The organism is Aeromonas sp. DNRA1 (assembly GCF_963888745.1).
Taxonomy (GTDB): domain Bacteria; phylum Pseudomonadota; class Gammaproteobacteria; order Enterobacterales; family Aeromonadaceae; genus Aeromonas; species Aeromonas hydrophila.
Genome location: NZ_CAWPKQ010000001.1, coordinates 741,022 through 797,408 on the forward strand (window position 1 = coordinate 741,022; position 56,387 = coordinate 797,408).

The following is a 56,387-nucleotide window of genomic DNA, read 5'->3' on the forward strand; positions in this document are numbered from 1 at the left end:
GACCGCCCACATCGGTCACCCCACCCTGCGCCTTATCCGCTACGCCATCGGCGACTGGACCCTAGACGCGCTGGCACCGGGGGAGAGCCGCGCCCTGCCCGCCCCCGAACTGGCAGCGGCCCCTCGGCCCGCTGCCACGCAAGGCAAAGCACGGACATCCGCCAAGCCACAGGGAACAGGCAGCCACAGCGCACCGCGAGTGGCAAGCCGCCACCAGCATCAGGGCCAAGAGCAGGCACCCGGCCATCGCAGCGGTGGGCGTGGCACCGCCCGTCGCCCGGCCCGCAGCAAGCCGTCTGAATAACACGAGTAAGCCATTTGGCCAGCGTGTCGTCATATGAACAGCACACTTGAATCCAGCGCCCCCGCCGGGGCACAGCCAACCAGACAAGGAGTCCCTATGAGCGATCACCCACCGCTGCCCACCCGCCTCACCGTGGCCGCCCTGGTACACTGGCAGGGCCGCTTCCTGCTGGTGGAAGAGGAGATCAAGGGCCAGCGCCGCTTCAACCAGCCCGCCGGCCATGTGGAGCCGGGGGAAGATCTCATCCAGGCGGCCTGCCGCGAGCTGAAGGAGGAGACCGGGCTCACCGCCGCTCCCACCGGCTGGCTCGGGGTCTATCTCTACAAGCCGGCGGATAGCGAGGCCACCTTTGTGCGCACCGCCGTCATCTTCGACCTTGAAAAGGCGCCGGGTCAGCACCATCCAGAGGATCCTGACGGCGACGTGCTGGCCTGCCACTGGCTCACGCTGGAAGAGATTGCCGAGTGCAAGCCAGCTCTGCGCAGCCCCCTGGTGTGGCAGTGCATTCAGGACTATCTGGCCGGCACCAGGCTGCCGCTGTCGGCCCTCAAGGCCTTCATTTAAGAGCCGTTGGAAGCTCTTTTTGACCCAATGGGGCCAAGACAAGAAAAACGATTTCCTGTTGCCGGGTTCCTGATGGGAACGGCGGCATGGATATGTGACCGGGGGCGCGAAATTCTGGTAGAATACGCCCCGTTTAAACGAACTGGTAACTTCGACTAATGACAGACAACAGCCAAATCAAGGTGATCGTCGGCATGTCCGGCGGCGTGGATTCTTCCGTCTCGGCCTACCTGCTCCAGCAGCAGGGCTATCAGGTCGAAGGCTTGTTCATGAAGAACTGGGAAGAAGACGACACGGACGAGTACTGCTCTGCCGCCCAGGATTTGGCTGATGCCAAGGCCGTCTGCGACAAGCTGGGGATGAAACTCCACACCATCAACTTCGCCGCCGAGTACTGGGACAACGTGTTCGAGCACTTCCTCGAAGAGTACAAGGCCGGCCGTACGCCGAACCCCGATATCCTGTGCAACAAGGAGATCAAGTTCAAGGCGTTCCTGGAGTTTGCCGCCGAAGAGCTGGGGGCCACCTACATCGCCACCGGCCACTATGTGCGCCGTGACGACAGCACAGGCCGCCCGCGCCTGCTGCGTGGCCTGGATACCAACAAGGATCAGAGCTACTTCCTCTACACCTTGAGCGAAGCTCAGGTGGGTCAGAGCCTGTTCCCGGTCGGCGACCTGGAAAAACCCGAGGTGCGCCGCATCGCCGAGCAGCTCGATCTCATCACCGCCAAGAAGAAAGACTCCACCGGCATCTGCTTTATCGGTGAGCGCAAATTCAAGGACTTCCTGGCCAAGTTCCTGCCCGCCCAGCCCGGCCCCATCGAAACCGTCGATGGCAAGGTGATCGGCGAGCATCAGGGCCTGATGTATCACACTCTGGGCCAACGCAAGGGGCTTGGCATCGGTGGTCGCAAAGATGCCACCGAAGAGGCCTGGTACGTGGTCGACAAAGAGGTCGAGCGCAACACGCTAGTGGTGGCGCAGGGCGAGCATCCCCGTCTCTACTCCGATGGCCTGATTGCGAGCCAATTGCACTGGGTGGATCGCACCCCCATTCGCGAGCCGCGCCGCTGCACCGTCAAGACCCGCTATCGGCAGGCAGATATCCCCTGCCTGATCCAGCCCATCGACGATGAGACCATCCGGGTCATCTTCGACGAGAAACAGGCTGCGGTGACCCCGGGCCAATCCGCCGTCTTCTACGACGGGGAAGTGTGTCTGGGCGGCGGCATCATCGAACAACGTTTCAGCCATCCGGTCTAAGGACTGGGCGCTCACGAGCGTCCGCGCTGTACTCCCTTCTCCCCTCGCGGGAGAAGGGTTGGGGTGAGGGGGTAACCACCCTCACCCTGACCCTCTCCCTGAGGGAGAGGGGACAAAGACAAAACAGCACAAGGCAGCGATCCATGATTGGCAACTTCCAGGCCGGATCATGGCATCGGCCGGTGAATGAACAGAACAGGGCTGTGAAGATATGAGCGACAAATTCCAAGACAGAACCATGGCCTTTGCCGGCATCTGCCAGGCCGCCTATCTGGTGCAGAAGGTGGCCCGTGACGGCAGCTGCGACGAGGCGGCCCTGCGCGAGAGCCTCTCCAGCATTCTGGTGACCAACCCGAGCCAGCCGCTCGAGGTGTTCAACAACACCCACCTGGCCATTCGCGACGGCTACCGCGCGCTGGTCGAGCAGCTGGGCGCCGACGGCAACCAGAAGAATGCCGAGCTGACCCGCTACGTGGTGAGCCTGATTGCGCTGGAGCGCAAGCTGGCCAAGCGCAAGGACATCCTCAACATGCTGGGTGAGCGGATCAGCCAGATTGGCCGCCAGCAACAGCACTTCGATCTGCTCGACGAGCAGATCCTGGCCAACATGGCGAGCATCTACAGCGATCTCATCAGCCCCATCGGGCCGCGCATCCAGGTGGCGGGTACCCCGCTGTTCCTGCAGCAGCCGCTGGTGCAGCACAAGGTGCGCGCCCTGCTGCTGGCAGGCATCCGGGCCTGCGTGCTGTGGCGTCAGCTCGGTGGCAGCCGCACCCAGATCATCTTCGCTCGCAAGAAGATGGTGGAGCTGGCCAAACGTTACTAATCATCGGCTCGCGCGCAGGCCGAGGGACGACAGCAAGGCGGGCAGCCGCACATCCCCTTGCTGACACCCTGGGCCCACGCATGAGTGGATACGGATCCCCCACACCAATCATCAGGAGTTCACCCCATGGAGCTGTCCGCGCTGACTGCTGTTTCCCCGATTGACGGTCGTTATGGCGACAAGGCCGATGCCCTGCGCCCTATCTTCTCCGAATTCGGCCTGCTGCGTTTTCGCGTCGAAGTCGAGGTGCGCTGGTTGCAAAAACTGGCCAGCCACGTCGGGATACCGGAAGTCCCTGCCCTGAGCGCGGCCGCCAGTGCCCTGCTCGACGGCATAGTCCAGAGCTTCAACGAGCAGGATGCCGCCCGCATCAAACAGATCGAGCGCACCACCAACCATGATGTGAAAGCGGTGGAGTACTTCCTCAAAGAGAAAGTCGAAGTGAACCCGGAGCTGGCCGCAGTCAGCGAGTTCATCCACTTCGCCTGCACCTCGGAAGACATCAACAACAACTCCCACGGCCTGATGCTGAAAACCGCCCGCGAAGAGGTCATCAAGCCTTATTGCGAGAAGCTGATTTCCGAGCTCAAGCGCCTGGCTCACGAGTATCGTGACATGCCGCTGCTGTCCCGTACCCACGGTCAGCCGGCCACCCCGAGCACCATGGGCAAGGAGATGGCCAACGTCGCCTACCGGCTGGAGCGCCAGTACAAGCAGATCATGGCGGTGGAGATCCTCGGCAAGATCAACGGCGCGGTCGGCAACTACAACGCCCACATCAGCGCCTACCCGGATGTGGACTGGCACCAGTTCTCCGAGGAGTTCGTTACCTCCCTCGGCCTTTCCTGGAACCCCTACACCACCCAGATCGAGCCGCACGACTACATCGCCGAGCTGTTCGACGCCATGGCCCGCTTCAACACCATCCTGATCGACTTCGACCGCGACGTGTGGGGTTACATCTCCCTGGGCCACTTCAAGCAGCGCACCATCGCCGGCGAAATCGGCTCCTCCACCATGCCGCACAAGGTCAACCCCATCGACTTCGAGAACTCCGAAGGCAATCTGGGTCTGGCCAATGCCGTGTTCCAGCATCTGGCGAGCAAGCTGCCCATCTCCCGCTGGCAGCGTGATCTGACCGACTCAACCGTGCTGCGCAACCTGGGGGTGGCGGTGGGTTACTCCCTGATTGCCTATCAGGCGACCCTCAAGGGTATCTCCAAGCTGGAAGCCAACGACGCCGCCATGGCTGCCGATCTGGATGCCAACTGGGAAGTACTGGCCGAGCCAATCCAGACCGTGATGCGCCGTTACGGCATCGAGAAGCCCTACGAGAAGCTCAAGGAGCTGACCCGTGGCCGCCGCGTCGACGCCGAAGGGATGCGTACCTTTATCGACACCCTGGAGTTGCCGGAAGCGGTCAAGGTAGAGCTGAAGAAGCTGACCCCGGCCAACTACATCGGCGACGCCCAGCGTCTGGTCGATCTGCTGAAATAAGCGGATAAGTGACACCACCGGGGCCCTGTGCATGATCTGCAACAGGGCCCCGGTTATTTTATGTGGCACCCTATACACCCTTTGCAAGAGGTCTTGCCCGAGGCCAGCCACCGCCTCTGGCAAGACCTCTCTTGACCTTTGTCGAACCCTTTGACGAGAAGATCTATGTACCAACTCAATCTGGATATCGCTCACTTCCTCGAGCACTACTGGCAGAAGCGCCCACTGCTCATCAAGGGCGGCTTCACCGACTTTCAGGATCCCATCAGCCCGGACGAGCTGGCGGGTCTGGCCATGGAAGAGGTGATTGAATCGCGCCTCGTCACCCGCTTCAACAACAAGTGGGAGGCAGCCCACGGCCCCTTCGAATCCTACGATCACCTGGGTGAAGAGAACTGGACCGTGCTGGTGCAGGCCTGCAACCACTGGGCTCCCGAGGTCAACGAGCTGGCAGTGCCGTTCCAGTTCATCCCGGGCTGGCGTTTTGACGATGTGATGGTGAGCTTCTCCACCCCTCACGGCGGGGTCGGTCCCCACATCGACAACTACGACGTCTTCATCACCCAGGGCCAGGGCAAACGCCACTGGCGCGTCGGCGATGCCAAGCCCTTGAACGAGTTTGCCGCCCATGCGGCCCTGCTGCACTGCGAGCCGTTCGAGGCGATCATCGACGTCATCATGGAGCCGGGCGACATCCTCTACATCCCGCCTGGATTCCCCCACGAGGGCTACGCCATCGAGCCCTCCCTGAACTTCTCGGTGGGCTTCCGCGCACCAGATGCCAAGGCGCTTATCTCCTCCTTTGCCGATCACCTGATAGACAACGAGGTGCGCACCGAGCGTTACGGCGATGCCGACCTCAAGCCCCGCGCCCGCCACGGCGAGATCCAGCCCCACGAGCTGCACCGTCTGCGCGAGCTGATGCAACAGGCCCTCGATGACGAGACCCTGTTCAAGGAGTGGTTCGGCACCATGATCTCCGAGGCCAAGCACGATCTGGACGTCAATCCAGTCGAGCCGGACTACAGCGCCGAGGAAGTGGCCGACCTGCTGACCCAGGGCGAGCCCGCCATCAAGGTACCGGGCCTGCGCACCGTCTGGTTCAGCGGCGAGAGCCAGCAGTGCTACATCGACGGCGAAGCCTGGACCCTGCCAAGCGAAGATGCGGCCGCCATTTCGCTCTTGTGCGACAAGGACATGGTCACCCAGGCCGACATGGTGGAGCTTGCCGATCAGGCCGGCTTCCTGCAACTGCTGACCCGCTTGGTCAACCGCGGCTACTGGTTCTTCAGCTGAGCTGACGGACAGAGATGAAAAAGGCGCCCGAGGGCGCCTTTTTGTTATTTGCAGCCTATTTGGATGCACCTGGTTTTCGTACATGGCCGCTTCAATAATGACGACTCATGGTAAAGCAATGGACAAGGGCGTCACCTCCGCTATTTCGGAATAAACGCATTCTTGTAGAAGGATCGGAATCCATTGTCCGGTACCTGAAACTCAACCCCGTTGTACAATGACAATGAGGCATCATCAGTCTTACTCATAATTGCGCCATAGCGGGCATAACCACTTTTGCCGTCGTGATACATAAAGTCCATCCGCGAAACCAGATCGTTGGTTTTCTTGAACAATCTGCCAACAATCGGCGAGTCTGAGGACAGGGGATTATTGATGGTCCGCAGTAATTTCATACGGGTATAGTCACCATTGTCATCCCGGGTCAGCAGATAATGGTAGCGGGTCTCGGGAGCCTGCAGACCATTTAACCGATAGATCAAATTCACGTTGGTACCGAGTGCCAGTGCATTCAGGCCATAGGTTATCGGTGCATCGCGCTGACCGACAAAGTCAGAGATTATCCTGCGCACTACACCACCTTTCACTTGATAGATATGTCGGGTAGTGAAGATAAGGAACATGGTCTCATCAAGGTCATTGATGGCAACCACATCCAGCGGATATTCTTGCCACTCCAGATTTAATTGACTCTTCAGCTCATTGCTGTTTGTCGGGGCATCTTCCAGGTGAGATGTCAAGAAAGCGCGTGAAAAGCTTGAGTTGTTTCCCAGCGCCACAAATATAGCAGCACGACTATTATTGCTTGCCTGACTCTCAACGGCATGCAAGCAGGTCTGCAAATCACTCCCCGGCCGCCAGTTACTGATTGGTGTGGTGGCTCCCGCAGTGAAGAAATTCGATATATTTCCGTAACCTGGTTTTTGAATATTGGCAAAGTTATAAATCCTGCCATTTCTAGGCGAGGTTACCAGAGCCCCTGGCTGAGTATAAATCGGATTATCATGATCAGCGATACTTGGGACATAATCCCAATCGGTATTCATGGTCCTTGCATCGAATGCGCACACCAGAGTACGCTTCCAGTAACTGGACACTCGGCAAATATATGCACCAAGATCTTCATACTCAAGTCCTCGTGGCTTAATATATTCGTTGGTATATCTCGCGATCGGGGTAGGTTTGACCTCTTCTTTTTTGAGTAACGTGTAGATCCACTGGGCAATGGCCACCACTATGCCTATCACCGCGACAATGATACCCAAGGGGCCGGCAATGGCAAACCCCATAAAAGAGGCAATGGCGACACCCAACGCCACCGTGGCGACCAACATATTGATTGCCGCAAATATAATATCCCCAATATCGCCGCCCTCGACAGCCTGATACAGGTTATACGCGGCCAGGGCCGCCCCCAGTGCCGCCAAGCCAACAAAACATATATTGATAACCCGAGTGATATTTTGCGTGGCGAGAAACATCTTGCTGGCTATCTGCCGCTCCAGCACATTCGTGAGATGCTGGCCTTTGGCGGTAAGGTTGCTCAAGAATTGACTGAATTTCCCCATATTGATGGCAATGCTATTGATGATGCCTTCACCATTGCCATAAATAAACATGGTCACTTTATCAAGGAACCGGCCGAGCTGGATCAGATTCAAGGTCACATCAAACAGGGCTGCCCCCAACTCCATCAAAGGAACAGGGTTGCTCCATTCCTCCCGATCGGTCGCCGTCAACCAGGTAAAGTTGCCCACCCCCAGCAACAAGGTGAACACGGAAAGGAATGAATCTATGGGGAAGGCCGCGGGAGCCACACCGGCGAAGGCTGTGGGAGCAATACTGCCTGCCGTCCCTGCCAGAGCAGGATATCGTTGAAGAATACGCTGCCGAGCCCCTTCATCCTGCAAGGTGCTCGTTCTCAGGCTCATATTATTCAGTTCATTCCAGAAGCTATCCGGACTATTCTGGTTGAAGAAACTGTTCCAGAAGGTGCGCTGAGTACCGCTTTCATTTCTCAGCAAGGTCACCACATCATCGAAATTTCTCCTGTTGGCCAGGACAGTGTATTTCTCGCTTTGGTGACCCCAGCTCATGTTCATGGCAAACCCGCTGTAAACAGATCCCGCCATGGTACGTTCAAATTTTTTCAGCTCATCTTCGGTGATGCGACGACCGGATGAAATATTGATCGCTCTTACTTTGTTGATGGTGTTGTACACTTGCCACATCGCCTTTTCAAACGATGAGCCTGACCCCAGATACTCCTGAACTTTAAAAGAACTGATAAGCTCGTCTAACACCTCATTCTTGGAGTAGTGCTCGATAAGTTGACGAGCCCAGCGTTCTCCTCCTGCTTTGTAGGCGGTTAACTTTCCACTTTGACAATAATGGGTGGCGACAGAATATAGTTGATCGATAATCTCCTTAAACTGCGCCCCCTTTTCTGCTTGCTTGATATTCGCATTTACCTTCACCATATCCCAAGAGTTATATAGCTTCCGGTCAGCTACTGTGACATTGGTTTGCTTGCTATATGAGTTCTGTAACAGGCCACTCACGTACTCAACCATATTATCGGTAAAATAGCGTCGATTGCTGCTGTAAATAGCATTGACCGAGCTGATGCCATCACTCATTGTCAGCACATTATTATTAGGCTTCATGCCAGGGCCTAATGCTTCGCTTAATGAGCTGTTCTGATACTGGAATTCGTACTTCATCAACTCTTGAAACATCACCTGGGCAAGATATTGCGCTTCATCTGTTTCTTGTACAAAGTTGACCCGATTTGAATCAACTGCGGGCTGGTTAGACGCCATCACGTAAAAATTGATCGCATCCAGTTCAGCAAAATTGCCATTATTCAAGACAGCAATGGCAGCCTTCACCGGGGCTGGGAAAACGCTGCTGGCAGCCAGACCAATCAGCGACATAGAGGAAAACGTCAGAAAATCACGACGTCCTTGTGAAACCTCACGATGGATTATTTCTGAAAGTTTTTTCATATAATATATCCCTATCAGTGCTCAATTTCTTCCAGATTGCCCGATATTTTCAGGCAATAGCTGGGCAGGCCATATCATCATGACCGAGCATATGGTTGTTGTTCTTGGGTGTAAGATGAAGACAGGTTACCGCGTAAGCATTATTGATATGCAAACGAGAGCAACTCTATCGATATATAAGACAAGGGCGGGAATGAATAATTAAAGCCATGGCAATCGCACCAGGCCTCCTTGTTTATATATTCAACAATCTACCTTTACATCCTCATTTGAGTCAAACATCAATAATGAGGTCAAACCAAAAATGTTACCCGTTAGACAAAAACAGATCTTGCTGATAAAAAATTGTAACAATACATTGCAACAGAATTCCTCCGGAAAAAGCAACGGCCAGCCCTCAGGCAGCAGACTCCATATTCAGAGAATATGGTGGCGCGCTCCATATATCCCGACACGGATTCAAGAGGTGTTTGCTCAATGGCATGGGCGTGGATACTGCCCAGGATGATGGAGTGGAGGAGCACAACGACTCATCGCTTATTCAAGGGGAAAGGCGCAGCACCTGCTGCTCATGCAGATAACAAAACGGCAGCCCGCAGGCTGCCGTTTGCGTTGCTCATTGTTCTTCGGGAAGCTCGTCAAACAGCGGGTGGTAGAGCACTTCGCCCTGCATCCCGGTCAGGCCGCCTTCTTGCAGCTCCATAGCCATGAAGCAGTCGGCGGGCACTTCGTAGATGCAGTGAAGGCCGAACTCGCTGGCGGGGCGAAAACCGAAGCGGCTGTAATAGGTCGGGTCACCAAGCACCACCACCGCCTTCCAGTCCATCTCCAGCGCCGTGTCCAGCCCCTCGCGTACCAGATCCGACCCTATGCCCTGCCCCTGCCAATCGGGATGGACCGCCACGGGCGCAAGACCGAGCCAGGGCCCTTCCATGCCGTTAATGGTGATCGGGCTCAGCATCAGGTGCCCCATGAACTCGTACTCCTCCTCCTCGACCATGGTCACCACTGCGGCGCCACATTCGCGCAGGCGGTTGACCAGTTCGGCCTCGTCGGAACGGCCAAAGGCGGCGCTCACCAGGTCATAGACCGGCAGCATGTCGCCGGGGCGCTCGGTTCTCAGCATACAGCGTTACTCCTCGTACAGCAGAGCGGGCATTATTCCACAAACTGACCGCCGCCCTGAGCACCTTTGTCGAGAAATGGGAGGGTGGACTCAGGAAACCGCACGGCCAGCAGGTGCAGCACGGTTTGCAGATCGCTCGATTGCAGGGTGGTCATGGCCGCCCGATAGGCCGCAAACAGCTCGGCATCCGTCTGCTCCAGCCCGCTCAGCGTCTGGTCTGGGCCGCGATGCCAGCGTCCGGCCAGCTCATCGATGAGGGCGGGCAATTCCACCAGCAGCCAGAGCTGGTGATAACGGCGGCTGACGCCATCCCCCTGTTTGTTCTCGCCGCTCGCCCGGCGGGCCAAGGTGCCCAGCCAGCCGAGCCGCTGACGCCGCTCCGACAGCGTGAGCGGCGCCGGCCCCTGGCGCTGCAGGCTGGCCAGCTGCTGCAGATAAGCCAGCCCTTGCTCTTCAAAGTCCTTGAGCAGCAGTCCCCGGTACAGATAGAGCTGGTCCGGCTCGGCCTGCGCCAGCGACTCTTGGTCGTGATACTCCACCGCCAGCGGCCCGTCACTCTCCTGCTCGGGCAGGGAGTCGACAGCCAGTCCGCTTTCTGGCTCCGGCTGCGCCAGAAAGAGGGCCAACCGCCTCGGTTCATCCTCCTCAGCGCCTGCTTGCAGGATGGCCGCCACCACCCGTTTGTCGGCCAGCAGAGGGGCCAACTGCCGTGTCAGCGGCGCCGCCAGCGTCTGGCTTCGCTCCAACTGCCAGTAGCTCACCTCGCACGGCGGCTGACCACTCAGCTCGCGCCGACCGCAATAGCGCATGCCCAGCTTGGCCATCACCCGGCCGGAGGCCAGGTTGCCAGGCATATGGCGGGCGGTCAGCACCGGCAATTGCAGCCGCTCAAACGCAAAGACCTTTACCAGCCGGGCGGCCCGGGTCGCCAGCCCGCGATTTTGCCAGGGCACGCCCACCCACCAGGCGAGCTCGCCATTCCAGTGCAGCGAGATCACCCCCACCAGCGGCGCCTGGCCCTCTCCCCCCGGCAGGGTCAGCGCCCAACTCCAGCCCAGCCCAAGCGCCGCCTTGCGCCAACAGCCGGCCAGCCAGTCGCGGGCCGCCTCCGGCGGGTAGGGATGGGGGATGTTGAGGGTGTAGCGGGCGAGCGCCGCATCGCTGCAATAGCGCACCACGTCGGCCTCATCGCGCGCCAGCAGGAGACGCAGTTGCAGGGCTGGCCCCGATGGCGAGGCGGGCTCGGCCAGCACCGGCACCGTCAGGCGGCGGGCCAGCAGGCGGTTGAGCACCGCGCCCAGATCGTCTTGCGCCGTCAGCGTCAGATCGGCGCCCTGTGGCCCCAGCGTCAGCAGCCCTTCCTCCCGGGCCAGGGTCAGCAGGGAGGCCGAGCCGCTGATGAGGATCTGGCGGCTCGGATCCCTCGCGGGCTGGGCAGGCAAGTCACCATCCAGCCAAGCGGCCAGCAGCGCGCTGGCCGAACGCACGCCATCGGGCGGACAACAGGACCAGAGTCCGCTGATGTCGCTCGGCAAACCCTCATCAGCCTTGCTCTGCAGCAGCAGCCAGCGGCCGCCCTGCCGTTGCCAGGCCTGCAGCACCGGCGCCCAGTGGGGCTGCCACAGGGCCCGCTCGATCAGCAGCTCCATCAGCCGGCCTGGCAGGCAGCCGGCAGGCTCAGGTGACGGGGATGGGCTTCGATACGGGCGATCCAGTCGCGAATAGCTGGCCAGCCCTGCAGCGAGAAGATCCCCTCCTCCGCCACATGGGTGTAAGCGTAAAGCGCGATGTCGGCGATGGTCGGGGAATCACCGCACAGGTAGGGACTCTGCTTGAGCTGCTGCTCCAGCACCGCCAGCGCCTTTTCGCCACCGGCTTTGAGCCCGTCGAGGCGCGCCTCCTGGGACTCCGGCCGCCCCAGATAGTGCACGATGAAACGGGCCACCGCGATATAGGGCTCATGGCTGTACTGCTCGAAGAACAGCCACTTGAGCACCTCGGCCTGCTGGCGCGGCTCGGTCGGCCACAGGGGCGAGCCTTGCGCCAGATAGAAGAGGATGGCGTTGGATTCCGCCAGGGTATCGCCGTGGGCCAACTCCAGCACCGGGATCTTGCCGTTGGGGTTGATGGCCAGAAAATCGGGGGTACGGGTCTCCCCCGCCAGCACATCTACCGACACCCAGTCGAGGGGCAGTTCAAGCCAGCGGGCCAGCAACCAGGGCTTGTAGCAGTTGCCGGACTTCAGGTCACCATACAGACGCATACAGACTCCTTGTCAGCGGCAGCGGGCACTCAGGGCGCCAGCCGCTCGATGTGCCAGCCTTCCCCCTCGCGGGTGTAGTAGAAACGGTCGTGCAGGCGATGCTCGCCCCCCTGCCAGAATTCGACTGTGTCGATCCGCACCCGAAAACCGCCCCAGAAGCTCGGCAGCGGCACTTCGCCATTGGCAAACTTCTGCTTGAGCTCGAGGAATTTGGCCTCCAGCACGCCGCGCGCCGAGATACGGGTCGACTGCTGGGAAACCCAGGCGGCGATCTGGCTGTCCTTGGGGCGACTGTGGAAGTACTTCATCACCTCGAAGGTGCTCATCTTCTCCACCCGGCCGGTCACATGCACTTGCCTATCCAGCGTGTGCCAGGGAAACAACAGGCTGATGCGGGGGTTGCCCTCCAGCTGATGCGCCTTGCGGCTGCCCATGTTGGTGTAGAACACCATGCCCTCGGCATCGTAGTGCTTGAGCAACACGGTGCGCTGCCAGGGCTGGCCGTCGGCATCGACGGTGCCCACCACCATGGCGGTGGGATCGGTCAGCTTGGCTTCGCACGCCTGGGCCAACCACTTCTCGAACAAGGCAAGAGGCTCGGCCGGCAGATCGGCCCGGTGCAATCCACCCCGGGTGTATTCGCGGCGCAGATCGGCTACATCCATCATCTTGATTTTCCTTCTCTCTTTGCCGCCCATGCGGCCATGCGTGCTGGCATTGTGCGACGAGCACGCCATGGGTACAAGCCTTGTGACCGGCAAATGACGGCTGCAAAAAAAGAGGGAGGCTCACGCCTCCCTCCCTTGGTATAACCTTCGTACGCTCTTGGTACGCCATGCCCGCCGGCAGGCTTATTGCTCGCCAGAGGCAGCGGGACAATGCGCCAGCATGCGCCGGTTGTAATCGGCCGCATAGGCCGCCAGCTTGGCCTGGGCCTCTTCCTGCCCGGGCTTGATGACATCCCCTAGGCCATCGAGGTAGCGCACGCCGCAGCGCGCCTTGGCCGAGGCCTGCTGCTCCGGCGCGATACCGGGCGCCACTTCGCCGCGCCCGGCCCGCACGATCAGCCGGTAATCCTGCTTGGCCAGACTGGCGCTGACCGCCTGCTCCAGGGTATCAGCATCGACCTGACAGCCGCCAAGCAAGGACATCAGCACCAGCCAGCCAGCCCTCATCCGCGCCTCCGTTGCCAACCCAGCATGGCCAGCGCCAGAGTCCAGAGACCGAGGGCGCCACCACCGCCGCCGCCACTGCCCGAACTGCCGCCGCTTTGGACGACCGGCAGCTGGGCCGGACTGATGGCGAAGAAGATGTTGTCGCTGCAGGCCACCTTCAGGCGTGCGGCGCTGGCCAGATCCGCCGGCAGGGTGACGGTGGCGGCGCCGCTGTTGGGTTGGCTGACCGCCAGATTGCTCCAGCTGGTTCCCTCGTTCTGGGTGATGAACAGGTCCACCTTGCTGCAGCTGATCGGCGCCAACGTGGTGCCGGCCACATCCCAGCTGACCGCCTGGCTTGCCCCCGGCGTCAACGCCACCCCAAGCGGGGCGGTCAGCCGGAAGGCGCTGCCGGTGTTGACCACCTGAACCTTCATGTCGTCGCTGGCGACACCGCCCTTGCCGTCACGCACCGTCAGCCGGAAGTTGAGATCCCGGTTGGTGGTGGGCCAGGCTTCGCCCTTGGCGAGCGTACCCGAGAGCAGGGAGGGCAGGCTCGGCAGGATCCGCTCCGGTGAACTGGTGGGGGAAACAAAGCGAAACAGCGGCCGGCTGCCGTCGTCAACCATGGTGGCCGGGCTGCTCGACTCCGTGCCCAGATCGATCTGCTCCCAGGTGTAGGTCAGGGGATCCCCGTCCAGATCGGCGCCGGCCCCCTTGAGCACGAATGGCGTGTTGGCCGGAATGATGCGGCTGGCCCCGGCCGCCGCCTGGGGCGCATTGTTGGCAAGACTCAGAGTGGTGCCGCAGGCTGGCACGGTCGCCATGTGCGCCCGCATCTGCTCGATGGACTTGCTGTGGAAATAGGGATCGCCATGGGGCTGAATATTCTCGTCACCGCAAATCCCGGCATAGGCCATGATAGTGGTGCCGCTGCCCGGCTCCCAAGCTTCGGTCGCCTTCCGATTGCCGCTGCCACAACTGTTGGTGGTGCCGTTGAAGGTATGGTCGGCGCCGAACTGGTGACCAATCTCGTGGGCCACGTAGTCGATAAAGAAGGCATCCCCCACCGGGGTGGCCGAGCCGGTCATGCCCTGCGAACGAGTGGCGGTACAGAGCGCACCGAGGCTGGCCAGCCCGCCCCCCCCGGTATTGATTACATGGCCAATGTCGAACGGTCCAAGCGGCGCGCTCGGCAGGGTCTGGGCGTTGGCCTGCACCACGCTGTTGATGCCGAAGTCGGCATCACCATTGGTGAAGGGATCGCTGGCCGGATCGGTAAAGATGATGTTGTCGTTGCCGCTGGCCAGCTGAAACTCGGCCCCCACATCGCGCTGGTACACCTCGTTGACCCGGTTGAGCAGGGTGGCGATGGCGGCGGTAGCCAACACCTTGGAGCCACCGTGGAACTGGGTGTACTCCCCCGCCGTCGAGATGGCGATGACGTAACGCTTGCGCACGTTGCCATCCACCTGAACCTTGTGCGCCAGCGCCCTGCTGGTCTCGCTGCCGATAACCTTGTCCGCATCCTCCTCCAGCCGGCTGTAGGCATCCTGCTGGTAATAGACGGCATAACCGTCGGCATTGCGCAGCGGATCGACGAACACCGTCTTGCCCTGATGGGTGAACATGGCGTGAAAGCCCAGCGGCCCCAGGTCAAAACGTCCCGTCTCTACCGGTGCCGCCGGGTTATGGCCCTTGAAGGTCAGGATCTCGGGAAATTTGGCAGCCTGATCGGCCGGCAGCAGATCATAGGCCTCGAGGGTAAAGGTCACCTCTCCCCCGTCGGGCAACGGCAGGGTCAGCGAACGGGCCCCGGCCTGCAGGCCGGCAAAATAATCGATGGGCACCTTGGCGACCCGAAACTGGTTGGCCCGCACTTCATAGCCGTCGGCGGCGCTGGCGCGCGCCGCCACCGTGTCCCACTCCTTGGCCACAAGGCCACCCGAGCTCATCAGGCTGGCTATCACCAGCGCCAAGGGAGAATATTTCATCAACTGCATCTTTTTAGTCCTTTTAAATGCACTCACCCAAACTGCAACTGGCATCATTTGCCTGCCGCCCTGCTTAGTCCAGCACCACCTGGCGGATATTCCCCGAATGGGGAGTGTTGCACCAACCCTGTCTAGCCCCTATCATTGCGCGGATTTATCAGTTTTTGAGCCGCGTCACCATGACGACGGTTCGTCTTTATCTGACCAAGGTTAATCTCATGCTCAAATCCCCACTGTTGCCCCGTTTCGGGGACCTGGTCGTTGCCATTGTTGACGATGTGCTGGGTCAGGGTCTCACCCTGGACCGCGCCTATGCCCGTCACTTCTCCGGCATCGAACTCAAACCGCAAGAACAGGCAAGGATTGCCCTGGTCACCGGCGATCTGCTGCGTCGCCTCAGCCTCTATTGCGCCCTGACCGGCATCCAGGTCCGTCAGGCCGAGAAGAACGTCTGGCCACTGCTGCACAGCTGGCATGCCTTTCACAAGATAGCTCAACCTAACCATCCGACGCTGGATCGCTTCAATGAAGAGGCGTTTCGTCGCCGTCTGACCGAAGCCAAGAAGAACCCGGTGCTGATGGATGGCTGCCCGACCTGGCTGGAAAAACTCGGCAGCGAGCAACTGGGCGAAGCCTGGCCTGCCGAGCGTGCCGCGCTGGCCTGGATGCCCAAACGTTACCTGCGGGTCAACAGCCTCAAGTGCACCCGCGAAGAACTGCAGGCCGCACTGGCCAAAGAGCAGGTCACTACCATTCCAGTGGAAGGGGTCGATTCAGCCCTGCAAGTGACCTCGGATGCCGCCCTGTTTCGTACCAAGGCCTTTGCCGATGGCTGGTTCGAGCAGCAGGATGCCGGCTCCCAGCAAGTTGCAGCCGCGCTGGAAGTGAGCCCCGGCATGCGCGTCATCGATGCTTGCGCCGGTGCCGGTGGCAAAACCCTGCATCTGGCCGCCATGATGGAGGGCAAGGGCCGCCTGCTGGCGATGGATGTGGAAGAGTGGAAGCTCGAAAACCTCAAGCAGCGCGCCCGCCGCGCCGGGGCCCACAACGTGGAAACCCGGGTGATCACCGGCAGCAAGACCGTCAAGCGCCTCAAAGAGAGTGCGGATCGCGTGCTGCTGGACGTGCCCTGCTCCGGCCTTGGCGTGCTCAAGCGCAATCCGGATGCCAAGTGGCGCGACACCGCCGAGCGGCTGCCGGTGCTGGTTGCCCTGCAGGCAGAGATCCTGCAGCGCTACAGCCAGATGGTGAAGGTGGGCGGTCTGCTGGTCTATGCAACCTGCTCCATCCTGCCGGAAGAGAACCGTCAGCAGGTGGACAAGTTCCTCGCTGCCAATGAAAACTACCGTCTGCGGGATGACCACACCGTCAGCCCGGCCGCCACCGGCTTCGATGGCTTCTACATGGCACGCATCGAACGCATCGCCTGATGCCTGTTGTAAGATAAAGTTGTGAAATAAAAAAGGGGAGCCAGCGGCTCCCCTTTTTGCATGATGCAGATGCTGCCTTATTCTGCGGTGGCGTCATCCTGCTTGTGTTTGGCGGCAGTTTCCTTGATCAGGGTCTGCAGCTCGCCGGCCTGGAACATCTCGATCATGATGTCGCAGCCACCGACCAGCTCACCTTCCACCCACAGCTGGGGAAAGGTCGGCCAGTTGGCAAACTTCGGCAATTCGGCGCGGATATCCGGGTTTTGCAGGATGTCGACGTAAGCAAACGGCTCGCCACAGGACATCAGGGCCTGGGAGGCCTGGGCAGAGAAACCGCAGCTGGGTAGCTTGGGGGAACCCTTCATGTACAGGATGATGGGGTTTTCAGCCAGCTGCTGTTTGATCTTTTCAATAGTTTCCATAGGTGCCTCACTAGAGCGATTTCGGCGGCCATTCTACTGCAATCCTGGCAGACCACAAACTGACAAACCACCTCGGATGCAAGAAGTGATGAATCAATACGCCGCAGCTTGATCCGGATCATGGCGAGAATCAAGAGTTGTTAGCCCATCTTTGATGCTGGTACAATCGATGGGCTTTGGGCCATCTGGCCCCCCTTATTTCAAGAACAATTCTTTTCAAGATAGAAAAGAGTACGCAATGTCTTGCAACCGTCGCCTTCGCACGGCCAGCCAATGGAGAGTAGAAAATGGCATTCGAACTTCCCGCTCTGCCCTATGCAATCAATGCTCTGGAACCGCACATCTCCCAGGAAACTCTGGAATACCACCACGGCAAGCACCACAACACCTATGTGGTTAACCTGAACAACCTGGTGCCGGGTACCGAGTTTGAAGGCAAGTCTCTGGAAGAGATCATCAAGACCTCCACTGGCGGCATCTTCAACAACGCCGCCCAGATCTGGAACCACACCTTCTACTGGCACTGCCTCTCCCCGAACGGCGGTGGCGAGCCCACTGGCGCCCTGGCCGATGCCATCACCAAGGCCTTCGGTTCCTTCGCCGAGTTCAAGGATGCGTTCACCAAGTCTGCCATCGGCAACTTCGGTTCCAGCTGGACTTGGCTGGTGAAAAAGGCTGACGGCACCCTGGCCATCGTCAACACCTCCAACGCCGGTTGCCCGCTGACCGAAGCCGGTACCACTCCGCTGCTGACCGTCGACCTGTGGGAACACGCCTACTACATCGATTTCCGCAACCTGCGTCCGAAGTACATGGAAACCTTCTGGACCCTGGTCAACTGGGAGTTCGTGGCCAAGAACCTGGCTGCCTGATAGCCCCGTTCTTGCCAAAACGCCCCGCTCTTGCGGGGCGTTTTTTATGCCTGTGCAACAGCAGAGACGAAAAAGGCGCCCGCAGGCGCCTTTGTTACGTTACTCGAGCCGGATGCGCTGGCATCACTGGTCGATTTCATCCAGATAGTCGTCCAGATTGCTGTCATCTTGCTTCTCCTGCTGCTCTTGCTTGAGCTCGGTCTGACGACCGGTCACCTTGTTCTGGTTGTACTGCAGATAGAAGTCCTTGGTCAGGGCATAAGGATCGAGCGCGTTGTCGATGATCCGCTCCTGATCGATCAATTTGGAGCGGGTACCCAGACCATCCAGCGCCCAGTGGGTGATGCGCAGGGGCAGGGTCAGCAAGGCATAGGGGAAGTAGATGGTATCGATGGTATCCCCCACCAGCTTGCGGGTGGTGGTCGGGCCGTAGACCGGCACCATCAGGTAGGCGCCATCGCCGATATCGGCGCGGCCCAGCACGGTATTGAGCTCCAGCTTGTTGCGCGCCAGGCCGGCATGCTTGGCCACGTCGAAGATCCCCAGCAGACCCACTGTGGTGTTGAGGGTGAAGCGACCCAGGTTGGTGCCCGCCCCCTTCAAATCGCCGGTGATGAGATGGTTGACCATGCTGCTCGGCTCGTTGAAGTTTTCCACCAGGTTTTCGATGCCGTCCTTCATTCCCTGCGGAATATAGCGGGCATAGCCGTGCACCACGGGACGGGCCACATAGGGCTCCAGCACATCATAGTTGACGGCCCACATGGCCCGGTTGGCGCCCTGGAACGGGTCACGACCATCGCTGGCCGTGCTGGTCGCACCAGGCCGGCTCGGCGTCTCCTTGAGGTCAAGGCTCTCGGGCCCCTGCTTGGGCGGGCCGCCAGCACAGCCGCCCAGCAACAAGGCCACCATCAATGCCCCTACACGCACATACATATGGAAGTCCTAGCTTTTTATTGTGATTAATCTGAATTATAGGCAGCCCGGCCCCATCGAGGGGCCGGGCCAAAGGCGTATTAGAGGGCGTGATCGATGCGGATGTCAATCGGCGCTGAAGGAATCGAACCGGTGGCGACCGGAACGGAGACACCTTCAAACGCCCCTTCCTTGTTCATGACGTTGCCGCCACGGGAGAGGCGCGCCTTGAACTGCAGCTCGGGATAGGCGGCCAGCTTGTTGCCTTCCATCATGGCGTCACCGTCACCCAGCGACAGGGTCAGCGGGAAGTGCGGCCCCGGGATACGCTTGACCGCGATGGGCATGGGCGGTCCGTTGGGGATCACCGCAAACACGAACAGATGGGCATCTTCCGGCAGTGCAATGCCATCGGCCAGCGTCACCTTGAGCGGGAACTCGCCGGCCTTCACCTCCAGTACCTGGTCAGAGGCCACGTTCTGCCCGCTCGCCTCAGCCGGCACGGTCGCACTGGCCATGCCGCGCTTCTTCAACTGCTGCTCGGCATAGTCGATGGAGCGCTCCACCATGGTGTAACGGGTCGAACCCTTCTCCATCAGCGGCAACATCTCGCGCCAGCGTTGCAGGGCGGTCTTGAAGTCCTCTTTTTGCAGCGCCATGAAGGCGTAGACGGAGCGCGCCTCGATACTGGCAGGATCCTGGGCAATAGCCATCCGCAGCAGCTGGTCGGCCTGCGCGTCATCCCCTGTCATCATCAGTGCCTGGGCGTAGGGCACCGCCACCATCGCCTTCTGCGGGGCCAGCCCGTAGGCCCGCTCCAGCGCCTCGCGGGCCATCTCGGGATCATTGCCATCCAGTGACAGCCGACCCAGCAGCAGCCAGCCGCGATAATCGTTCGGCTCGTCCTTCAGGCGGGTACGCAGGGCCAGGGTGAAGTCCAGCAGATCCTGCTCGGTGACCTCGGCGTCCCGCTCCACCAGGATGCGGTTGCTGAGCTCGCCCAGCCGGCTGTTGGCATCCTGCCAGCGGCTGACCTCCTGCCAGGAGCCGAGCTTGTAGTAGAGCCCCAGGCTCACCACCAGCAGCACCAGCACACCTGGGATCCAGATCATGCTCTTGCCGCCGCGGGCAGTCTGCTCCACGTCGGGGATGTCGTCCAGCAGGCTGCGCTGCAGCTCGATCAGGGTGTCCTGCTCTTCCGCCAGCACCCCTTGCTCGCGCTCTTCCCCGATCTCCAGCAGACGCTGGCGATAGAGCTGTTTGTTGAGGGCCGAGCGGCTGATGCTCTGCTTGCCCTCCCCCCGCCACAACGGCAGCACCAGCGCCAGGCTCACCAGCGCCAGCAGGGCCGCGATCACTATCCAAAATGCGGTCATTGTTTCTCTTCCTCTTTGAGCAGGGCAGCCAGACGACGCTGCTCCTCCGCGCTCAGGGCGCTATCCGCCGGCGTGGCAGCCGCGGGACGACGGCGACTGCGCACCACCACCATGACGACACCGATGACGATCACCAGCAGGGGGCCGAGCCAGAGGATCAGGGTCGACGCCATCAGCGGCGGGTTGTACAGGATGAAGTTGCCGTAACGGGCGACCATGTAGTCCACCACTTCCCGCTTGTCCTTGCCCTCGCGCACCATCTGGTAAGTCTTGTCACGCAAGTCCTTGGCCAGGCCCGCGTTGGAGTCGGCGATATCCTGGTTCTGGCACTTGGGGCAGCGCAGCTCCTTGGTCAGCTCGCGAAAGGTCTGCTCCTGGGCGTCGCTGTCAAAGGTGTAGACATCGATGGCGGCCAGCGCCTGGCCTGCCCCGCCCAGTCCCGCCAGCAGCAGCAGGGACGCAATAAACATTCTCATCAGGCTCTCCCTCACTTCATGGCGTCATAGATGGGTTTGAGGGTGCTGGCCCACACCTCGGGGTTGACGTCCCCCACGTGGCGATAGCGAATGATGCCCTGACTGTCGATGAAGAAGGTCTCCGGCGCGCCGTAGACCCCCAGATCCAGCCCCAGCATGCCGTCGGGATCATAAAGATTGATCTGGTAGGGATTGCCGAGCTCCGCCAGCCAGTTGATGGCCTTGGCCCGTTCATCCTTGTAGTTCATGCCGACGATGTAGATCCCCTGCCCCGCCAATTGCTTGAGGTAGGTGTGCTCCCCATAGCAGGTCGGGCACCAGGTGGCCCAGACGTTGAGCAACATGGGGCGCCCCTTGAGGATGCTCCTGTCATGCTGTTTATTGAGGTCATAGATGTCCTGCAGGGTGAACACGGGCACCTCCTTGCCCACCATCACGGACTCGAGCTTGGTGGGATCGGAGTAGAGCCCCTTGAACAGAAACACGGCCCCCAGCAGAAACACGATGAAGGGGATCAGAAACAACCAGGTCTTCTTGCTCATGCCTTGGCCTCCTCGTCACGGCGACCGAAACGGTAGCGCTTGTCCAGCATCGCCAGCACGCCGCCGATGGCCATGAAGACGCCGCCGAACCAGATCCAGCGCACGAAGGGTTTGTAGTAGATCCGTACCGCCCAGGCGCCGCTATCGAGCTGCTCGCCGAGCGCCGCGTAGAGATCCCGGGTGAAGCCGGCATCGATGGCTGCCTCTGTCATCGGCATCCGGGTCACCTTGTACATGCGTTTCTCCGGCTTGAGCAGGGCGACCTGCTTGCCGTCCTTGTGCACTTCCAGCACGCCCTTGAAGCCGTCGTAGTTGGGGCCGTTCTTCTCTTTGATGCCAGTGAAGACAAACTCGTAGTCGGCAAACTGGACCCGATCGCCGGCCTGCATCCGCAGATCCTTCTCGATGCTGTAGTTCTGGGTACAGGCGATGCCGATGATGCTCACCGCGAGGCCCACGTGGCCCAGGATCATCGCCCAGTGGCTGTTGCCAAGGCGGCGTACGCCGACGGTGAAGCTGTGCTTGTGGGTGGCACGCACCCAGGTTTCCTGCACGCTGGTCACGATGATCCAGGCGCCAAGCCCGATACCGAGCGCAGCCCAGGGCTTGAACTCCTCGGCCAGCAGCAGCGGCAGCAAGATGGCGGCGGCCAGGCTCAATACCAGCGCCAGCACCACCTTGCCCTTGAGCTCGCCCAGCTCCTGACGGCGCCAGCGAAACAGCGGGCCGACCCCCAGCAACAGGGCGAACGGAATGATCAGCCAGCTGTAGATGTGGTTGAAGAAGGGAGTACCGATGGAGATGCTGCCCAGCCCCAGCTCCTTGTGCACCAGCGGCAGCAAGGTGCCGAGCAGCACGGTCAGCAGACCCGCCACCAGCATGATGTTGTTGCACAGCAGCAGGGTCTCGCGGCTCCACAACTCGTGCTTGCCGTGGCTTCTCACCTGGGAACCCTTGAAGGCAAACAGCAGCAAGGATGAACCGATTACCGCCAGCAGGAAGCCCAGAATGAACAGGCCACGGGTCGGGTCGGAGGCAAACGCATGCACCGACACCAGCACGCCGGAGCGCACCAGGAAGGTACCCAGCAGGCTCAGGGAGAAGGCGGAGAGCGCCAGCAGCACGGTCCAGGCCTTGAAGGTGGCGCGCTTTTCACTGACCGCCAGCGAGTGCAGCAGGGCGGTGCCCGCCAGCCAGGGCATGAAGGAGGCGTTTTCTACCGGATCCCAGAACCACCAGCCTCCCCAGCCGAGTTCGTAATATGCCCACCAGGAGCCGAGCACGATACCCAGGGTGAGGAAGACCCAGGCCGCCATGGTCCAGGGACGCGACCAGCGCGCCCAGGTGGCATCGAGCCGGCCAGTCATCAAGGACGCAATGGCAAAGGCGAACGCCACCGAGAAGCCCACATAGCCCATGTAGAGCATCGGCGGGTGGAAAATGAGGCCGGGATCCTGCAACAGCGGGTTGAGGTCGCGCCCATCCACCGGGAAGTAGGGCAAGGTGCGGATGAAGGGGTCGGAGGTAAACAGCACGAAGGCGGTAAAGCCGACCGAGATGAGGCCGAGCACACCGAGCACCCGCGCCACTGCGTCGAGCGGCAGGCGACGGCTGAACATGGCGACGGCCGCAGTCCAGCCCCCCAGGGTCAGCACCCACAGCAGCAGGGACCCCTCGTGGGCGCCCCACACCGCGGAGATGCGATAGGCCAGCGGCAGCAGGCTGTTGGAGTTGGTGGCCACGTACTGCACGGTAAAGTCGTTGTCGATGAAGGCCCAGGTCAGGCACAGGAACGACAGCAACAACAGCAGGAACTGGGCATAGGCGAGCGGGCGGGCCGCCGACATCATGCCAAGGCGCCCCCATTTGGCGCCGAGCAGCGGATAGCTGCCCAGCAGCAGGGCGGTGGCGAAGGCCAGGATCAGTGAAAACTGTCCCAATTCAGGGATCATGGCTGAACTCCTTTCAAATGAGCCGCAGCACGAACCTGTAAACCGGCTTGAAAAGGTGAAAACGGTGCGAATGCTGCCGGGATCATTGCTTGCTCCCCTTCAGCTGCGCCTCGGTATATTCCGGCTTGAAGTGCATGCCGTTGGTGGCATCGGCCACTTCCGGCGGCATGTAGTTCTCATCGTGCTTGGCCAGCACCTCGAAGGCGGCGACCGTGGTTGCATCCTTGAGGGTGCCCTGGGCGACGATGCCCTGCCCCTCGCGGAACAGATCCGGCAGAATGCCGTCAAACTCGACGGTCACCAGATGCCCGCCATTGTCCACCAGCTTGAAGGCCACCTTGAGGCTCTGGGGATCCCGCTGTACCGAACCCGGTACCACCAGACCGCCGATGCGCAGGCGCTGTCCCTCTTCCGGCTTGATCTTGTCCGGGCCCTTGCCCTCCACCAGCTCGCTCGGGGTATAGAAGAGATCGATATTCTGGCTGAGGGCATAGAGCACCAGGCCGATCACCGCGGCAAGCCCGGCACTGATCGCCAGGATGATGGTGAGGCGTTTCTTGCGTCTCGGGTTCATAGGGTGTTCTCCATCTGCTGGGCCGCCTTGCGGCGGGCCTCGCGCGCCTGCTTGTTGCGCAGTTCACCGAGCAGGGCGCGGGTTTTCATACGGGTGGAAATGACGATGCCGACCAGGCAGAGTAGGGTCAGACCGAAAGAGAGCCAGACGTAGAAGGCGTAACCACCCATCGCCAGAAAATCACTGAATGAGGCAAAGTGCATGCTTACTTCTCCTGCTCGGCTATCTCTTTGACCCAGGGGCGGTGCCACTCCCGCATCAAGAGCTCGTTTCGAAAACGCATCAGGGAGAGGGCCCCGAGGAAGGCGGCAAAGGCCAGGATCATGATGAGCAGCGGCCACAGCATCTCGGGGGAGATGGAGGGCTTGTCAAACTTGGTGATGCTGGCGCCCTGGTGCAGGGTGTTCCACCACTCCACCGAGTAGTGGATGATCGGCAGGTTGATCACCCCCACCAGCGCCAGAATGCCGGCGGCGCGACCGGCCAGCACCTTGTCGCTGAAGGCGTTGTAGAGGGCAATGACGCCGAGGTAGAGGAACAGCAGGATCAGCTCGGACGTGAGCCGCGCATCCCACACCCACCAGGTGCCCCACATGGGTTTGCCCCAGGCGGCGCCGGTAAACAGTGCGATGAAGGTGAACACGGCGCCGACCGGCGCGACCGCGGCCACCGTCATGTCCGCCATCCGCAACTGCCACACCAGACCGATGAAGGCAGCCACCGCCATGGTGGAGTAGGCCCCCATGGAGAGGATCGCGGCCGGAACATGGATGTAGATGATCCGGAAGGAGTCGCCCTGCTGATAATCCGCAGGTGCAAAGGCCAGCCCCCAGAGGGTGCCGATGATGAATGCCAGCAGGCTTGTCACGGCAAACCAGGGCAGCAGGGTCCCTGCCAACTGGTAAGCCCGCTCGGGTTTAGCGTAAGGGTGCAACCATTTCCACATAGCTCACAAAACCTTTCTGTTATTAATATCGTGGCGAGGCCTACCATACCCACTGCCGGAAAACATCACATCCCCCGAAAGCAATAAGCAGCCATCCTCTTGATCTATCTCAATTATATTTTTTATAACGGCCCTTCCATGGCCACCTTTTCAGACGCTTTCGTCAATTCACGCTGACCCGCAGCGCCGCCGAGACCGCCAGCGGGGTCAGGGTCAGCGCACCGGCCAGCATGGCCCCCAGAATCGCCAGCTGCCCCGAATAGGGCAGCCCCATCCCCGCCGCATCGATGGCGGAGGTGGCAAAAATCAGTACCGGAATATAGAGCGGCAGGATCAGCAGGCTGAGCAGTACCCCCCCCTTGCGCAGACCGACCGTCAGCGCGACGCCGACCGCCCCGAGCAGGCTCAGCACGGGCGTCCCCAGCGCCAGGGTGGCGACCACCGCCAGATAGGTGTTCATGTCCAGTGACAGCAAAATGGCGAGCAGCGGGGAGATGAGCAGCAGCGGCAGGCCGGTCAGCAACCAGTGAGCGATCACTTTGGCCAGCGCCAGCAAGCCCAGCGGATGGGGCATCAGCATCATCTGCTCCAGCGCACCATCGCCAAAATCGTCGCGAAACAGCCGCTCCAGCGACAGCATGGCCGCCAGCAGAGCGGCCACCCAGATGATGCCGGGAGCGATGCGGGCCAGCAGCTTGGGCTCGGGGCCGATCCCTAACGGAAACAAAGTGATGACGATGAGGAAAAACCAGAGCGGGTTGAGGATGTCGGAGCGCTGGCGCAGGGCCATCAACAGCTCGCGGTGGATCAGGTGCATTACGGCGCGCAACATCAGAACTACTCCTGCAGCAAGGGCGTGAGAGAGAGGGTCTTCAACCGTCCCTGCATCAGGGTCATGTCCTGATGGGTGGTGAGGATCACCATGCCCCCTCGTTCGGCGTGGGTCAGGAACAGCCGCTCCAGCACCTTCACCCCCTGCTTGTCGATAGCGGTGAACGGCTCATCCAGGATCCAGAGCGCCGGCTTGTCGCTGAGCCACAGGCGGGCCAGCGCGACACGGCGCTGCTGGCCGGCAGAGAGCTGACCGGTGGGGTTGTCTTCAAACCCGGCCAGACCGACCTGGGCCAGTACCCGCCACAGATCCACGCTGGTATCGGCCGCATGGTGCAGTTTCTGGTAAAAAGCGAGGTTTTCGAGCGGTGTCAGGGCAGCCTTGACGCCAGGCTGATGACCGAGATAGAGCAGATTAGCGTGATATTCATCGCGGCAACTGCGGATATTTTCGCCATTCCAGCACACTTCACCGGCGAGTGGTTGGGACAAGCCGGTCAGCAAGCGCAGCAGGCTGGTCTTCCCTACCCCGTTGGGGCCTTCAATTTGCACCAGATCACCAGGAGCCACCGCAAAGGAGAGATGTTCAAACAGAGTGCGATCTTCACGCACGCAGCTCAGATTGTGAATTTGAAGCAGCATGAGGATGTAATCAGTGAAAAGAAGCGGCCTGCATATTAACACAGTATCGGGAAGCGTCTTTTCAAAGATGCCAATTATCAGCAGGATTTGTGGGGGAGATCCCGCCTTGAAGGGAGGGGAAAAAAATCAGGAAGGCGGATGCCTTCCCGAACATTCATGAGCGGCCTTTTCGCAATGAAATCAACAATTCAGCTTCGGCCTTAGGCAATTCACATTCGTTCATGACCTCATCGAGGTCGGCACCGAGTTCCACCATCTTGGCGGCGCGGCTGTACAGGCGGCGTTCCGGATCCTGCAGGGTCAGCTCCTGCTGGCGATCGTTGATCTGCTGCATGGCCCCTTCGACGGATTGCAGACGCTGGCCCATGCCGATGGCCCCGGTATGCAGCTCCATCATCTGCTTGCGCAGGCTCTCGAGCTGCCCTTGCAGCGTCTCCACCCTGGCCTCGGACTCTCGCTGGCCACGTCGGCTACCAATCACCCCATACAGGGCCAGCACCAACGCCAGCAAGGACAACCCCAAGGCGGCAATTTCAATCATCAACACATTATCTTCCTATCAGAGGGAACCGATATCTTCCCACTCTTCATCGGAGAGCAGCTTGTTCAGATCGACCAGGATCAACAGCTGACCATCGCGGTTGCTGACACCCTGAATGAACTTGGCACTCTCTTCGGTACCCACCGCCGGGGCCGCGTCGATCTCGGAGGAGCGCAGATAAACCACCTCGGCCACGCTATCGACCATGATGCCGATCACTTGCTTTTCCGCCTCGATGATAACGATGCGCGAGTTTTCACTCACATCGCCGGAGGGCAGGCCGAAGCGGGAACGGGTATCTATGACGGTCACCACGTTGCCTCGCAGGTTGATGATGCCCAGTACATACTCGGGAGCACCGGGCACAGGGGCGATCTCGGTGTAGCGCAGCACCTCCTGCACCTGCATCACGTTGATGCCGTAGGTTTCATTTTCCAGCTGGAAGGTGACCCATTGCAGCACTTCATCTTCGGCCAGATTCTGTGCAATATTGCGCTTTTCTGTCATGTTTTTATTCCTTTTATGAAAACGTCTACTGGTAAAACTAGCAATAAAACAGCCCGAGTGCAGAAGTTATCAGCGACCTTCTATGTTGACCCCGCGCTCCAGCAACAGGAGCAATTCCTTCACGTGTAGCAGGGCACACATCTTCTCCTTGACCATGCCCGCCAGCCAGGGGCGTTTGCCCTCCTGATGGCGCCATTTGACCTGGTCACGATGCAATAACTCCGTTCCCTTCAGATGATGACAGGCAAGTCCCCAGGGAGATTCACCCAGCATGATCAAATACTTGTAATCGGGCACATCCAGATGCTGGCCAGGCATGACCCACTGCGCCGTGTCCACCACATTCATCTTCTGTTCGCGGGAAGTCATGATCCCCTTGTACCAGCCTGGCTGACCAAACAGGGTGTTCACTTCTCCCAGTTGATGAATACCGCCAAGCTCGGTCAACGGCACCGCAAAGGTGACACCTGCGACCTCAAAGAACAGCGCCTGAAACTCCTTGCCGGTATCGATATTCTCCCAGGTGGAGGGTGCAACCTCCTCCTGCGGCGCCAATGCGACATCGGTCTCTGTCACCACCAGCGTGGCAGGATCCGCAGCTGCGGGCTCGGGCATCACCTCGGGCCACACTGGCTCGACGGGTAGCAGAGCATCCTCGGCCTCAATCTGAAGCGGTTCGCTGACGACCTCTTCATGACTCAGCGCGTCGATTTCAAACTGAACCTGACCGACCTGAGCCAGCAATTCACTCAACTGCTCCAGCCGTTGATCCGCCTCCAGATAGGGTTGCGCCCCCTTATCGGCAACCGGCTGGGGCTGACGCTGCAGCTGGATGACGGGGGCAGAGTCAGGCTCGTCAGACGAATCCAGCAGCAGTGCATCATCCAGCAACAGGGAGTGGAAATAATCATCCATGGCCCGAACTTGGGTGGTATCTCTCATGATGTCACCTCATGAGCACGCTGACGCTCTTGCGCATCAAGATAGTTGAGCAGGGTCTCATAGGCATAGGTGCCACGGCTGCTCGGCGAATAGATGGAGGGGGGAATGTGAAGCAAACTGGCATCCCGGAATTTGGTATCTATGGGTATGACGGCATTCCATACCGCATTGCCGTGCTGCTCCTTGATGGACTGCAGAGTCATCAGCGAGGCACGGGTTCGCTTGTCAAACATGGTGGGAATGACGGTATAACGGAACTTCTCCCGCTTGGAACGTTGCATGATTTCAAACGTCTTCATCATCCGCTCCAGCCCTTTGAGCGCCAGAAACTCGGTCTGCACCGGCACCAGGATCCGGTCACACGCAGCCAGCGCATTGACCATCATGACCCCCAAGACAGGCGGGCAGTCGATCAGCACATAATCGTATTGATCCTGAATGCGCAGCAACGCTCGCTTGAGCACCAGCCCCATCCCTTCCCGATTGCCCATCACTCGATCGAGGGTCGCCAGGGTGATTGACGCGGGCAGCAGATGAATATTGTCAAACTTGGTTCGCAGCGTCAGTTTATTGACGAGCTCTGCCGTTGGTTTGACCGCCTGAAACAGCTCATAAAGAGTGCCATCCAGCCGGTCAGAATCAAAATCAAGATAAGAGGTCAGGGAGGCATGAGGGTCGGTGTCAATCAATAGCACCCGCTGGCCACGCTGGGCCAGAATACCGGCCAGCGAGACCACTGTGGTGGTTTTACCGACCCCACCCTTTTGGTTGGCAACCGTCCAAACAATCACTGTATCAATCCTGCCTCGTTGTTATGCGTATGCCACCACCTGGCAGCGTGATCACCTTGACCTCTCCTGCCTCGACCGCCTGTTGCACTGCCGGCACTTGCGTCTCCGTTACAGCCTGCACCGGGGGATTTGATACCGGAGCAGGTGGCACCCAGGCAAACTTGGAAATAGCGACCACCACCTTGCGATTCTGTAAACGCCCCTGCTCGGTACTGTTGTCCGTGAAGGGAGAAAACTCCCCGTAAGCTTCATAGGCCAACCGCTGCGGCGCAATCCCTTTGGCGATGAGCGCGGTGAGTACAGCTTCCGCCCTTGCCGCAGACAACGTCCAGTTGGAACGGAAAATTTCATTATTTATCTGCTGGTTATCGGTATAACCGCGCACTCTTACATAGTTATCGACCTGCTTTAGAATACTTGAAAGAGTATTTAGCACGGGATCGGCATTGCTACTCATGAAGGCGCTGCCACTGCCGAACAACAGACCTGAGCTCAGCTCTACGGTCAACCAGTTGTCATTGAGCGTCAACTTGACTACCCCGGCATCGACCAGAGAACCCATGCTCTCCTGCAATTGCGTATCGATCTTCGCAAGAGTCATACCATCTTGCGCGATGGGAACACCTGAGATGGGAGCCAAAGAGGGTGAGCGCGCTTTGGCGCTCTCCAGAACCGAGGAGGCGGCAGATACCTCGTTGTTCAACAACGACTTTCCCTGCCCTTCCAGCAAACCGTCGCTGCGTGGCTGCATGACGTTGAATGCCTGGGTCATGCCATCGATGACCGCGCGATACTTGTCCTTGTTGACCAGCGCCACCGAATAGAGCACCACGAACAGGGCGAAGATCAGCGTCATATAATCGGCGTAGGAAACCAGCCAGCGATCGAGATGTTCCCGACCTTGCAGATGCAAACGGTAGCGCTTGCGCATGGCTATTCTCCCTTCAGATAAGCCTTCAACCGCCGTTCAACCTGAGGACCATTTTCGCCGTGGGCGATTGCCATCAAGCCTTCCAGCGTCATCTCCTGAAACAGGGCGTAATGATAGTGAAAAGCCCGTAACCGGTTGGCAATCGGCAGGTATAACAGGTTGGCAAAGCCAACCCCGTAAATAGTGGCGACAAACGCAACGGCGATACCGGCACCCAGCGAGGCGGGTTCTTCCAGATGAAACATGGCCTGGATAAGTCCAATCACTGCGCCAATGATACCTATGGTCGGACTGTAACCCCCCATGGCTTCAAAGACCCTGGCGGAGTGTTCGTTTCGCTCCTGCTCGATGTCGATATCCGCTTCGAGCAACATGCGAATATCATCTATCGACACCCCGTCAACGATCATGGTGAGCCCCTGCCGGGTAAATTCGTCGCTCTCCTGATCAGCCTGGTTCTCCAGCGCCAGCAGCCCTTGCTGACGTGCAAACACGGCCCAGGCTTGCAGTCGTTCAGCTTGTGCGACCAGATCCCAGGCGGGAGGCAACAGCATCCAACGGGTCTGTCTTATCGCTTCCAGCAGAAACTTGCGTGGCGTCTGCAAAATGACAGCCCCCCAGGTTCCTCCTACAACGATGACGAAAGCAGGCCCATCAAGCAGGGTGAGCAGGTTGCCGCCATGCCATAACTGGGCAATGGCGATGGCTCCCAGTGCCAGGATCAGGCCGAACATGCCCATCGTTAGCGGCCCAGCTCAACCAGGATTCGTTGTGCAACCCGATCAAGCGGCAGTGATTCCGTGGCGATGCCGGCTTTGGCAACCGCTTGCGGCATGCCATATACCACGCAGGAGGCTTCATCCTGTGCCCAGATGGTAGAGCCCTGCTCCTTGAGCAGACGCGCACCATCCCGGCCATCCGCCCCCATCCCGGTCAACACGATGGCGAGCACCTTGTCGGCATAGGTTTTGGCAGCAGACGCAAAGGTGATGTCGACGCATGGCTTGTAATTCACCTTGTCATTGCCATCGACAATCCGGATGCGCGCCCCCGCACCACGCCCCTCCAGCAGCATCTGCTTGCCACCCGGAGCCAAGTAGGCATGGCCAGGTTTGAGCACATCGCCATCTTCCGCTTCCTTGACCCCGATCTGGCACAGACCGTTGAGGCGAGCGGCAAACGCGGCGGTAAAGGTTGCCGGCATATGCTGGATCAACAAGATGGGATGAGGGAAATCACCGGGTAATTTGGTCAACACGTTCTGCAGCGCAACCGGGCCACCCGTCGAGGTGCCGATGGCCACCAGCTGATAACTCTTGCCACTGCGTTTGAAGGCAGCTGCTGGCATGGCGCGCGGCGGCTCGGCCTGACGCTCTGCCGGCCGGGCGATTGAGCTGCCCAGCGGGGAACGGGCGGCAGGTTCAGGCGCTTTGGGACGAGCAGGAGCCGCCATCAGGAAACGCTTTCGAGAAATCTCCTTGACTCGCTGCTGTAACAGACGAACAGCTTCATCCTTGTCACGGGCGATATCTTCAAATTTCTTGGGCAGGAAATCGAGCGCCCCGGCATCCAGCGCATCCAGCGTCGCTTTGGCCCCTTCATGGGTCAAAGAGGAGAACATCAGGATCGGAGTCGGACACTTGGCCATGATTTCGCGTACGGCGCTGATGCCATCCATCACGGGCATCTCGATGTCCATGGTGATCACATCCGGGCGCAACTGGATCGCCTTGTCCACGGCCTCGCGTCCATTTTGAGCCGTATCGATCACCGTCAGCATGGGATCCTGAGTGATGATCTCGCTGACCCGACGACGGAAGAAGCTCGAATCGTCGACAACTAATACCTTGACTGCCATTGTTATTTTTCTAACTCCTTGGGCCTGGGCTATCAATGTCTACGGGCATACGCCTTGAGCAGACTCGGCACATCCAGAATGAGTGCAATACCACCATCGCTGGTGATGGTGGCTCCCGCCATGCCGGGGGTACCTTGCAACAGGCTGTCCAGCGGCTTGATCACCACTTCTTCCTGGCCAATCAGGTTATCCACGACAAAGCCGATCTGCTGCGTGCCAATCTGCACGATGACCACATGACCCGTATCCTGCCGTGACTTCTTGTGCTTGCCCCTGACCAGCCAGTTGTACAGATAGAAAAGCGGGATGGCTTTTTCACGCACTATGATGGTGAGCTGCCCATCCACCATGTTGGCCTTCTTGAGATCCAGATGGAAAATCTCGTTCACACAACCCAGCGGCAGCGCGAAGGTCTGCTCACCCACTTCCACCATCAGGGTCGGCAGAATGGCCAGGGTCAGCGGCACCTTGATTTCAAGACGGGTGCCCTTGCCCCAGGTCGAATCGATATGCACCGAGCCATTGAGGCTGACGATACTGGTCTTCACCACGTCCATCCCGACACCACGGCCGGAGATATCCGAGATCTCGGACTTGGTAGAAAAACCGGGGGCGAAGATCAGGTTATAGGCATCGTTGTCGCTCATCCGCGCCGCCGTATCGGCATCCAGCACACCACGGCTGATAGCGATGGACTTGAGCTTCTCAGGATCCATACCAGCACCATCATCTTCGATGCACAGCAAGATATGGTCGCCCTGCTGGGAAGCACTCAGGGTAATGGTACCCTGCCGTGGCTTGCCAGCTTTCTCGCGGACATCCGGCATTTCAACCCCATGGTCACAGGAGTTGCGCACCAAGTGAACCAGCGGGTCAGCCAGCGCTTCAACCAGGTTCTTGTCCAGATCCGTTTCTTCCCCGACCATGACCAGCTCAATTTCTTTCTTGAGGGTACGAGCCAAATCACGAACAACGCGCGGGAAGCGACCAAACACTTTCTTGATGGGCTGCATGCGGGTTTTCATCACCGCACCCTGCAGATCTGCCGTCACCACATCCAGGTTGGCAACCGCTTTTGACATGTCTTCATCGTTGCTGGCAATACCAAGGCTGACCAGACGGTTGCGCACCAATACCAGCTCACCCACCATGTTCATGATGACGTCCAGCGTCTTGGTATCCACCCGAACGGTGGTATCGCTTTGCACTGCGTTATCAGCAGGCGCGGGGGCCGGTTGCTTGGCTGGCGCAGGGGCTGGTGCCGGTTTTGCCGGTGCAGCAGCCGGTTTGGCGGCAACAGGGGCCGGGGCTGGCTTGGCTGCCGAAGCTGGCGTGGCGGCAGCGGGTATTACCGCGGCCTGCGCAGGCGCGGCTGGCGGTGGCGTAATACTGGTTTGCGGCCCTTGGCCACGACCGTGCAGTTCATCCAGCAGACGCTCGAATTCATCATCATCGATCAGTTCATCGACTTCTTTTTGTACTGATTTCAATGGATTGCTTTCGGGGGCTCCGCCATGTTGGCCCTGACCATGCAACTGATCAAGCAGGGCCTCGAACTCATCGTCGGTAATATCTCCGGAACTTGCCACCATAGGGCTGGCGGCAGCAGTCGGAGCACCTCCCACCCCATGCAGTTCATCGAGCAGGCGTTCGAACTCATCGGCGGAGATCTCATCGATGGAACCCCCACCGCTGACGACGGAAGACGCGGGGACAGGATCGGCGACAGGTTCCGGGATGGCTGCGGCCACCTCGACCACCTCTTCAACGGCAGGAGCCATCTCTTCGGACGCCACATTGCCACCCGCAGAAGCGGTCAACAGCTGCTCTTCCCCTTCAGGCTTGCAGAGCTCATGCAGGTCGTGCAGGATTTCAGCGGAAGCCGGGCTTGGCGGTTCGCGATTCTGCACCTGGGCAAACATCACATTGATGGCATCCAGCGCCTGCAAAATGACATCCATCAACTCGGCAGTAACGGTCCGCTTGCCATTGCGCAAGATATCGAACACGTTTTCGGCACCGTGACAAACATCCACCAACTCGGTCAGCGAGAGAAAGCCGGCACCGCCTTTGACGGTATGGAAGCCGCGAAATATGGCATTCAACAGATTCTTGTCATCGGGTCGCTTTTCCAAGTCGACCAGTTGTTCAGACAACTGTTCCAATATTTCGGATGCTTCGACCAAAAAGTCTTGCAGTATGTCTTCATCAACTTCGAAGGCCATGCGTCACTCCATTAAAATCCCAGGCTAGACAGCAGATCGTCCACATCATCCTGACCATTGACCACATCGGAACGAGTCTCAGGGTTCATGATGGGGCCTTCAGCTTCAATCCCGCTTACAGGAAGGCTGCGAGAAGAATGCTCAGCAGATGCCTCACCAAACATAGTCAGCATTTCTATTAATTTAGTTTCAACTTCCTGAACCAACTTGATGACCTTGCGGATCATCTGGCCGGTCAAATCCTGAAAATCTTGCGCCATCAGGATTTCTGTCAGCAGTTGCCGTAATTTATCGGCATCAGATTCAGAAGCCTTAATGAAATCATCCAGTTGGTGACACAAAGACTTGAACTGTCCAACACTCATCTCTCTGCTCATCAGGGCATTCCAGTTGGGCAGAACAAGCTGAATATTGTCATTTAGTCGATCGGCAATCGGTAGACTGGCTTCCACGGCATCCATGGTGCGATTGGCAGCTTTGTCCGTCATGTCGATGACATAACTGAGTCGCTCCCGCGCATCGGGGATTTCGTGAGTTGCCAGATCGGGGATCCGGGGATCTAGCCGAAAATCTTGTAGGGAATCATGCAGTTGTCGGGTCAACTGACCCACTTTGTCAAACAAGGCCGCCGCATTGGGAGCACACGCATCGGCGATGAGAGTGTCGGCCTGTTCAAATTCACCTTGCTCAAGATGGGCAACAAGCATCCTTGCCTGATCGAGCGAAATCATTGCACTCGTTTTGGCCTTCATCCCTGCTGCTCCTTAGCCGATTCGTTCAAAGATTTTGTCGAGTTTCTCTTTGAGCGTTGCAGCAGTGAAAGGCTTGACGATATAACCATTGACGCCCGCCTGGGCAGCTTCAATGATCTGCTCGCGTTTCGCTTCGGCAGTCACCATCAGTACCGGCAGGTGTTTGAGTTTGTCATCGACGCGAATAGCCTTGAGCAGGTCGATGCCTTGCATGCCAGGCATGTTCCAGTCGGTCACGACAAATTGAAAATCACCATTTTTCAACATTGGCAAGGCCGTGTTGCCATCGTCTGCTTCGTGGGTATTGTTGAATCCCAAGTCACGCAGCAAGTTCTTGATAATCCGGCGCATCGTTGAAAAATCGTCAACAATGAGGATTTTCATGTTCTTGTCCAAAATTCCCTCCTAAATAGCCGCCAGAGCGGCTCACTTACATGATGCAGATCGCAGGTTTTGTTTTGCGGATTATGCCTTAGAGTTTTGTTTCAGTGTAGCCAGTACAAACACTTATACATGCCAATCTCTTAAACGCGCGCGTAATCTGTGCATCGCCTGACTGTGTATCTGGCTCACGCGAGACTCGCTGACGTTCAATACCTCGCCTATTTCACGCAAGTTCAGTTCTTCATCGTAGTAAAGGGAGAGCACCAGCGCTTCCCGCTCCGGCAAGCGGCCGATGTGTTCGGCCAGCGCCCCTTGAAAACGCTCGGCGGCCAGTTCATCAAACCCATTGCTGCCCGGCTCGTCATCGGGATGACCGATGACATCCTCGCTGACGCCAAGATCTTCGATGCCGATGATCTTGCCGCAGGAGACATCCTGCAGCATGGCGTGATACTCACCAAGGCTGACCCCCATCTGGGCGGCGACTTCGCTATCGCGAGCATCACGGCCATGGGCTTGTTCAACATTTTCGATGGCTTCGGCGATGGTGCGGCTGTTGCGGTGTACCGAACGCGGCACCCAGTCACCCCGCCGGATCTCGTCGAGCATGGAACCGCGGATGCGGATCCCGGCGTAGGTTTCAAAGCTCGCCCCCTTGCTGCCGTCAAAATTGCGGGAGGCTTCGAGCAATCCAATCATACCTGCCTGGATCAGGTCATCCAGCAAGACACTGCTTGGCAGGCGAGCCAACAAATGCTGGGCGATCCGTTTCACCAGCGGAGCATGACGCTCGACCAGCACATAGGAATCCTGATGACGCAAGTACGCTTGGGCTTTATTCACGGGAACCTTCCTGTGCTATGACCGGCTTTTGCAGCAAATTTTCCAGGAAAAATTCGAGATGACCGCCGGGTTGGTTAGGAATGGGCCAGCTTGCCGCCTTGTTGGCTAGCGCTCTGAACGCCAGCGCGGCCGGGGACTTGGGGAAGGCTTCGACGATAAGCTTCTGCTTGCGCACGGCGGCTCGCAGATTGGTGTCATAGGGGACGCAGGCAACCAGCTCCAGCGAGGTATCCAGGAAACGATCGGTGACCCGGGTCAGCTTGGCATAGAGTTCCTGCCCTTCACGCAAGGAGCGAACCATGTTGGCCACCACCTTGAAGCGGAAGACGCCGTGCTCCTTGGAGAGGATCTTGATGAGGGCGTAGGCATCCGTGATGGAGGTCGGTTCATCGCACACCACCACCATGATGTCCTGGGCCGCACGGGTGAAGCTCAGCACCATGTCGGAGATGCCGGCCGCCGTATCCACCAGTAGGATGTCGACCTGGGTCTTCATCTCGCTGAAAGCGCGGATAAGCTCGGCGTGTTGCACCGGCGAGAGCTCGACCATGGACTGGGTACCCGAGGTGGCCGGCACTATCATCATGCCGTACGGGCCCTCGACGATGATGTCGTCGATGGTGCACTCGCCGGCCAACACGTGGGACAGGTTGCGATGCACCCGCAGCCCCAGCATGACGTCCACGTTGGCCAGGCCAAGGTCGGCGTCCAGTACCATCACCCGTTTGCCCTGGGCGGCCATGGCTCCCGCCACGTTCAGGGTCACGTTGGTCTTGCCGACGCCACCCTTGCCACCAGACACGGCGATCACTTTTACTCGATTGTTTTGACGCATTTTGCGCAGACCACTCGCCTGATCCATATACATGTTACTCATAAAACTCCGAATCTTCGGCCTCGCCAAAGCCTGTGCCCCAGAAATAGGGTTCTTCTGTTTCCCGCTCCAGCGAGCCCATGGCAGCTCCGACGAGCTGTGCCGCATTGGCGACCTGAATATCTTCCGGAACCCTTTGTCCATCAGTGATATAGCTGATGGGCAATGCATTCTGGATACACACGTTAATCACTTCGCCCAGATTCAGACTCTCATCCAATTTGGTAAGTATGCAGCCGCTCAATGGAATGCGCCGGAAATGGTCCACCGCTTCCTGCATCACCCGACGCTGGGAAGTGGCCGACATCACCAGGTAGCTGCGGATGCGTACCTTGGCATTCTTGACTAGGGTATCGAGCTGTTCGGTCAGCCGGATATCCCGCTGCCCCACCCCGGCGGTATCGATAAGCACCAGCCGGCGGTGACGGAACTGATAGAGCGCATTGGCCAGCTCCTCGGCATCCCGCACCTGCCGCACCGGGCAGCCCATGATGCGACCATAGGTCTGCAACTGCTCATGGGCACCGATCCGGTAGTTGTCGGTGGTGATGAGCGCCACCTGCTCGGCGCCATACTTCATGGCAAACCGCGCCGCCAGCTTGGCGATGGTGGTGGTCTTGCCCACCCCGGTCGGCCCGAGCAGGGCAACCGCCCCACCCTGCCGCAGAATTTCGTCTTCGCTAATCTTGAGCTGGGCCGTCAACACCTCGGCCAACTGGGCCATGGCCTGATGGATCGACATATCCTCGGGGATAAGGCCAGCCAGCTGATCGGCAAAGGCATCGTCAAACCCTATCTTCTTGAGCTCCTTGATGAGCAGGGCACGCATTGGCTCGCGACGCTCCACCTCCTGCCACATCAGGCCGGAGATCTGGTGCTCCAGCAGTTTGCGGATGCTGGCCATCTCCTTGCGCATCCCCTCCATCTCCTGATCCCGCTGGGGAGATTGAGGAGCACGGCCGGGCACGGCGGCTCTCGCCTTCGGTTTGGCGGGCTCGGGAGCTGCTCCCCATTGCCCCTGCTCGGCCAGAGTACGGGGCGCGCCGCTGGCAGCGGCCGACGGGGCGCCGCTCTGGCCCACCTGACCGTTCTGGGCCGGGTTCAGCTTCTGCTGGCGAGCCAGCAGGGCGGCCAGGGTGTCGGCATAATGTTCGTTCTGCTCCTGGGCCGGGCTCGGTGCAGGGCGGGTCATCTGCCGTCCGGCAGACGAGATATTGACGCTCTCATCGTTCAACTGACGGCGAACCGGCGCATCTTTGGGTCCCGGAACCTGGGATTGATAATCGACAGCAGCGACTATCTCCACCCCACCGGTGACCTTCTTGTTGGACATGATGACGGCATCGGGCCCGAGAGTCTCCTTGACCTCGGCCAGAGCCGTTCGCATGTCCTTGGCAAAAAACCGCTTAATCTTCACCCGTCATCTCCGCTAACTAGTTCTGCCCTACCGCACTGACGATGCGGATTTGCTTGTCATCAGGCACTTCCTGATAAGACAGAACGCGCAATCCAGGAATGGCATTCTTGACAAATTTCGCCAGGGTATTGCGCAGTATCCCTGATGTCAGAAGCACGGCCGGTTGGCCTTCCAGTTCTTGTCGTTGAGTGGCTTCCACCAGCGAGCGTTGCATCCGCTCCGCCAGACCCGGCTCGATGCCGGCGCCATCACCACCCCCTGCCTGCAGGGATTGATGCAATATACGTTCCAATTCCGGTGCCAAGGTGATCACCGGCAGTTCGGGATCCGGGCCGGCAATCTCCTGCACGATCAGCCGGCGCAGGGCGATACGGCAGGCTGCCGTCAGTACTTCCGGATCCTGGCTGCGCGGGGCATATTCCACCAGGGTCTGCAGGATAGTGCGCATATCGCGGATTGGCACGCCTTCATTGAGCAAATTCTGCAATACCTTCACCAGGTTACCCATGGTGATGACCTCAGGAACCAACCCTTCCACCAGCTTGTTCTGGTGCTTCCCAATCATGTCGAGCAACTGTTGTACTTCGTCATGGCCCAGCAGCAGGGCGGCATGGTTGGAGAGGATCTGGCTCAGGTGAGTGGCCACCACGGTCGCGGTATCCACCACCGTGTAACCAAGGGTCTGCGCCTGGGAGACCTGCTCCTTGGCAACCCACACCGCCTCCAGCCCGAAAGCTGGATCCCGGGTCGCAACCCCCTGGATCTGGCCGAACACCTGGCCCGGATTGATGGCCATTTCCTTATCATGGTAAACATTGGCCTCGCCGGTACTGACTCCCATCAAGGTGATGCGATATTGGTTCGGGGCGAGATCCAGGTTGTCGCGGATATGCACCGCAGGCACCAGAAAACCCAGCTCCTGGGAGAGCTTCTTGCGCACCCCCTTGATCCGGTTGAGCAGCTCGCCGCCCTGGTTGCGATCCACCAGCGGGATGAGTTGATAGCCCACCTCCAGCCCGATGATGTCCACCGGCATCACGTCGTCCCAGCTCAGGTCTTTCTGCTCGTGGGTCTGCTCCGTGCTCGCCGGCATCAGCTCGCCCTTGGCCGCCTTGGCCGCCAGCTGTTTCTCGCGGCGCAGCAGCCACCAGGCACCGGCGGCGGCGATGGCCCCCAGACTCAGAAACGCCAGATGGGGCATGCCGGGCACGCTGCCCATCATCAGCAGGATACCGGCCGAGATGATCAGGGCTTTGGGATTGTCGAACAACTGCCCCAGCACCGCGGTGCCCATGTCCTGATCCGTGTTCTGGCGGGTCACTATGATGGCGGCAGCAATGGAGAGCAGCAGCGACGGGATCTGGGCCACCAGACCATCACCGATGGCGAGCAGGGTATAGATCTGGGCCGCTTCGCCGAAGGTGAGCTGGTGCTGCACCATGCCGATGATGAAGCCGCCCAGGATGTTGATGAAGAGGATCATGATCCCCGCTACCGCATCCCCTTTCACGAATTTCGAGGCACCGTCCATGGAGCCGTAGAAGTCGGCTTCCTGGGTTACGTCCTGGCGGCGCTTCTTGGCCTCTTCCTGATTGATGAGGCCGGCGTTCAAGTCCGCATCGATGGCCATCTGTTTGCCGGGCATGGCATCCAGGGTGAAGCGGGCGCTGACTTCTGAGATCCGGCCCGCACCCTTGGTGACCACCACGAAGTTGATGATCATCAGGATCATGAAGACGATGATGCCGACCGTGTAGTTGCCGCCGATCACCACATTGCCGAAGGCTTCGATCACGTGGCCGGCCGCCGCACTGCCGTTGTGGCCTTCCAGCAGCACCACCCGGGTAGAGGCAACGTTGAGCGCCAGCCGCAGCAGGGTCGCGATCAGCAGCACGGTCGGGAAGGCGGCAAATTCGAGCGGGCGGCGGGTGTAGACGGCCACCAGCAGTACCACGATGGAGAGCGCGATGTTGAAGGAAAACAGGATATCCAGCATCAGCGGCGGAATGGGCAGCACCACCATGCCAAGAGAGGCCAGCACCAGCAGCGGCGTCCCAAGGCCCTTGGTCAACAGCCACTTGTACTCTTTGATTCGGCCCAATGATGCCTGGAGTTTCATCGTTTTTCTCAATCTCAAACCGCTGATGCCAGATTAAAGCAAACATCAAGCCAATAATACAAGATATTGAAATACAATGATTTTATTTTGACTGTGTCAGAAGTTTGTCATTTGCGGAATTCGGTTGGAATGGGCAGATCCTTGGCCAGCGGATTGGGACGGCGACCACGGCCACGGCGGAACTTCTTGAGCTGATAGACATAGGCCAGCACTTGGGCCACGGCGGCAAACAGCCCTTCCGGGATCTCGTGACCAATCTCGGTGGCGTGGAAGATGGCGCGGGTCAACGCCGGGGACGGCATCACCGGTATCTCGTACTCCCTGGCTATCTCTCTGATCTTCATCGCGATTTCATCGGTGCCCTTGGCCACTACCTTGGGTGCGCTGCCCGGCTTGGCGGTATCGTACTTGAGTGCCACCGAGTAGTGGGTCGGGTTGGTGATCACCACGTCCGCCTTGGGCACATCCCCCATCATGCGGCGCATCGCCATCTCCATCTGCAAGCGGCGGATCCGCCCCTTCACCTCGGGTTTGCCTTCGCTGTCCTTGAACTCGTCCTTAACCTCCTGCTTGGTCATCTTGAGCTGGCGCATGTGGTTCCACTGCTGGAACGGCACGTCGATGGCCACGATGGGAATGAGGGCGCAGCAGAGAATGATCAGCATCCACAACAGCAGATCCAGCGCGTCTATGATGCCGCCCGGGTAGCCCTCGAGGGAGAGATTGAGCAGATGGTTGAACTGGCTGGAGAGCATCCACCAGGCGAACAGGGAGATGAACACCACCTTGGCGATGGACTTGACCAGCTCGACCAGGGATTGTACCCCGAACATCCGCTTGATGCCGTTGAGCGGGCTCAGCTTGCTCCACTTGGGCAGCATGGCCTCGGAGGAGAAGTTCATCCCCCCCATAAGGGTATTGCCGACGAAGGCGGCGATGGCCACCAGCATGAACAGCAGACCGAGTGGGTGCAGCAGCTCACGCAGCAGGGCCGGCAACATGGTCATCATGGCATTGGGATCGAACGCCTGCTCCCGATCCAGGGTAAAGCCCATGGTGAGCACCTTGACCATGGCGCCGGCCAGGCTCTCCTTGACCATCAGCAGGCCAAACACGGCCGCCAGCAGGACGCTGGCGGTACCCAGCTCCTTGGAGCGTGCAATCTGCCCTTTTTCCCGGGCTTGTTGCAGTCGTTTGCCCGTGGGTTGTTCGGTACGTTCCTGATCGGTATCAGCCATGCTGACCCCCGCACAGGTCGAGGCAATCAGGCATCAAAGTCGCCTGAGCACCGTTGTTCAGTCGCACGCAGCCAATAGGGCAAACCCAGACAGTCCGCTCCGCGCAATGGAGCCTACAACCTGCCGCCGGCATCTTACTGGCCCCCCAGGCACTGGGTGCCGATGAGGGTGCAACTGGTCTCCTGCACCCGCTCCCACATGCTGTCGAAATGGCCGAGGAAGCCACCAATGGTGAGCCAGAGGATCAGCAGGCCCGACATCATGCTGACCGCAAAGCCGATGCTGAAGATGTTGAGCTGGGGTGCGGCACGGGTCATGACGCCGAAGGCAAAGTTGATGAGCAGCAGGGCGACGATGGCGGAGAGCGCCATCACCAGCGAGGCCTGATACATGACCCCGAGAAAACCGATCAGATCGCGAATGGAGGGCAGGCTGAGGCCGCTGTCCGAGACCGGCAGGGTATCAAAGCTCAGCACCACCATGCGCAGCATGATGAGGTGACCATCCACCGCCAGAAACACCAGGGTCGCCAGCATCAGGTAGAACTGGCCCACCACCGGTGCCGACTGGCCGTTCATGGGATCCACCAGGGTGGCAAAACCCAGGCTGGTCTGCATGGCGATGATCTGGCCGGCCATCACGAAGCTCTCCATCAGGAACTGGGTCATGAGGCCAAGCGCGACCCCGATGAGCAACTGCTGGCCCAGCACCAGAAAACTGCCGACCGAGAACAGCTCGATCTTGGGCATGGGGGGGAGCAAAGGGGCAATCATCAGTGTCAGCGCCAGCGCCAGGCTGATGCGCACGCGAGCCGGTGTCAGGCGGCTGCCAAACACCGCCATCACCATCAGCAGCCCGCTCACCCGCGCCAATGGCCAGACGATGGAAGACAACCACTCCATGATGAGAGCGGTTGTGTAGGTCATCCCGGCACCTTGTGGACCAGCGAGGCCAGCAACGGGCACAGAAGGGCGCTCTGATCGAGCGGGCCCCTCATCCCACCACCTCCGGAATTTGGCTCACCATCAGCAGGAAGAAGTCCATCAGACTCTGCAAGCCCCAGTGCGCCCCCGCCCCCAGTGCAAACAGGGTGACGATGAGACGGGGCAGAAAGCTCAAGGTCTGTTCGTTGATGGAGGTGGCCGCCTGGAAGATGGCCACCAGCAAACCGACGCAGAGGCTCGGCAGGATCACGGCACACACCATGATGGTGACCAGCCAGAGCGCCTCGCGAAACACGTCGATAAAGGTTTCAGGACTCATGCCGTTCGCTCCTTGCGTTGCTCGCCCTTAACCACCGGCACCCAGCCCGAAGCTGTTGGCCAGGGATCCCAGGATAAGATTCCAGCCATCCACCATGACGAACAACATCAGCTTGAATGGCAGGGAGACCAGCATCGGCGACAACATCATCATCCCCATCGCCATCAGGATACTGGCCACCACCAGGTCTATCACCAGGAACGGCAGAAACAGCATGAAGCCTATCTGGAACGCGGTCTTGAGCTCGCTGGTGACAAACGCCGGGATCAACACCCGCAGCGGCACGTCGGCGGGCTTGTCCACCTGCACGTTCGCTATCTCCATGAAGGTGTTGAGATCCTTGATCCGGGTCTGGGCCAGCATGAACTGGTGGATGGGCAGCTCGGCCTTCTCCAGCGCCTCCTTGGCCTGGATGGTCTCGGCCAGATAGGGTTGCAGCGCCTCGTTGTTGATGCGATCCAGCACCGGCGACATGATGAAGAACGACATGAACAGGGCAATGCCGATCAACACCTGGTTGGAGGGGCTCTGCTGCAGGCCGATGGCCTGGCGCAGAATGCCGAGCACAATGATAATGCGGGTAAAGGAGGTCATCATGATGACGATGGCCGGCAGGAAGGAGAGCGCCGTCATCAGCGCCAGCACCTGCAGGGTCAGGCTGTATTCCTGGCTGCCGTCCGCCATGGTCTTGATGGTGACTGCCGACATGCCGTCCTGGGCCAGCGCCAGCGGCGAGCAGAGGATCAGGAGGGATAACAGGCCGACCAGCAGCCCACCGTGCGGCCGTGAGCCGTTAGCTTTTTTCATGCTTGCCCATCAATTTGCCAAGCTGCTGGGAGAACGCCTGGGGCTGGCTCTCGTCCAGCGGCTCTTCCAGACGATAGAGAAAGTTGACCTGCTGCGGCGTCACCCCAAGCAACAGCTGCTGTTCGCCCACCTTGACCACCAGCAGCTTCTCCTTGTAGCCCACCGGCAGGCTGGCGATGACCCGCATCTGGCCGCCCCCCATGGCGGTGGCAATCTTGCTCTTCTTGAGCAGGAAACCGAGCACCAGAATGAGGCCGATGACCATCAGGCTGGAGAGCAGCCAGGAGGTGAGGCTGGGCGGATTGGCACCCGCACCGGGTTCAGCCAGTGCGGGGAAGGACAACAGCAGCAACGGGGAGACGCGGATCATTTGAGTTTCTTGATCCGTTCAATCTGGCTGATGACGTCAGTCAGCCGGATGCCGAACTTGTCGTTCACCACCACCACCTCGCCGTGGGCGATCAGGGTGCCGTTGACCAGTACGTCCAGTGGCTCGCCCGCCACCCGATCCAGCTCCACCACCGAGCCCTGGTTGAGCTGCAGCAGGTTGCGGATGCTGATCTGGCTGCGGCCCACTTCCATGGCGATGGTCACCGGAATATCCAGAATGGTATCCAGCTTGCGCCGCTCCTCGGCACTGATGGGGGCATCATCCTTGAGCTCTTCGAGGGGAGCGGGCTTGGCTTCGGCAGTCACCTGCTCTTCCAGCGCGGCAGCCCAGGCATCCGCCATCAGATCCTCTTCATCAGTTCCGCTCATCTTGAATTCCTTATGCTGCTTTCTTGACGGCCTGCCAGCGCAGATCGCCGTTTATCGTTGTTGATCTTCGATGCTGCGCTCGAGCTCTTCCAGCTCGGCCTCGCCATCGATGCGTACACCGCCCCGGGTCACCAGATGCATCTCGGTCTTGACCCCTTCCGGGCGCTTGAGTTTGTCGGTGATTTTGAGCGCCACATTGTCCTTGGTCCGCCCCATCTTGGCATGGAAAGTGGGCAAGTCCTCCACGAACACCAGCAGGTTCTCCGGCATATCTACCGGGATGATGTCGCCGGGTTGCAGCTCCATCAGCTCGCGCAGGGTGAGCTCGGTCTCCAGCAACTTGGCTCGCAGCTCCACCTTGACGTCCATGATCTCGTCGCGCAGCGCCTTGCTCCAGCGCACGTCGGTGTCGCCCTTGTCGCTCTGCACGCCAGCATCCAGCAGCTCGCGGATGGGCTCCAGCATGGAGTAGGGCATGGCCACATGGAAGTCACCGCCACCGCCATCCAGCTCGATGTGGAACGAGCTGACCACGATCACCTCGGTGGGGCTGACGATGTTGGCCATGGCCGGGTTTACCTCGGAGTCGAGGTACTCGAAGCCCACGTCCATCACCGGCGCCCAGGCGTCCTTGTAATCCTCGAACACCAGCTTGAGCAGCATCTGGATGATGCGCCGCTCGGTGGGAGTGAACTCGCGCCCCTCGATCTTGGCGTGGTAGCGGCCGTCGCCACCGAAGAAGTTCTCCACCAGGATGAAGACCAGTCGCGCCTCCATGGTGATGAGCGCCGTCCCCTTGAGCGGACGGAAGCGCACCATATTGAGGCTGGTCGGCACGAACAGGGTGTGCACGTACTCGCCGAACTTGAGCATCTGCACGCCGTTGATGGAGACCTCGGCGGTGCGGCGCATCATGTTGAACAGGCTGATCCGCATGTGGCGGGCGAAACGCTCGTTCACCAGCTCCAGCGTCGGCATGCGACCACGGACGATGCGGTCCTGGGAGGAGAAGTCGAACTGGGCGACGCCGGGATCCCCCGCCGCGCCTATCTCTTCCTCTTCGACATCATCGACCCCGTGCAAGAGGGCATCAATTTCGTCCTGACTTAACAGATCGCTCACGCTTCACCCTTATTGCATGACAAAGCCGGTAAACAGCACTTGTTCGATAACGGGGGAAGAGACCAGGTCATTGAGCACCCGACGGCACTCTTCCAGTGAATCCTTGCGCAGCTTCTCCTTGCCCTCGAAGGTCATCAGCTGCTCGCTGGTGGCCGCACTGAAGACCCGCAGCAGGGTGCCTTCGATGAGGGGGATATTCTGCTTGGCCAGCGTCTCGTCGGCGGTGCCGCGCACCATCAGCTGGATCTTGATCTGCACCAGCCGGTCGCGCTGACCACCGGAGACGTTGAACACGAAGGGGCGCGGCATGCCCACGTAGAGCGAAGGCTGGGGTGCCGCCTCCTTGGGCTTGGCATCTTTGCCCTCCCCCGCGGCCTCGGCCGCCGGTTTGTCGCCGCCGGACAGCATGAACCAGGCGCCAGCCCCACCGCCACCCAGCACAATCACGGCCAGGGCGATAATCATGATCAGCTTCTTTTTCTTGCCTGCCGCCGGATCTTTCAGCGTCAGTTCGTTATCGTCTGCCATCCCTTGTCCACCCTAGTCTCAAACTTGTTCGATATCATAAACTTACTCGGGCTGGCATCAAGCATAGAAATCAATTCCGCTGTCGTTTGTCGATTCCGTCGACAAACGCATGCCGGCACCCGTGACCTCTGCCTCAGTTTGGCCTGTTTCGGCAAAAGATCCGCTGCCTTTTTGGCCTTGCTGGCCCTGACCGGCAAACGCCGACTGGCCCTGTGACTGCTGCTGCGGCTGTTGTTGCACCAGGGTCTGACCCAGCTGGATGCCCTGTCCAGCCAGCATATCACGCAGCCGGGGCATGGCCTGCTCCAGCATTTCCCGAGTCTGGCCGTGCTGCACCACGAAATGGACGTTGGCCTGGCTGTCTGCCCCCATCTGTATCTGGATCTTCATCTTGCCAAGGCCGAGGGGATCGAGCTGGATCTCCGCCTGCTGCAGCTTGTCCGCCAGCATCAGGTTGACCTTCTGGTGCAACTGGGCCGGCGCCTCCGGATCGGCCAACTTGAGGTGGGGCAGGTTGGCGGGCTCGCGCCGCGCGGCCGCTTCGGTGGCCGCCGGCCGATTGTCATGACCCACCGCCTGGGGCTGGCTGTTCTGCTGGACCTGCTGGCTGCGGCTGCTCTCCGGGGGGGTGGTCGTCTCACTGCTCTCCTGGGCACCGCCGCGAGCCAGCTCTGCCACCTTCTGCTGCACGTCGACTTTCACCTCGCTGCGAGCCCTGGGTGCGTCGCTGCGCTCGGTGGCTTCCATCTGCTTGAGCCCGGCTGACAGGCTGGCCAGGGACGCTTGCGGGCCCTGCGGCTCGCTGCTGGCGAGCACCTGTTGCGGCGCCACCAACACGGGTTCGCTGGCGGGAGCGGTGGCCGGCGCCGGTGCGCCGCTGCTGGCGGCATTAGCAGGCTGGCCCTCGGCCTTGGCGGCCACCGGCTTGGACTGCCCATCCCCCTCGGCGGCGGTCTGCGTCGGCGCCTTGTCAGCAGCGGCGCTGTTCGACCCGCTATCGGTGCGGGTTATCCCCTCTTCAAACGCTCTGGCGGCGCCGGGCTGAGTGGCCACGGCCTGGTGGGTGGCCTGCAGCGGAGCGGTTTTTACCGGCTCTTCCTTGCCCGCCATGGGCGGCACCACAGGCTTGGCCCCCTTGTCGGCGCCCTCCAGCTGGATCTTAGTGTCATTCTCGCCCTGTTCGCTTAACGCTGCGGCGGGCACCTTGCTCAGCAAAGCCGCCCGCTCGGCAGCGGAGAGCTCGCTTTTGCTCCCCTTGGTCTCTTTGCCACTGTTATCGGCCTGTTGGTCGGCATTGGCGCCGCTCTTCTTGCCGCTTCCCTCTTTTCCGGTTTCTTGCAGCTGAGCCGTCAGGGCGACGTCATCCGTCATGGCGGCATCCGGCTGCGCGGCCTTCGCATCAACCGGCACACTGGTTTCTCCCGTGAGCAAGCTGGCAGCCTGGCGGGCCAGCGCGGCGGCACTGGTCGTCGCCCCCTGTTTGTCGCTGCGGCCGGCAAGCGGCTGGGTGAGAGTGGCCGAAGCCTCGGCCGACTCGGCGTCCGCGCCCTTCTGCGGCAACATCTTGCCGTCCGTCTCAACGACGGGAGCAGTGGCGACCAGATTGATGGCCGTCGGGGCGACCAGGGAGGTGTCCTGTTTGAGGGCATCCTGCAGACGCTGCAAGAAATCGTTGGGGGTGAGAGCGGGGTCGGGCTCACTCCCCTTCTGTGGTTTGTCGTCGGCGCTACCGGCCTCTTCGGCCTCATTCGCCAAAGATTTGGCAGCCTCACTCTTGGCGGTCGGCACCGGCTTGTTGCTCTCCGATGCACCAGCACTCCCCTGCTCGGCGCCGGGCCGGGCCGGGGCCTTGCCATCGGCTTTAGCATTAACCTTGTCAGCCTGCTGCACCCGGTTCATCACCTCGGAAAAGCCGGCCTTGCCGTCGCTCTGCAACGCCCCTTCACCGCCATCCTGGCTCGCCGTCAGCACAGCGCTCTTGTCGGCAGCGGCAGCTGTCGGCGCGGCGGGGGAATTGGTTAACAGTGTCTGCATCATGGTGAAGATTCCTGGCGACATTCGGCTTCGGGTTTATCCTCAGCTCCCCGGGGGAAGTGAGGCGCACACGGGATGGCAAGAAGAAAGCAAGTTACAGGCCAGAATGGTGGAAACGGCGCAGCATGGCGTACTCGTCCAGCATCTTCTGCTCCTGGCGCTGGGCTTTCTGCTGCTCGCGGCCCGCCTGCTTGGCCAGCAGCAACTCCACCGCCTTGCGCCGCTGCTGCGCGGCCAGCCACTCCTCGCGACGCAGTTCCAGCGCCTGGCGTACCTGCAACACCCCTTCGTACTGCTGGGTGGCGGCCTGCTCGAGCTTGTTGATGAAGGCATGATACTGGCTGTTCTGCTGGGCACCTATGCCCTGCAGGCCACGGTCGGTCCACTGCTGGTGGTAGATCTGGCGGTACTGGTTGAGCGCGTCCTGCTGCTCCATGAAGATTTTCAAATCCTGCTGGGCCTTGGCCAGCGCCAGCGCCGCCTGCTGTTCGGCCTCCACCAGCCGCTCCGACAACATTACCAAGCCTTTACTCATGGGCACGCCTCCCTTTTATCTTCTCGTCAACGCATCAGCGGCATGGCCACCAGCTGCAGGGCCTGCAGGCCCGCATCGTAGTGAATGACCTCGCGCATGCCCTGCTGCAAGAACTGATCCAGATAGGGTTTCTGGATGATGGCGCGGTCGATGCGGGGGTCGGAGCCCTGGCTATAGGCACCGATGGTGATGAGATCGCGGTTCTGCTGGTAGAGGGAGTAGAACTGCTTGAGGGTGCGCGCCAGCTCCATGTGTTCAGGCGAAGTCACCATGGGCATCACCCGGCTGATGGACTTTTCGATGTCGATGGCCGGGTAGTGGCCCGCATCGGCCAGCTCCCGCGACAACACGATGTGGCCGTCGAGGATGGCCCGCGCCGCGTCGGCAATGGGGTCCTGCAGGTCGTCCCCTTCCGTCAGCACCGTGAAGAATGCCGTGATCGAGCCCTGGCCGTCGCTGCCGTTGCCGGCCCGCTCCACCAGTGCCGGCAATTTGGCGAACACCGAGGGCGGATAGCCCTTGGTGGCCGGCGGTTCGCCCACTGCCAGGGCGATCTCGCGCTGGGCCTGGGCGTAACGGGTGAGCGAGTCCATCAGCAGCAGCACGTTGAGCCCCTGATCGCGGAAATACTCGGCGATGGCGAGCGCCGTCTCACACCCCTTGAGCCGCATCAGCGGCGAGGCATCGGCCGGCGCCGCCACCACCACGGAGCGGGCACGCCCCTCCTCCCCCAGGATCTCCTCGATGAACTCCTTCACCTCGCGGCCCCGTTCGCCGATGAGCCCCACCACCACCACGTCGGCCACCGAGCCACGGGTCATCATGCCGAGCAACACGGATTTACCGACGCCGGAGCCGGCGAACAGCCCCATCCGCTGGCCCTGCCCCACGGTCAGCACGGCGTTGATGGCGCGCACCCCCACGTCCATCGGTTGATGGATCGGGCGGCGGGAGAGCGGGTTGATGCGGTGCTGGGCAAACTGCACCGTCTGGGAAGAGAGGATGGGGCCGAGCCCGTCCAGCGGCTGGCCGATGCCGTCGATGACCCGCCCCAGCAGGTTCATGCCGACCGGAATGCCGTGCTCCTCGGTGATGGGCACCACCCGGGCGCCCGGAATGACCCCCTTGAGCTGTTCGCTTGGCATCAGAAACAGCCGATCACCGGAGAAACCCACTACTTCGGCCTCCAGCGAGCCGTCCTGGGTATCGATGCGACAGAGCGCTCCGATGGCGGCACGGCAGCCGATGGCTTCGAGGGTCAGCCCCACCACCCGGGTCAGCTTGCCGGCCACCGGCGGTTTGGGGGCGATATCGCGTACCCGATACCCTTGCAAGCGATTGAGTAACGAGCCGCTCATCCGGCCTCCTGAGATATGACGTTGAATGGCTAGAGAAAGCAGACGGGCCGCACCCTGGCGGCCCGCACGCCCTTAGCCGCGGGCATCCTGCGATGCATTGTCGCGCAGAAAGTTGCGCAGCAGCTGATCGATACGCCCCGCAAGGGTCAGATCGATGCTGGAGAGTTCGGTGGCCAGTTGCAGATCGCCGGGGGAGAGGGTGGGATCGCTTTGCAGCCGCCAGTGGCGCTTGGCGCACTCCTCGGCGCCGAACGCCTGCTCGACCCGGGCCAGATCGTCCGGGTGCAGCATCAGGGTTACCCCCAGTTCGGCAGCCGGCAACAGCGCCAGCCCCTGCTTGAGCGCTTCGAGCAACAGCCGGGGCGAGGTTTCGGCCTCGTGACGGATGAGCGCACGGGCCAACTGCATCACCAGGGCGATGAGCTGCTGCTCCACCGCACCGTCCAGCTCCTTGAGCGGGTTGGCAAGGCGATCGATGAGCCCCTGCCAGTGGCTCATCTGCTGATCCACCAGCTCGCGGCCGAGGGCCAGCCCCTCCTCCTTGCCCTGCTCCAGCCCGGCGGCATGACCCTGCTGCAGGCCTTCCAGCTTGCCCTCTTCGAGCCCCTTGGCGTAACCGGCTTCACGCCCCTCGGCCATTCCCTCTTCCCAGGCGGCCTGGCGAATTGCTTCGAGCTCCTCGGCAGTGATACTGGGGGCCGGCTCCTCCACCGGCTCTTCGACCGGGACCTCTTCTTCCTGCCGATACCAGTCCGGCGTCAGCCCGAGGGCATTGGTCTCGACTTCGGCCTCGACCTCCATCTCGGGCCAGCCCCAGGTCTGGACCTGGCTCTCATCCCCGTCGGGTCTGACATAACCGCGCAGCTTGTTGTTGTTCATCTGCCTGCCGCACTCCTCGCCATAATGCTGCCCGGTCTGCTATTCACGCCGACGTAGCCACTCATCACAGGAACTCCTCGCCGCCACCGGCACCCAGCATGATCTCGCCGGCATCCGCCAGGCGGCGGGCGATGGAGAGGATCTCTTTCTGGGCTGCTTCCACTTCGGAGACCCGGATCGGCCCCATGGCCTCCAGATCGTCCGCCAGCATCTCGGCGGCCCGCTTGGACATGTTCTTGAATACCTTCTCGCGCATCTGATCGTCGGAGCCCTTGAGCGCCCGTTGCAGCAGATCCCCCGGCACTTCCCGCAACATGGTCTGGATGCCGCGATCGTCCACATCGATGAGGTTTTCGAACACGAACATCAAATCCTGGATCTGCTGACTCATCTCCTCGTCCGACTCGCGGATGGAGTCCATCAGCTGGCCTTCGATGTTGGTGTCGAGGTAGTTCATGATGTTGGCTGCCGCCTTCAGGCCGCCCATCTTGGCTGCCTGGGCACCCGCCGCACCGGCGAACTGTTTCTCCATGATGTCGTTGAGCTCTTGCAGCGCCGCCGGTTGCACCTCTTCCAGGTTGGCGATACGCATCACCAGATCGAGGCGTACCTGTTCCGGGAACTGGCTCAGGATCTCGGCCGACTGTTCCGGCTCCAGGTAGGAGAGGACGATGGTCTGGATCTGCGGGTGTTCGTTCTGGATGATGCTGGCCACCTGGCGGGCATCCATCCATTTGAGCGAGTCGAGGCCGCGGGCACCTGAACCCAGGATGATCTGGTCCACCAGGTTGCTCGCCTTGTCTTCGCCAAGGGCCGCCACCAGCGCCTTGCGCACGAAGTCTTCGCTGCCGATACCAATGTTGGTGTACTTCTGGATGTCGTCGATGAATTGACGGTGGACCGCCGCCACCCGGTCGTGACTGAAATCCGACATGGAGGCCATCGACATGCCGAGCCGCTGCACCTGCTTGGGCTCGAGATGGCGGAAGATCTGGGCGGCATCCTCTTCGTTGAGGCTCAGCATCAATACCGCCGCCATCTCCATCCCGCTCATCTGATCCAGGATCTGGCGCTGACTGTCGGTGATGTCATTGCCGGTAACCTGTGTCTTGTTTTCGTCAGCCATCTTTGTTCGCTACCCATTCTTTAATGACCTGTGCGGCCAGATCCGGTTCGTTCGCTACCAGCGCACGTACCGCCTTGAGCAAGTCCTCATCACGGTGCAGATCCGGCAGTTTCAGATGGCCGTCACGTACCCCGAACACCGGCTCGGATTCAGCCTGAGCCGCCAGCAGACTGAGCTCGTCATCCCCACCCAAGACGGTGTGGTTGTCGAAGTCCAGTTCCCCTTCCGGCTTGGCATCCGGATAGAGCAGGCGCTTGAGCATGGGCCGCACCACGGTGACGATCAACACTATGATGACCAGCACGGAGGCGGCGATGCGCACCGCACGCCAGAACCAGGGCTGCTCGTAGAGCGGCGCTTCTGCCACGCTTTCAAGCTCGGGCCGGTTGAACGGGATGGCGACCACCTCCAGAGTATCACCACGGGTCACATCAAAGCCAAGGCCACCGCTCAGCAGACGGCGCAGGGTATCGAGTTCGGGCTGGGTACGGGGCTCGCGGGTCACCTTGCCATCGGCAGCGGTAGACGCCTTGTAATCCACCGCCACCGAGACGGTCATGCGGCGAATGCCACCCATCTGGCGCCGGATATGGCTGACGGTGGTATCCAGTTCAAAGTTGCGGGTCGCCTCCTTGCGGGAGCGGCCGGAAGAAGACGCAGTTGTTTCGGCATTGGGGCCGGTCGCCTGCTGCGGAATGTTGGAGGCGGCAGGCGGCTGGTTGGAGAGGGCGCCGGGCACGCCACCGTTGCTGCCGTTGGCGCTGTTCTCTTCCATGGTCATTTCGGAGCGCACCGCCGGCAAGTCCGGGTTGTAGGTCTTGCGGGTCTGTTCCTGCTGGGAGAAGTCGAGGGAGAGATCGACCTCCGCCGTATAATTGTCGGCGCCGAGCACCGGGATCAGGATGGCGTCAATTTTTTGTTTGTATTCCAGCTCCTGCTTCTGCTGCATCGCAAACTCCTTGCGAGTCTGGGCAGAGACGGGATCCTGGGAGCCCGAGTTGAGCAGGCGGCCGTTCTGGTCGGTCACGGTGACGCGGGTCGGCTCCAGACCGTGTACCGCGGAGGCGACCATGTCGACGATGGAGTCCACTTCCCCCTGGCCGAGGGCATTGCCCTTGAGGCTCAGCACCACAGTCGCGCTCGGTTTGCGTTCGTTGCGGGCAAACACGTTGTCTTTCGGGATGGCCAGCAGCACCTGGGCCTTGGCCACGTTCTGGAACTGCTCGATGGCGCTGGCCAGCTGGCGCTCGCGGCTCAGCTTGAGGCGCTCGCTCTCCATCCGCTGGCTGACGCCGAAGCTGGAGTCCTTGAGCAGGATGTCTTCCCCGTCACTGGTGATATCGGTGGCGTTGGCCAGGCCGGCACGGGTCAGCGCCAACCGGATGCTGGAGTAGTTCTCGGCACTGACCAGCACGCTCTTGCCATCCACCTGGTAGGGGATCTTCTGCTGATCGAGATAGTCGAGGGTCTTGACCAGCTCCTGGGTGGTGTAGGTGCCCAAGGGCCGCATGTCCGGCTCCTTGCCCCACAGCAGGATGAAAACGGCGATCGCCAGACAGATGGCCAACCCAAGGATCAGGGTGATCTGACGCAGCACATCCGTGTTGGACAGAAAGCCGAGTGCTGAACTCTTCTGCTCATTCTCATCGAGGGCGGCACTGCCCTCATCGTTCATCAGCAGTTCGCCATTTTGGTCATTAGCCACGATTTATGTCCTTATTGCTGACATGTTCATGATGTTCAGTTGCCATGGTGAGCGCGCTTATACCGGCATGTTCATGATGGTCTTGTAGGCATCGACCATCTTGTTGCGTACCTGCACCGTCGCCTCGAAGGCGATGGAGGATTTCTGGCCGGCGATCATCACCTGGGACAAGTCGACCGAGTTGTCGCCCATGTCGAAACGGGTACGCAGATCGTTGGCGGCCCCCTGCAACTCGTTAACGTTGCCAAGGGCCTGTTGCAGCAACTGGCCAAAGTCGGACGTGACCTGACGGCCGGGCTGGGTCAGCGGCGTGGCGCCGGCTTCGACCTTGAGTGCCTGCATCTCTTGCATCAGGCTGCTTGCACTAATTTCCATATTCCATCCCCAGACAAATCATTGACGCTGTCAGGGTGTAAGCAATTAGGGTGCCAACAAGTAGAAAACCACAAGGCAAGCGGGATGAGGGTGGATAAGCAGCCCGTAACAGGTGATGCGAGAGCAGATTATTTGCCAAGTGACGGCCTTCCCGTCAGCCAGCAAGATGCGGGCCGACGGAAAAGGCCGGAAAGCGGGTGACTAGCGGGTCAGATCCTTGTCCACCCAATATTTTGAGCCAGAGATGTTGGCATCCAGCAGCAAGCCTTTCTCGCCGATCTGGTAGATGGCCATGCCACCGTTGTATTTGGCGCTGAGCTCGGCGCTCTCCTTGCCCGCCACGGCCCCCATCTCGGAGGTGGCCTCCCAGCCTTGGCTCACGAAAGCATCGAACCTGGCCTTGTCTTCAAACAAGATCACCTGCTGGTAAAACTTGCCACCGAGCCCGGCCGCGAGCCCGGCACCGAACATCTTCATGTAGGTGTGCTTGCCGCTGGTGCGATTGACCGCCACCCCGGCCCCCTGGTTGGTGTGCAGCATCAGGGAGAACTTGCGCGAGTCGAACACCGCATAGCCATAAGCCTTGTCAAACAACAGCTTGGCCGAGGGTTGCTGGTTGAATAGCCGCACCAGGGCGGTGTCGGCCATGGTATCGAGGGCAAGCCGTGCCTCGTCGGCCGTCTTGGGCTCGAGCATCTCGTCGAGCTTCTTGTCGGCTACCGTCAGCCACTCCTTGCCGGTCGCCACGCTCTTGTCGGTCCAGGCGCCGGCGGTGTTGAACGCCTCCGAGCCCCACTGGGAAACCGATGCCCAGGTCGCCTTGGAGAAGTCGGTGACGCTCTGCCACGCCTCCTTGCTGGTGTCGCTCACCGCGCTGCCGAGCTCGCTCGCGGCCGCCTTCACCTTGGCCCAGTCAGCCAGGCTGGGAGCCGACGCCAGCGCCATGGTCGTTGCTATCACCAGGAATCGAATCTTCATGCTGTGCTCCACCCTTTGTGATGAGTTGATGGTCACAGTAGCAGATCTGGCCAGAGCCGGATAAGCCCAAAGGCATGAGGCGGGTCAATCAGTGACGCTCGTCATGATGGGATCCATCCCATTGACGGCCTCGATGGGGCAAAGCCCGCCGCCGCTCTCACGCTATCTCGCGTAGAGCCGCAACAGGGCAGAGCGGGAGTGCGAAAGTAATGACACGGCCCGCCGCCTAGCTTGCTGCGGGCTCTCGGTATTGCTGATGGATGGCGCGAAACGCCTCCTTGTTGCACAGCGCCGCCGCGACGCAGGCGGGGTCGAACTGGTTGCCGGCGTGGGTTTCGAGGTAGGCAAAAGCAGCTTCAAACGTCCAGGCCTGTTTGTAGGGCCGCTCGCTGGTGAGCGCATCGAACACGTCGGCCACCGCGACGATGCGGGCCTCCAGCGGGATCGCCTCCCCCGCCAATCCTTCCGGATACCCCTGCCCATCGAAGCGCTCGTGGTGATAGGCGATGATGTTCTTGAGCATGTCGGTGTGATGGATGCCGTCGAGGCCAAACTCGCTGATCATCAGGGCGATCATCTCCCGCCCTTTGAGCGGGTGGATCTTCATCACCCCGTATTCCTCTGGCGTCAGTTTGCCGGGTTTGAGCAAGATGGCGTCGGGCACCGCAATCTTGCCGATGTCGTGCAGCTCGGAGAAGAGATAGATGAACTCCACCTCCTCGTCGCTCAAGGGATAACGGGTGGCCACGGCGCGGGCGATGAGCCGCGAATAGGCCGACATCCGGTGCAGGTGATTGGCGGTCTCTTCATCCCGGTAGCGGCTGAACTCCCGCGCCGTGGTAAGCGCGCCGCTCAGGGTCTGAATCGAGAAAAATTCCACCGCGATGATGGCCGCCAGGATCTGGGCGTATGCCGCCAGTTCGCCGCGGATGGCGGGGTCGAAGTAGCCAGGCTCCCTGGCATCGCAAAACAGAAAACCGAACAGTTTGCTGTTGAACAACAGCGGCTCGGTGTAGCTGGATTCATAACCGGCCGCCAGCAGCTTGCGGCTGTGCTCGGAGGGGGAGCCCAGCAGCGAATCCAGCGTGTCGAGCACCCTTGCTTGCCGGTGTTCGGCCAGATAGCGCAGAGAGGGGACGTCGCTCAGCTTGACCTCGTACTGCACCAGCGGGGAACTTCCCTCGGTGCTGTGGGCAAAGGTTTTGAGCCTGTCCGTGTGCT

At 60.3% G+C, this 56,387-nt stretch carries 57 protein-coding genes (2 of these 57 only partly in view); 8 read left to right on the top strand and 49 right to left on the bottom strand.

Annotated elements, in window-relative coordinates; genetic code table 11:
- The 6 genes from rluE to AACQ43_RS03380 form a co-directional block, all read left to right on the top strand.
- Positions 1–304: the 3' portion of a 23S rRNA pseudouridine(2457) synthase RluE gene (gene rluE / locus AACQ43_RS03355; RefSeq protein ID WP_168965946.1), read on the top strand. Its footprint begins 602 nt before the window's first position; only the last 304 of its 906 coding nucleotides appear in the window; its start codon lies off the left edge, out of view; it ends in the stop codon at positions 302–304.
- A 96-nt stretch (positions 305–400) separates the two neighbouring features.
- The gene (locus AACQ43_RS03360; RefSeq protein ID WP_168965948.1) at positions 401–868 is read left to right on the top strand and encodes an NUDIX hydrolase; all 468 of its coding nucleotides are present in this window, start codon (positions 401–403) and stop codon (positions 866–868) included.
- Positions 869–1,026: 158 nt separating this feature from the next.
- Positions 1,027–2,133 (top strand): tRNA 2-thiouridine(34) synthase MnmA, encoded by a 1,107-nt coding sequence (gene mnmA, locus AACQ43_RS03365; protein WP_168965950.1) that lies wholly within the window; start codon positions 1,027–1,029, stop codon positions 2,131–2,133.
- 211 nt (positions 2,134–2,344) lie between these two features.
- Complete coding sequence (gene hflD, locus AACQ43_RS03370) at positions 2,345–2,959, top strand: high frequency lysogenization protein HflD (protein ID WP_060388888.1); 615 nt, start codon at positions 2,345–2,347, stop codon at positions 2,957–2,959.
- A gap of 126 nt (positions 2,960–3,085) precedes the next feature.
- Positions 3,086–4,456, top strand: coding sequence for an adenylosuccinate lyase (gene purB / locus AACQ43_RS03375; RefSeq protein ID WP_168965952.1), 1,371 nt, complete (start codon positions 3,086–3,088; stop codon positions 4,454–4,456).
- 165 nt (positions 4,457–4,621) lie between these two features.
- A complete protein-coding gene (locus AACQ43_RS03380; RefSeq protein WP_016350075.1) occupies positions 4,622–5,752 on the top strand; it encodes a ribosomal protein uL16 3-hydroxylase in 1,131 nt (376 codons plus the stop codon).
- Positions 5,753–5,892: 140 nt separating this feature from the next.
- Here the strand turns inward: AACQ43_RS03380 and AACQ43_RS03385 are convergent, their stop codons facing one another.
- The 7 genes from AACQ43_RS03385 to AACQ43_RS03415 form a co-directional block, all read right to left on the bottom strand.
- A complete protein-coding gene (locus AACQ43_RS03385) occupies positions 5,893–8,760 on the bottom strand; it encodes a hypothetical protein (protein ID WP_168965954.1) in 2,868 nt (955 codons plus the stop codon).
- A 616-nt stretch (positions 8,761–9,376) separates the two neighbouring features.
- Entirely contained in the window at positions 9,377–9,886 is a 510-nt protein-coding gene (locus AACQ43_RS03390; RefSeq protein ID WP_039215280.1) for a GNAT family N-acetyltransferase, read from the bottom strand.
- A 32-nt stretch (positions 9,887–9,918) separates the two neighbouring features.
- On the bottom strand, positions 9,919–11,535 hold the full coding sequence (locus AACQ43_RS03395; protein ID WP_168965956.1) for a GNAT family N-acetyltransferase: 1,617 nt from the start codon (positions 11,533–11,535) through the stop codon (positions 9,919–9,921).
- Complete coding sequence (locus AACQ43_RS03400; RefSeq protein ID WP_168965958.1) at positions 11,535–12,149, bottom strand: glutathione S-transferase family protein; 615 nt, start codon at positions 12,147–12,149, stop codon at positions 11,535–11,537. Before AACQ43_RS03400 ends, AACQ43_RS03395 begins: the two co-directional genes overlap by 1 nt.
- A gap of 29 nt (positions 12,150–12,178) precedes the next feature.
- Positions 12,179–12,817, bottom strand: a complete 639-nt coding sequence (pdxH, locus tag AACQ43_RS03405) for a pyridoxamine 5'-phosphate oxidase (RefSeq protein WP_011705310.1) — start codon at positions 12,815–12,817, stop codon at positions 12,179–12,181.
- A 183-nt stretch (positions 12,818–13,000) separates the two neighbouring features.
- Entirely contained in the window at positions 13,001–13,324 is a 324-nt protein-coding gene (locus AACQ43_RS03410; RefSeq protein WP_076361236.1) for a hypothetical protein, read from the bottom strand.
- Positions 13,321–15,306: a reprolysin-like metallopeptidase gene (locus AACQ43_RS03415; protein ID WP_168965960.1), complete on the bottom strand. Its 1,986-nt coding sequence runs from the start codon at positions 15,304–15,306 to the stop codon at positions 13,321–13,323. Before AACQ43_RS03415 ends, AACQ43_RS03410 begins: the two co-directional genes overlap by 4 nt.
- 209 nt (positions 15,307–15,515) lie before the next feature.
- Between AACQ43_RS03415 and AACQ43_RS03420 the strand changes: the two genes are divergently transcribed.
- A complete protein-coding gene (locus AACQ43_RS03420) occupies positions 15,516–16,727 on the top strand; it encodes an RsmB/NOP family class I SAM-dependent RNA methyltransferase (protein WP_168965962.1) in 1,212 nt (403 codons plus the stop codon).
- 77 nt (positions 16,728–16,804) lie between these two features.
- On the opposite strand, the gene AACQ43_RS03425 is transcribed toward AACQ43_RS03420, so the two are convergent.
- Positions 16,805–17,149: a Grx4 family monothiol glutaredoxin gene (locus AACQ43_RS03425; protein WP_168965964.1), complete on the bottom strand. Its 345-nt coding sequence runs from the start codon at positions 17,147–17,149 to the stop codon at positions 16,805–16,807.
- Positions 17,150–17,436: 287 nt separating this feature from the next.
- Here AACQ43_RS03425 and sodB point away from each other — a divergent pair, with 287 nt between their 5' ends.
- Positions 17,437–18,021 (top strand): superoxide dismutase [Fe], encoded by a 585-nt coding sequence (gene sodB, locus AACQ43_RS03430; protein ID WP_168965966.1) that lies wholly within the window; start codon positions 17,437–17,439, stop codon positions 18,019–18,021.
- 123 nt (positions 18,022–18,144) lie between these two features.
- Here the strand turns inward: sodB and AACQ43_RS03435 are convergent, their stop codons facing one another.
- The 41 genes from AACQ43_RS03435 to AACQ43_RS03635 form a co-directional block, all read right to left on the bottom strand.
- A complete protein-coding gene (locus AACQ43_RS03435; RefSeq protein WP_029301472.1) occupies positions 18,145–18,957 on the bottom strand; it encodes an MlaA family lipoprotein in 813 nt (270 codons plus the stop codon).
- 80 nt (positions 18,958–19,037) lie between these two features.
- The gene (ccmI, locus tag AACQ43_RS03440) at positions 19,038–20,312 is read right to left on the bottom strand and encodes a c-type cytochrome biogenesis protein CcmI (protein ID WP_168965969.1); all 1,275 of its coding nucleotides are present in this window, start codon (positions 20,310–20,312) and stop codon (positions 19,038–19,040) included.
- Positions 20,309–20,788: a cytochrome c-type biogenesis protein gene (locus AACQ43_RS03445; RefSeq protein WP_168965971.1), complete on the bottom strand. Its 480-nt coding sequence runs from the start codon at positions 20,786–20,788 to the stop codon at positions 20,309–20,311. The genes ccmI and AACQ43_RS03445 overlap by 4 nt, the downstream gene beginning before the upstream one ends.
- An 11-nt stretch (positions 20,789–20,799) precedes the next feature.
- The gene (locus tag AACQ43_RS03450) at positions 20,800–21,330 is read right to left on the bottom strand and encodes a DsbE family thiol:disulfide interchange protein (protein ID WP_005298853.1); all 531 of its coding nucleotides are present in this window, start codon (positions 21,328–21,330) and stop codon (positions 20,800–20,802) included.
- Entirely contained in the window at positions 21,327–23,282 is a 1,956-nt protein-coding gene (locus tag AACQ43_RS03455; protein WP_045790303.1) for a heme lyase CcmF/NrfE family subunit, read from the bottom strand. The genes AACQ43_RS03450 and AACQ43_RS03455 overlap by 4 nt, the downstream gene beginning before the upstream one ends.
- A gap of 82 nt (positions 23,283–23,364) precedes the next feature.
- On the bottom strand, positions 23,365–23,856 hold the full coding sequence (ccmE, locus tag AACQ43_RS03460) for a cytochrome c maturation protein CcmE (RefSeq protein ID WP_011705301.1): 492 nt from the start codon (positions 23,854–23,856) through the stop codon (positions 23,365–23,367).
- Complete coding sequence (gene ccmD, locus AACQ43_RS03465; RefSeq protein ID WP_011705300.1) at positions 23,853–24,059, bottom strand: heme exporter protein CcmD; 207 nt, start codon at positions 24,057–24,059, stop codon at positions 23,853–23,855. The genes ccmE and ccmD overlap by 4 nt, the downstream gene beginning before the upstream one ends.
- A gap of 2 nt (positions 24,060–24,061) precedes the next feature.
- The gene (locus AACQ43_RS03470; protein ID WP_011705299.1) at positions 24,062–24,802 is read right to left on the bottom strand and encodes a heme ABC transporter permease; all 741 of its coding nucleotides are present in this window, start codon (positions 24,800–24,802) and stop codon (positions 24,062–24,064) included.
- Positions 24,803–24,965: 163 nt separating this feature from the next.
- Positions 24,966–25,634 carry a heme exporter protein CcmB gene (ccmB, locus tag AACQ43_RS03475; protein ID WP_011705298.1) on the bottom strand — a complete coding sequence of 223 codons (669 nt, stop codon included), beginning with the start codon at positions 25,632–25,634 and terminating at the stop codon, positions 24,966–24,968.
- A 5-nt stretch (positions 25,635–25,639) separates the two neighbouring features.
- Complete coding sequence (gene ccmA / locus AACQ43_RS03480; protein WP_168965973.1) at positions 25,640–26,275, bottom strand: cytochrome c biogenesis heme-transporting ATPase CcmA; 636 nt, start codon at positions 26,273–26,275, stop codon at positions 25,640–25,642.
- A 154-nt stretch (positions 26,276–26,429) separates the two neighbouring features.
- A complete protein-coding gene (locus tag AACQ43_RS03485; protein ID WP_011705296.1) occupies positions 26,430–26,816 on the bottom strand; it encodes a DUF2802 domain-containing protein in 387 nt (128 codons plus the stop codon).
- 18 nt (positions 26,817–26,834) lie between these two features.
- Complete coding sequence (locus AACQ43_RS03490; RefSeq protein WP_005298836.1) at positions 26,835–27,323, bottom strand: chemotaxis protein CheW; 489 nt, start codon at positions 27,321–27,323, stop codon at positions 26,835–26,837.
- A gap of 69 nt (positions 27,324–27,392) precedes the next feature.
- Positions 27,393–28,265, bottom strand: coding sequence for a chemotaxis protein CheW (locus AACQ43_RS03495; RefSeq protein ID WP_168965975.1), 873 nt, complete (start codon positions 28,263–28,265; stop codon positions 27,393–27,395).
- On the bottom strand, positions 28,262–29,056 hold the full coding sequence (locus AACQ43_RS03500; protein ID WP_011705294.1) for a ParA family protein: 795 nt from the start codon (positions 29,054–29,056) through the stop codon (positions 28,262–28,264). Before AACQ43_RS03500 ends, AACQ43_RS03495 begins: the two co-directional genes overlap by 4 nt.
- A 4-nt stretch (positions 29,057–29,060) precedes the next feature.
- Positions 29,061–29,987, bottom strand: coding sequence for an OmpA family protein (locus AACQ43_RS03505; RefSeq protein ID WP_168965977.1), 927 nt, complete (start codon positions 29,985–29,987; stop codon positions 29,061–29,063).
- A gap of 2 nt (positions 29,988–29,989) precedes the next feature.
- A complete protein-coding gene (locus AACQ43_RS03510) occupies positions 29,990–30,727 on the bottom strand; it encodes a flagellar motor protein (protein ID WP_024943899.1) in 738 nt (245 codons plus the stop codon).
- A gap of 2 nt (positions 30,728–30,729) precedes the next feature.
- Entirely contained in the window at positions 30,730–31,845 is a 1,116-nt protein-coding gene (locus tag AACQ43_RS03515) for a protein-glutamate methylesterase/protein-glutamine glutaminase (RefSeq protein ID WP_017409957.1), read from the bottom strand.
- Between the two features lie 32 nt (positions 31,846–31,877).
- On the bottom strand, positions 31,878–34,070 hold the full coding sequence (locus AACQ43_RS03520) for a chemotaxis protein CheA (RefSeq protein WP_168965979.1): 2,193 nt from the start codon (positions 34,068–34,070) through the stop codon (positions 31,878–31,880).
- Positions 34,071–34,081: 11 nt separating this feature from the next.
- Positions 34,082–34,822: a protein phosphatase CheZ gene (locus tag AACQ43_RS03525; protein ID WP_011705289.1), complete on the bottom strand. Its 741-nt coding sequence runs from the start codon at positions 34,820–34,822 to the stop codon at positions 34,082–34,084.
- 12 nt (positions 34,823–34,834) lie between these two features.
- Positions 34,835–35,206, bottom strand: a complete 372-nt coding sequence (gene cheY / locus AACQ43_RS03530) for a chemotaxis response regulator CheY (protein WP_005298814.1) — start codon at positions 35,204–35,206, stop codon at positions 34,835–34,837.
- Positions 35,207–35,329: 123 nt separating this feature from the next.
- The gene (locus AACQ43_RS03535) at positions 35,330–36,049 is read right to left on the bottom strand and encodes an RNA polymerase sigma factor FliA (RefSeq protein ID WP_017409955.1); all 720 of its coding nucleotides are present in this window, start codon (positions 36,047–36,049) and stop codon (positions 35,330–35,332) included.
- The gene (locus tag AACQ43_RS03540) at positions 36,042–36,917 is read right to left on the bottom strand and encodes a MinD/ParA family protein (protein WP_010634619.1); all 876 of its coding nucleotides are present in this window, start codon (positions 36,915–36,917) and stop codon (positions 36,042–36,044) included. Before AACQ43_RS03540 ends, AACQ43_RS03535 begins: the two co-directional genes overlap by 8 nt.
- A 1-nt stretch (position 36,918) precedes the next feature.
- A complete protein-coding gene (gene flhF / locus AACQ43_RS03545; RefSeq protein ID WP_168965981.1) occupies positions 36,919–38,340 on the bottom strand; it encodes a flagellar biosynthesis protein FlhF in 1,422 nt (473 codons plus the stop codon).
- Between the two features lie 16 nt (positions 38,341–38,356).
- Positions 38,357–40,459 carry a flagellar biosynthesis protein FlhA gene (flhA, locus tag AACQ43_RS03550; RefSeq protein WP_029301481.1) on the bottom strand — a complete coding sequence of 701 codons (2,103 nt, stop codon included), beginning with the start codon at positions 40,457–40,459 and terminating at the stop codon, positions 38,357–38,359.
- A gap of 107 nt (positions 40,460–40,566) precedes the next feature.
- Positions 40,567–41,697: a flagellar biosynthesis protein FlhB gene (gene flhB / locus AACQ43_RS03555; RefSeq protein WP_060388869.1), complete on the bottom strand. Its 1,131-nt coding sequence runs from the start codon at positions 41,695–41,697 to the stop codon at positions 40,567–40,569.
- A gap of 134 nt (positions 41,698–41,831) precedes the next feature.
- The gene (gene fliR, locus AACQ43_RS03560) at positions 41,832–42,623 is read right to left on the bottom strand and encodes a flagellar biosynthetic protein FliR (RefSeq protein ID WP_011705283.1); all 792 of its coding nucleotides are present in this window, start codon (positions 42,621–42,623) and stop codon (positions 41,832–41,834) included.
- Positions 42,624–42,690: 67 nt separating this feature from the next.
- Complete coding sequence (fliQ, locus tag AACQ43_RS03565; RefSeq protein ID WP_011705282.1) at positions 42,691–42,960, bottom strand: flagellar biosynthesis protein FliQ; 270 nt, start codon at positions 42,958–42,960, stop codon at positions 42,691–42,693.
- 27 nt (positions 42,961–42,987) lie between these two features.
- Positions 42,988–43,767: a flagellar type III secretion system pore protein FliP gene (gene fliP, locus AACQ43_RS03570; RefSeq protein WP_011705281.1), complete on the bottom strand. Its 780-nt coding sequence runs from the start codon at positions 43,765–43,767 to the stop codon at positions 42,988–42,990.
- Positions 43,754–44,137, bottom strand: a complete 384-nt coding sequence (gene fliO / locus AACQ43_RS03575) for a flagellar biosynthetic protein FliO (RefSeq protein ID WP_017781141.1) — start codon at positions 44,135–44,137, stop codon at positions 43,754–43,756. The genes fliP and fliO overlap by 14 nt, the downstream gene beginning before the upstream one ends.
- The gene (gene fliN, locus AACQ43_RS03580) at positions 44,134–44,526 is read right to left on the bottom strand and encodes a flagellar motor switch protein FliN (protein ID WP_011705280.1); all 393 of its coding nucleotides are present in this window, start codon (positions 44,524–44,526) and stop codon (positions 44,134–44,136) included. The genes fliO and fliN overlap by 4 nt, the downstream gene beginning before the upstream one ends.
- Before the next feature lie 51 nt (positions 44,527–44,577).
- Positions 44,578–45,648: a flagellar motor switch protein FliM gene (gene fliM / locus AACQ43_RS03585; protein WP_039215301.1), complete on the bottom strand. Its 1,071-nt coding sequence runs from the start codon at positions 45,646–45,648 to the stop codon at positions 44,578–44,580.
- Between the two features lie 9 nt (positions 45,649–45,657).
- Positions 45,658–46,176, bottom strand: a complete 519-nt coding sequence (gene fliL / locus AACQ43_RS03590; protein WP_011705278.1) for a flagellar basal body-associated protein FliL — start codon at positions 46,174–46,176, stop codon at positions 45,658–45,660.
- A gap of 57 nt (positions 46,177–46,233) precedes the next feature.
- On the bottom strand, positions 46,234–48,213 hold the full coding sequence (locus AACQ43_RS03595) for a flagellar hook-length control protein FliK (RefSeq protein ID WP_168965983.1): 1,980 nt from the start codon (positions 48,211–48,213) through the stop codon (positions 46,234–46,236).
- Between the two features lie 91 nt (positions 48,214–48,304).
- Positions 48,305–48,745, bottom strand: coding sequence for a flagellar export protein FliJ (gene fliJ / locus AACQ43_RS03600; RefSeq protein WP_011705276.1), 441 nt, complete (start codon positions 48,743–48,745; stop codon positions 48,305–48,307).
- A gap of 26 nt (positions 48,746–48,771) precedes the next feature.
- Entirely contained in the window at positions 48,772–50,103 is a 1,332-nt protein-coding gene (gene fliI, locus AACQ43_RS03605) for a flagellar protein export ATPase FliI (protein WP_011705275.1), read from the bottom strand.
- A 72-nt stretch (positions 50,104–50,175) separates the two neighbouring features.
- Complete coding sequence (gene fliH, locus AACQ43_RS03610; protein ID WP_017409947.1) at positions 50,176–50,982, bottom strand: flagellar assembly protein FliH; 807 nt, start codon at positions 50,980–50,982, stop codon at positions 50,176–50,178.
- A 64-nt stretch (positions 50,983–51,046) separates the two neighbouring features.
- Complete coding sequence (fliG, locus tag AACQ43_RS03615; RefSeq protein ID WP_011705273.1) at positions 51,047–52,108, bottom strand: flagellar motor switch protein FliG; 1,062 nt, start codon at positions 52,106–52,108, stop codon at positions 51,047–51,049.
- Entirely contained in the window at positions 52,101–53,813 is a 1,713-nt protein-coding gene (gene fliF, locus AACQ43_RS03620; protein WP_168965985.1) for a flagellar basal-body MS-ring/collar protein FliF, read from the bottom strand. The genes fliG and fliF overlap by 8 nt, the downstream gene beginning before the upstream one ends.
- Positions 53,814–53,870: 57 nt before the next feature.
- Positions 53,871–54,188, bottom strand: a complete 318-nt coding sequence (gene fliE / locus AACQ43_RS03625) for a flagellar hook-basal body complex protein FliE (RefSeq protein ID WP_011705271.1) — start codon at positions 54,186–54,188, stop codon at positions 53,871–53,873.
- Between the two features lie 201 nt (positions 54,189–54,389).
- Positions 54,390–55,166: a beta cell expansion factor BefA gene (gene befA / locus AACQ43_RS03630; RefSeq protein ID WP_011705270.1), complete on the bottom strand. Its 777-nt coding sequence runs from the start codon at positions 55,164–55,166 to the stop codon at positions 54,390–54,392.
- A gap of 226 nt (positions 55,167–55,392) precedes the next feature.
- A protein-coding gene (locus tag AACQ43_RS03635) for an HD domain-containing phosphohydrolase (protein WP_168965987.1) crosses the window boundary here: on the bottom strand, positions 55,393–56,387 show its 3' portion. Its footprint extends 97 nt past the window's final position; only the last 995 of its 1,092 coding nucleotides appear in the window; its start codon lies off the right edge, out of view; it ends in the stop codon at positions 55,393–55,395.

What these genes read in the sequence shown, in the direction of transcription:
- AACQ43_RS03425 (WP_168965964.1), bottom strand. Translation starts at nt 17,149, where the DNA reads ATGGAAACTATTGAAAAGATCAAACAGCAGCTGGCTGAAAACCCCATC.
- befA (WP_011705270.1), bottom strand. Translation starts at nt 55,166, where the DNA reads ATGAAGATTCGATTCCTGGTGATAGCAACGACCATGGCGCTGGCGTCG.
- ccmB (WP_011705298.1), bottom strand. Translation starts at nt 25,634, where the DNA reads ATGTTGCGCGCCGTAATGCACCTGATCCACCGCGAGCTGTTGATGGCC.
- AACQ43_RS03415 (WP_168965960.1), bottom strand. Translation starts at nt 15,306, where the DNA reads ATGCAGTTGATGAAATATTCTCCCTTGGCGCTGGTGATAGCCAGCCTG.
- AACQ43_RS03595 (WP_168965983.1), bottom strand. Translation starts at nt 48,213, where the DNA reads ATGATGCAGACACTGTTAACCAATTCCCCCGCCGCGCCGACAGCTGCC.
- AACQ43_RS03540 (WP_010634619.1), bottom strand. Translation starts at nt 36,917, where the DNA reads ATGTATATGGATCAGGCGAGTGGTCTGCGCAAAATGCGTCAAAACAAT.
- fliR (WP_011705283.1), bottom strand. Translation starts at nt 42,623, where the DNA reads ATGACCTACACAACCGCTCTCATCATGGAGTGGTTGTCTTCCATCGTC.
- flhA (WP_029301481.1), bottom strand. Translation starts at nt 40,459, where the DNA reads ATGAAACTCCAGGCATCATTGGGCCGAATCAAAGAGTACAAGTGGCTG.
- ccmA (WP_168965973.1), bottom strand. Translation starts at nt 26,275, where the DNA reads ATGCTGCTTCAAATTCACAATCTGAGCTGCGTGCGTGAAGATCGCACT.
- AACQ43_RS03515 (WP_017409957.1), bottom strand. Translation starts at nt 31,845, where the DNA reads ATGGCAGTCAAGGTATTAGTTGTCGACGATTCGAGCTTCTTCCGTCGT.
- fliP (WP_011705281.1), bottom strand. Translation starts at nt 43,767, where the DNA reads ATGAAAAAAGCTAACGGCTCACGGCCGCACGGTGGGCTGCTGGTCGGC.
- AACQ43_RS03485 (WP_011705296.1), bottom strand. Translation starts at nt 26,816, where the DNA reads ATGATTGAAATTGCCGCCTTGGGGTTGTCCTTGCTGGCGTTGGTGCTG.
- AACQ43_RS03445 (WP_168965971.1), bottom strand. Translation starts at nt 20,788, where the DNA reads ATGAGAATGTTTATTGCGTCCCTGCTGCTGCTGGCGGGACTGGGCGGG.
- AACQ43_RS03410 (WP_076361236.1), bottom strand. Translation starts at nt 13,324, where the DNA reads ATGAGGGCTGGCTGGCTGGTGCTGATGTCCTTGCTTGGCGGCTGTCAG.
- fliN (WP_011705280.1), bottom strand. Translation starts at nt 44,526, where the DNA reads ATGAGCGGAACTGATGAAGAGGATCTGATGGCGGATGCCTGGGCTGCC.
- fliE (WP_011705271.1), bottom strand. Translation starts at nt 54,188, where the DNA reads ATGGAAATTAGTGCAAGCAGCCTGATGCAAGAGATGCAGGCACTCAAG.
- AACQ43_RS03395 (WP_168965956.1), bottom strand. Translation starts at nt 11,535, where the DNA reads ATGGAGCTGCTGATCGAGCGGGCCCTGTGGCAGCCCCACTGGGCGCCG.
- flhB (WP_060388869.1), bottom strand. Translation starts at nt 41,697, where the DNA reads ATGGCTGATACCGATCAGGAACGTACCGAACAACCCACGGGCAAACGA.
- AACQ43_RS03525 (WP_011705289.1), bottom strand. Translation starts at nt 34,822, where the DNA reads ATGAAGGCCAAAACGAGTGCAATGATTTCGCTCGATCAGGCAAGGATG.
- mnmA (WP_168965950.1), top strand. Translation starts at nt 1,027, where the DNA reads ATGACAGACAACAGCCAAATCAAGGTGATCGTCGGCATGTCCGGCGGC.
- pdxH (WP_011705310.1), bottom strand. Translation starts at nt 12,817, where the DNA reads ATGATGGATGTAGCCGATCTGCGCCGCGAATACACCCGGGGTGGATTG.
- fliO (WP_017781141.1), bottom strand. Translation starts at nt 44,137, where the DNA reads ATGATCCGCGTCTCCCCGTTGCTGCTGTTGTCCTTCCCCGCACTGGCT.
- AACQ43_RS03470 (WP_011705299.1), bottom strand. Translation starts at nt 24,802, where the DNA reads ATGTGGAAATGGTTGCACCCTTACGCTAAACCCGAGCGGGCTTACCAG.
- AACQ43_RS03360 (WP_168965948.1), top strand. Translation starts at nt 401, where the DNA reads ATGAGCGATCACCCACCGCTGCCCACCCGCCTCACCGTGGCCGCCCTG.
- AACQ43_RS03385 (WP_168965954.1), bottom strand. Translation starts at nt 8,760, where the DNA reads ATGAAAAAACTTTCAGAAATAATCCATCGTGAGGTTTCACAAGGACGT.
- fliI (WP_011705275.1), bottom strand. Translation starts at nt 50,103, where the DNA reads ATGAGCGGCTCGTTACTCAATCGCTTGCAAGGGTATCGGGTACGCGAT.
- AACQ43_RS03400 (WP_168965958.1), bottom strand. Translation starts at nt 12,149, where the DNA reads ATGCGTCTGTATGGTGACCTGAAGTCCGGCAACTGCTACAAGCCCTGG.
- ccmE (WP_011705301.1), bottom strand. Translation starts at nt 23,856, where the DNA reads ATGAACCCGAGACGCAAGAAACGCCTCACCATCATCCTGGCGATCAGT.
- sodB (WP_168965966.1), top strand. Translation starts at nt 17,437, where the DNA reads ATGGCATTCGAACTTCCCGCTCTGCCCTATGCAATCAATGCTCTGGAA.
- AACQ43_RS03380 (WP_016350075.1), top strand. Translation starts at nt 4,622, where the DNA reads ATGTACCAACTCAATCTGGATATCGCTCACTTCCTCGAGCACTACTGG.
- AACQ43_RS03420 (WP_168965962.1), top strand. Translation starts at nt 15,516, where the DNA reads ATGCTCAAATCCCCACTGTTGCCCCGTTTCGGGGACCTGGTCGTTGCC.
- fliL (WP_011705278.1), bottom strand. Translation starts at nt 46,176, where the DNA reads ATGGCAGACGATAACGAACTGACGCTGAAAGATCCGGCGGCAGGCAAG.
- fliJ (WP_011705276.1), bottom strand. Translation starts at nt 48,745, where the DNA reads ATGAGTAAAGGCTTGGTAATGTTGTCGGAGCGGCTGGTGGAGGCCGAA.
- hflD (WP_060388888.1), top strand. Translation starts at nt 2,345, where the DNA reads ATGAGCGACAAATTCCAAGACAGAACCATGGCCTTTGCCGGCATCTGC.
- AACQ43_RS03505 (WP_168965977.1), bottom strand. Translation starts at nt 29,987, where the DNA reads ATGCGCAAGCGCTACCGTTTGCATCTGCAAGGTCGGGAACATCTCGAT.
- AACQ43_RS03490 (WP_005298836.1), bottom strand. Translation starts at nt 27,323, where the DNA reads ATGACAGAAAAGCGCAATATTGCACAGAATCTGGCCGAAGATGAAGTG.
- cheY (WP_005298814.1), bottom strand. Translation starts at nt 35,206, where the DNA reads ATGAAAATCCTCATTGTTGACGATTTTTCAACGATGCGCCGGATTATC.
- purB (WP_168965952.1), top strand. Translation starts at nt 3,086, where the DNA reads ATGGAGCTGTCCGCGCTGACTGCTGTTTCCCCGATTGACGGTCGTTAT.
- fliG (WP_011705273.1), bottom strand. Translation starts at nt 52,108, where the DNA reads ATGGCTGACGAAAACAAGACACAGGTTACCGGCAATGACATCACCGAC.
- AACQ43_RS03495 (WP_168965975.1), bottom strand. Translation starts at nt 28,265, where the DNA reads ATGAGAGATACCACCCAAGTTCGGGCCATGGATGATTATTTCCACTCC.
- ccmD (WP_011705300.1), bottom strand. Translation starts at nt 24,059, where the DNA reads ATGCACTTTGCCTCATTCAGTGATTTTCTGGCGATGGGTGGTTACGCC.
- AACQ43_RS03435 (WP_029301472.1), bottom strand. Translation starts at nt 18,957, where the DNA reads ATGTATGTGCGTGTAGGGGCATTGATGGTGGCCTTGTTGCTGGGCGGC.
- AACQ43_RS03390 (WP_039215280.1), bottom strand. Translation starts at nt 9,886, where the DNA reads ATGCTGAGAACCGAGCGCCCCGGCGACATGCTGCCGGTCTATGACCTG.
- fliH (WP_017409947.1), bottom strand. Translation starts at nt 50,982, where the DNA reads ATGAACAACAACAAGCTGCGCGGTTATGTCAGACCCGACGGGGATGAG.
- AACQ43_RS03455 (WP_045790303.1), bottom strand. Translation starts at nt 23,282, where the DNA reads ATGATCCCTGAATTGGGACAGTTTTCACTGATCCTGGCCTTCGCCACC.
- fliQ (WP_011705282.1), bottom strand. Translation starts at nt 42,960, where the DNA reads ATGAGTCCTGAAACCTTTATCGACGTGTTTCGCGAGGCGCTCTGGCTG.
- AACQ43_RS03510 (WP_024943899.1), bottom strand. Translation starts at nt 30,727, where the DNA reads ATGGGCATGTTCGGCCTGATCCTGGCACTGGGAGCCATCGCCATTGCC.
- AACQ43_RS03520 (WP_168965979.1), bottom strand. Translation starts at nt 34,070, where the DNA reads ATGGCCTTCGAAGTTGATGAAGACATACTGCAAGACTTTTTGGTCGAA.
- ccmI (WP_168965969.1), bottom strand. Translation starts at nt 20,312, where the DNA reads ATGACCGCATTTTGGATAGTGATCGCGGCCCTGCTGGCGCTGGTGAGC.
- AACQ43_RS03450 (WP_005298853.1), bottom strand. Translation starts at nt 21,330, where the DNA reads ATGAGCAAGAAGACCTGGTTGTTTCTGATCCCCTTCATCGTGTTTCTG.